General features: G+C 59.7%; 41 protein-coding genes. 23 read left to right on the top strand and 18 right to left on the bottom strand.

Features of this window, described 5'->3' with window-relative positions; genetic code table 11:
- Window positions 1–47 precede the first annotated feature (47 nt).
- The gene (locus tag AWB78_RS45380; protein WP_374729493.1) at window positions 48–158 is read right to left on the bottom strand and encodes an SEC-C metal-binding domain-containing protein; all 111 of its coding nucleotides are present in this window, start codon (window positions 156–158) and stop codon (window positions 48–50) included.
- 2,296 nt (window positions 159–2,454) lie between these two features.
- On the opposite strand from AWB78_RS45380, the gene AWB78_RS28760 reads away from it, so the two are divergent.
- Entirely contained in the window at window positions 2,455–2,667 is a 213-nt protein-coding gene (locus AWB78_RS28760) for a TrbG/VirB9 family P-type conjugative transfer protein (RefSeq protein ID WP_062609668.1), read from the top strand.
- Window positions 2,668–2,980: 313 nt separating this feature from the next.
- On the opposite strand, the gene AWB78_RS28755 is transcribed toward AWB78_RS28760, so the two are convergent.
- The 9 genes from AWB78_RS28755 to AWB78_RS47775 form a co-directional block, all read right to left on the bottom strand.
- A complete protein-coding gene (locus tag AWB78_RS28755) occupies window positions 2,981–4,033 on the bottom strand; it encodes a DUF6602 domain-containing protein (RefSeq protein ID WP_062609666.1) in 1,053 nt (350 codons plus the stop codon).
- Window positions 4,034–4,125: 92 nt separating this feature from the next.
- Window positions 4,126–4,971: an HNH endonuclease gene (locus AWB78_RS43935; RefSeq protein ID WP_074173558.1), complete on the bottom strand. Its 846-nt coding sequence runs from the start codon at window positions 4,969–4,971 to the stop codon at window positions 4,126–4,128.
- Window positions 4,972–4,973: 2 nt separating this feature from the next.
- Window positions 4,974–6,599 (bottom strand): AAA family ATPase, encoded by a 1,626-nt coding sequence (locus tag AWB78_RS28745; protein WP_062609662.1) that lies wholly within the window; start codon window positions 6,597–6,599, stop codon window positions 4,974–4,976.
- A gap of 540 nt (window positions 6,600–7,139) precedes the next feature.
- A complete protein-coding gene (locus tag AWB78_RS28740) occupies window positions 7,140–10,157 on the bottom strand; it encodes a helicase-related protein (RefSeq protein ID WP_198399368.1) in 3,018 nt (1,005 codons plus the stop codon).
- Window positions 10,112–12,079 carry a phospholipase D-like domain-containing protein gene (locus tag AWB78_RS28735; RefSeq protein WP_157697650.1) on the bottom strand — a complete coding sequence of 656 codons (1,968 nt, stop codon included), beginning with the start codon at window positions 12,077–12,079 and terminating at the stop codon, window positions 10,112–10,114. The genes AWB78_RS28740 and AWB78_RS28735 overlap by 46 nt, the downstream gene beginning before the upstream one ends.
- Before the next feature lie 182 nt (window positions 12,080–12,261).
- A complete protein-coding gene (locus tag AWB78_RS28730; protein WP_062609659.1) occupies window positions 12,262–13,605 on the bottom strand; it encodes a hypothetical protein in 1,344 nt (447 codons plus the stop codon).
- Window positions 13,606–14,580: 975 nt separating this feature from the next.
- Window positions 14,581–14,991 (bottom strand): hypothetical protein, encoded by a 411-nt coding sequence (locus tag AWB78_RS46810; RefSeq protein WP_157697649.1) that lies wholly within the window; start codon window positions 14,989–14,991, stop codon window positions 14,581–14,583.
- Window positions 14,992–15,095: 104 nt separating this feature from the next.
- Window positions 15,096–15,755, bottom strand: a complete 660-nt coding sequence (locus tag AWB78_RS46805) for a hypothetical protein (protein WP_157697648.1) — start codon at window positions 15,753–15,755, stop codon at window positions 15,096–15,098.
- Between the two features lie 144 nt (window positions 15,756–15,899).
- Window positions 15,900–16,088, bottom strand: coding sequence for a hypothetical protein (locus AWB78_RS47775; RefSeq protein WP_198399367.1), 189 nt, complete (start codon window positions 16,086–16,088; stop codon window positions 15,900–15,902).
- 390 nt (window positions 16,089–16,478) lie between these two features.
- Here AWB78_RS47775 and AWB78_RS28720 point away from each other — a divergent pair, with 390 nt between their 5' ends.
- On the top strand, window positions 16,479–17,195 hold the full coding sequence (locus AWB78_RS28720) for an NYN domain-containing protein (protein ID WP_062609657.1): 717 nt from the start codon (window positions 16,479–16,481) through the stop codon (window positions 17,193–17,195).
- 613 nt (window positions 17,196–17,808) lie between these two features.
- On the opposite strand, the gene AWB78_RS28715 is transcribed toward AWB78_RS28720, so the two are convergent.
- Window positions 17,809–18,762 (bottom strand): IS5 family transposase, encoded by a 954-nt coding sequence (locus AWB78_RS28715; protein WP_062609716.1) that lies wholly within the window; start codon window positions 18,760–18,762, stop codon window positions 17,809–17,811.
- Window positions 18,763–19,173: 411 nt separating this feature from the next.
- Here AWB78_RS28715 and AWB78_RS28710 point away from each other — a divergent pair, with 411 nt between their 5' ends.
- The 4 genes from AWB78_RS28710 to AWB78_RS49835 all read left to right on the top strand — a co-directional run bounded on the left by AWB78_RS28710 (window position 19,174) and on the right by AWB78_RS49835 (window position 23,516).
- Window positions 19,174–20,385 (top strand): ABC-three component system protein, encoded by a 1,212-nt coding sequence (locus AWB78_RS28710; RefSeq protein WP_062609655.1) that lies wholly within the window; start codon window positions 19,174–19,176, stop codon window positions 20,383–20,385.
- Window positions 20,385–20,900, top strand: coding sequence for a three component ABC system middle component (locus AWB78_RS28705; RefSeq protein ID WP_062609652.1), 516 nt, complete (start codon window positions 20,385–20,387; stop codon window positions 20,898–20,900). Before AWB78_RS28710 ends, AWB78_RS28705 begins: the two co-directional genes overlap by 1 nt.
- A 71-nt stretch (window positions 20,901–20,971) precedes the next feature.
- On the top strand, window positions 20,972–22,843 hold the full coding sequence (locus AWB78_RS28700; RefSeq protein ID WP_157697646.1) for a DUF3732 domain-containing protein: 1,872 nt from the start codon (window positions 20,972–20,974) through the stop codon (window positions 22,841–22,843).
- A 334-nt stretch (window positions 22,844–23,177) separates the two neighbouring features.
- Complete coding sequence (locus AWB78_RS49835; protein ID WP_374729495.1) at window positions 23,178–23,516, top strand: hypothetical protein; 339 nt, start codon at window positions 23,178–23,180, stop codon at window positions 23,514–23,516.
- A gap of 550 nt (window positions 23,517–24,066) precedes the next feature.
- Here AWB78_RS49835 and istB read toward each other — a convergent pair.
- Together istB and istA are read right to left on the bottom strand one after the other, a co-directional pair.
- Window positions 24,067–24,855: an IS21-like element helper ATPase IstB gene (gene istB / locus AWB78_RS28690; protein ID WP_062609645.1), complete on the bottom strand. Its 789-nt coding sequence runs from the start codon at window positions 24,853–24,855 to the stop codon at window positions 24,067–24,069.
- Window positions 24,856–24,860: 5 nt separating this feature from the next.
- Window positions 24,861–26,384, bottom strand: a complete 1,524-nt coding sequence (gene istA / locus AWB78_RS28685) for an IS21 family transposase (RefSeq protein ID WP_232477923.1) — start codon at window positions 26,382–26,384, stop codon at window positions 24,861–24,863.
- Between the two features lie 185 nt (window positions 26,385–26,569).
- Between istA and AWB78_RS28680 the strand changes: the two genes are divergently transcribed.
- The 4 genes from AWB78_RS28680 (at window position 26,570) to AWB78_RS28665 (ending at window position 33,001) form a co-directional block, all read left to right on the top strand.
- Window positions 26,570–27,829 (top strand): site-specific integrase, encoded by a 1,260-nt coding sequence (locus tag AWB78_RS28680; protein ID WP_063959035.1) that lies wholly within the window; start codon window positions 26,570–26,572, stop codon window positions 27,827–27,829.
- Window positions 27,826–28,776, top strand: a complete 951-nt coding sequence (locus tag AWB78_RS28675; protein ID WP_062609638.1) for a tyrosine-type recombinase/integrase — start codon at window positions 27,826–27,828, stop codon at window positions 28,774–28,776. The genes AWB78_RS28680 and AWB78_RS28675 overlap by 4 nt, the downstream gene beginning before the upstream one ends.
- On the top strand, window positions 28,773–29,783 hold the full coding sequence (locus tag AWB78_RS28670) for a tyrosine-type recombinase/integrase (protein ID WP_062609636.1): 1,011 nt from the start codon (window positions 28,773–28,775) through the stop codon (window positions 29,781–29,783). Before AWB78_RS28675 ends, AWB78_RS28670 begins: the two co-directional genes overlap by 4 nt.
- A gap of 194 nt (window positions 29,784–29,977) precedes the next feature.
- Complete coding sequence (locus tag AWB78_RS28665; RefSeq protein ID WP_157697645.1) at window positions 29,978–33,001, top strand: Tn3 family transposase; 3,024 nt, start codon at window positions 29,978–29,980, stop codon at window positions 32,999–33,001.
- 221 nt (window positions 33,002–33,222) lie between these two features.
- Here AWB78_RS28665 and AWB78_RS28660 read toward each other — a convergent pair whose 3' ends face one another.
- The 5 genes from AWB78_RS28660 to AWB78_RS28640 form a co-directional block, all read right to left on the bottom strand.
- Window positions 33,223–33,675 carry a hypothetical protein gene (locus AWB78_RS28660; RefSeq protein ID WP_062609632.1) on the bottom strand — a complete coding sequence of 151 codons (453 nt, stop codon included), beginning with the start codon at window positions 33,673–33,675 and terminating at the stop codon, window positions 33,223–33,225.
- A 112-nt stretch (window positions 33,676–33,787) separates the two neighbouring features.
- Entirely contained in the window at window positions 33,788–34,966 is a 1,179-nt protein-coding gene (locus tag AWB78_RS28655) for an McrC family protein (RefSeq protein WP_062609630.1), read from the bottom strand.
- Between the two features lie 137 nt (window positions 34,967–35,103).
- Window positions 35,104–36,945: a DUF8426 domain-containing protein gene (locus tag AWB78_RS28650; protein WP_062609628.1), complete on the bottom strand. Its 1,842-nt coding sequence runs from the start codon at window positions 36,943–36,945 to the stop codon at window positions 35,104–35,106.
- Window positions 36,935–37,231, bottom strand: coding sequence for a hypothetical protein (locus AWB78_RS28645; RefSeq protein ID WP_062609626.1), 297 nt, complete (start codon window positions 37,229–37,231; stop codon window positions 36,935–36,937). Before AWB78_RS28645 ends, AWB78_RS28650 begins: the two co-directional genes overlap by 11 nt.
- Complete coding sequence (locus tag AWB78_RS28640) at window positions 37,224–37,925, bottom strand: hypothetical protein (RefSeq protein ID WP_157697644.1); 702 nt, start codon at window positions 37,923–37,925, stop codon at window positions 37,224–37,226. The genes AWB78_RS28645 and AWB78_RS28640 overlap by 8 nt, the downstream gene beginning before the upstream one ends.
- A gap of 232 nt (window positions 37,926–38,157) precedes the next feature.
- Here AWB78_RS28640 and AWB78_RS47765 point away from each other — a divergent pair, with 232 nt between their 5' ends.
- From AWB78_RS47765 to AWB78_RS28580, 13 genes are all read left to right on the top strand, one after another.
- Window positions 38,158–38,340 (top strand): hypothetical protein, encoded by a 183-nt coding sequence (locus AWB78_RS47765; RefSeq protein ID WP_074173559.1) that lies wholly within the window; start codon window positions 38,158–38,160, stop codon window positions 38,338–38,340.
- A gap of 172 nt (window positions 38,341–38,512) precedes the next feature.
- Window positions 38,513–40,870 carry an anti-phage ZorAB system protein ZorA gene (gene zorA / locus AWB78_RS28635; RefSeq protein ID WP_062609622.1) on the top strand — a complete coding sequence of 786 codons (2,358 nt, stop codon included), beginning with the start codon at window positions 38,513–38,515 and terminating at the stop codon, window positions 40,868–40,870.
- Window positions 40,871–40,888: 18 nt separating this feature from the next.
- A complete protein-coding gene (locus AWB78_RS28630) occupies window positions 40,889–41,647 on the top strand; it encodes a flagellar motor protein MotB (protein ID WP_062609620.1) in 759 nt (252 codons plus the stop codon).
- A complete protein-coding gene (locus tag AWB78_RS28625) occupies window positions 41,626–43,347 on the top strand; it encodes an EH signature domain-containing protein (protein WP_082883449.1) in 1,722 nt (573 codons plus the stop codon). Before AWB78_RS28630 ends, AWB78_RS28625 begins: the two co-directional genes overlap by 22 nt.
- Window positions 43,348–43,357: 10 nt before the next feature.
- The gene (locus tag AWB78_RS28620) at window positions 43,358–46,672 is read left to right on the top strand and encodes a DEAD/DEAH box helicase (protein WP_082883448.1); all 3,315 of its coding nucleotides are present in this window, start codon (window positions 43,358–43,360) and stop codon (window positions 46,670–46,672) included.
- Between the two features lie 27 nt (window positions 46,673–46,699).
- On the top strand, window positions 46,700–48,295 hold the full coding sequence (locus AWB78_RS28615) for a sigma-54 interaction domain-containing protein (RefSeq protein ID WP_062609615.1): 1,596 nt from the start codon (window positions 46,700–46,702) through the stop codon (window positions 48,293–48,295).
- Between the two features lie 121 nt (window positions 48,296–48,416).
- Entirely contained in the window at window positions 48,417–48,743 is a 327-nt protein-coding gene (locus tag AWB78_RS28610) for a DUF4258 domain-containing protein (RefSeq protein WP_062609613.1), read from the top strand.
- Window positions 48,744–48,763: 20 nt separating this feature from the next.
- Window positions 48,764–49,585, top strand: a complete 822-nt coding sequence (locus AWB78_RS28605; RefSeq protein ID WP_232477922.1) for a vWA domain-containing protein — start codon at window positions 48,764–48,766, stop codon at window positions 49,583–49,585.
- Window positions 49,586–50,284, top strand: coding sequence for a PP2C family serine/threonine-protein phosphatase (locus AWB78_RS28600; RefSeq protein WP_062609611.1), 699 nt, complete (start codon window positions 49,586–49,588; stop codon window positions 50,282–50,284).
- Window positions 50,285–50,304: 20 nt separating this feature from the next.
- Window positions 50,305–51,675, top strand: coding sequence for a protein kinase domain-containing protein (locus AWB78_RS28595; protein ID WP_062609608.1), 1,371 nt, complete (start codon window positions 50,305–50,307; stop codon window positions 51,673–51,675).
- A gap of 6 nt (window positions 51,676–51,681) precedes the next feature.
- Window positions 51,682–54,978, top strand: a complete 3,297-nt coding sequence (locus AWB78_RS28590) for a DEAD/DEAH box helicase (RefSeq protein ID WP_062609605.1) — start codon at window positions 51,682–51,684, stop codon at window positions 54,976–54,978.
- 13 nt (window positions 54,979–54,991) lie between these two features.
- On the top strand, window positions 54,992–56,440 hold the full coding sequence (locus AWB78_RS28585; protein WP_062609603.1) for a hypothetical protein: 1,449 nt from the start codon (window positions 54,992–54,994) through the stop codon (window positions 56,438–56,440).
- A 214-nt stretch (window positions 56,441–56,654) separates the two neighbouring features.
- On the top strand, window positions 56,655–57,671 hold a 1,017-nt coding region (locus tag AWB78_RS28580), incomplete at its 3' end, for a coiled-coil domain-containing protein (RefSeq protein WP_157697643.1).

Raw genomic sequence — 57,671 nt, 5'->3', positions numbered from 1 at the left:
CTTTGGGGCGGGCGTTTCTCTTGCTTCGTCCGAGTCCCGGCGCGAGTTCAGACAAGACAGCACTTTTTAAGTTTCTTGCCGCTACCGCAAGGGCACGGGTCGTTTCGACCGACTTTCGAACTGTCGCGCCGTTTTGGTAAGTATCCGCTGTGTCGCATGGCTGATCGACGCAAGGGCAGCCATCCCTCGTGTCGAGGCCTCGAGTGCCTCGTCGAAGTGCCATTCCCCCTGCACAGAGACCGCAAATCGGAGATCCGGGCCTCGCGAATCGAGGCATAGACCGATCCAGGTTTTTGCTTTCTCGCGGTACTTGCGGCGTCTGCAGTGTTCTTCGAGACGAGCCGCAGCGGCGGCTGTTGGCTCATCAGTGCAGTGGAATGTGATCCCTACCTCTGCAGATAGCGGAAACGTCGCATCGTGCACCTTTCCATCGGACCTGGTTCGTGCTGCCAGTCCATCCAAGATTCGACTCATCTGCATCACCGCATCTTCGCTTAGTGACAAGAGATGGAATCCCAAATCGATTGTTACTGGCTCGGGACGGCTTTCGATCTGCCGTACGAGTCGCCCGAGCGCTGTTTTTTTGAAGCGAGTAAGTACGCCATCCGGCGTTTCTGCACCTTGCACGCCTGTTCGACGAACCAGCATGGCAACATCAAGGCCTGCTGTGAAATCGTCGCCAATGTGCATAATCGACGTGCCGGATTCGACCCATAGATTTTGCTTCAAGTGATAACCGAGAATCGCTAATTCTTGCGAGGCCAGAAGTTGCTCGTCAAACTTGGCGCGACGATTAACGTAGCTGAGAAACTGCAGAGGCGTCTGCAGCATTTCAGTCATGGCGTCAAGGGCAAACACGTCCAGCAGAAGGGGGGGTTGCACGCGGTCAAGCTTCTGCGTCTCCAGAAACTGCTTCGCCTGGAAACTCAGCGCTGGGTAGTGGTCGCTAACTACGCACAAAACATATAGCTCGGCTACGTTCTCCGGCAGTTCGACTTCTTGACCATCGGCTGTCGCGATCCGGTAGCCGGTGTCGAGTACGCACTTCGCACACGAAACCGCCTGGTCGTACGCGGCCTGTACGGCTTTCTTGAAATCGTCCTTAATGACCCGGTCGTTTCCCTTTCTCGCCTCGAGCGTTAGCCGCTTAGACTTGGCTTGGACGACGAGCACACGGTCACCCCAGACGACTAATACGTCGATGTCGGATACCTTCGCTGCTTTGGTCGCAAATATGTCAACGTTCAAGTAGACGTTCTCTTGGCCGAAGACAAGCGCAAGTCGGTCCGCAACGAACGTCTCAGTGAACTGGCCTCTATTCTTGGTCAGTGTCGGGGCGTACGCCTTGTCTCCGCACATCCAGTAGAACGGGGCTTCGTAGACGGCTTCCGCGATAGCTTGGGACTGCAACGAAACAAACTCACCTGCTGGCGTTCGCAATAAGGGAGTGGCGGTCGCTATATTGAAGTCGTGCAGCGAGTTGAATGCCTGGTTCCGCTCGGCGGACGATAGCGCAAATGCACACAGCACACGTTCCACCGCGTCAACGTCGAGGCCGGAGCGGGCCGCTACCTGTTCTGCTGTGAACGTGAAGAGGGGGAGTATTGTCCAGTTGTCTGGGTGCTCACCGCGCATGCGTTGTCGGAACGATTCAGAATTGTCCGCGAGAACTTTCTCGATAGTCACGGCAACAAGCGCGGCCTGGTCAGCGGTAATGCCTTTGTTTTCTCGAAGCCATTCCGCATCTGCGGCGTATTTTCTTCTTGCTAGAACGCGGTATTGAAAGCTGTACGCGCTGTCCCCGCTGTAGAAGATTGGCTCCCGTAGGACCTTGCCAGACGAGAAGGGGTTGAAAGACCCGCTTATCATCGCTTCCGGCGTAATTCCCGCGAAAAACTCGCCCGAAAGACACTCGTGGATCTCTGCGAGTAGCCGGTCTGATTGGTTGATGTAGTCTTGGATCACATGCTGGCCGGGCAACTCCCAGCCGATTTCACCCTTGAGCATCAGGCCTTGCAGAGTGTTAATTTCGGTCCGGATGAGTGTTTTAGGTGACGACATCTTCGCCAAGTCTGCTTCCTTCACAGGCCCCCGGCTCAGGATGACGTTGTCGCGGAAGCAGAGGTAAGCCAAGGCGTGCACATACCCGGGGCGCAAACATAGCGCAACCAGGTCAGCAAAGACTTCGTGTTCTGGGCGGATTGTATTCTTCATGTGAATAGAATACCGCAGCGCACCTTGTTAGTCTCCTCCTTTCTAGGTACTACAAAGGCCTAATAGGAGGTACTACACCGTTCGAAGAAGGCTTCAACTGGAACGACTGGGCCAGCAACATGGAGGATGAACAGCACCAAATTATCCTTCACTGGCGAGGTGCGCTTTGTGTGAATGGCTTGATCTCTTTAGGAACCTCGGCACTAGCGCGGGCAAGCTCCTTGAGTCGTCGCGAACTCATTGAGCACGATCCTTGTCGCGCTTGTCTACGAGGCAGCCGTGCTCAGTCCCGACCCGCTCGACTTCGACTATCAGATCACGGGCAATGTGCTCGAATGTCCGGCGCTCGCCTTCAACGATGGCAGCGACACCTATTTCCGAGACCACCAGCTCGGTCGGAAGAACTCCAGCGAAAGCCGGAGCAAGATGGGCGGCTTGTCGCAATCGTTCTGAGCGGTGGCCGCAATACTCTGTTAGATGCGCTTGGATGCCCAAGCGTGCGATCGGCTGGAATGGATAGCCGACATCGAACTGTGCCGCGTCGCCAACGACGGCAAGGAGACATGTAGCGGCCGAACGGCTGTTGACCGTCGAACGTCCGCAAAGGCTGAGGCGCCATCATTCGGCGTGAGACAAAGCGCGCCCATGAAGCTTCATTCGCTCCTCCCGTTATTTGCGCGTTCGAACGTCGCCTCACCAAGCGCCCGTTCGGCCCGCGAATACCGTTGTCTCCTTGACCTTAAGCGGCGACGACTTTCATGTAGTCTCATTTCGATGTTCCCTGACGACCGGGGACGCCCGCGAGAGTCGAAATTCGTAGATCTGGCTCGGGAGCGGTATCCCGATCCTTCAACTCGAATGGGTCTCCGTTGATCAACTCTCCACTGATAAACTTGTATTCACCTGATTCAGATATCATCTCGCCGCCACATCGGGAGCAAGGTGTGTCGGTTGATATAAAGCCCTTAACGGTTAGGCTGTCTGAAGTCAACTTCGGCCGAAATCTCGCGGTCCTGCCGCATGTTGTACATGTCACAACGACCCTATTGAGTGGGCTAGTCCTCGGTCCGAGACTGAGAGATGATGAGGAAGGGATGAGATAGTTTCCAAGCTTTGGGTAATGTCGGCTACGTGCAATGTCTTTGTAGCTGTTGGTCACTCCACCGATGAACGATAAGACCTCGTCGAAATTCTCCGTGCCTGGATAAACTATCCAGTGCTCGCCTTGATCCCAGGAATACTCTCGACCTACGACGCAAAGCGCTGCCAACGCAGGCGACTGCTTCTTACGTTTATAGATTTTCTCGTAACGTTGGCATTCCTTTAGAGCCTTTCCTGACAGATCTGAGGTTAGAGCAAAGACGACGTTTCTGACTCTCTGTATCGTGTGATGCTGAGGGGTGCCGTCGGAATTTTCTAAGCCCGGCAGATAGCCGAACGACCCGAGAGCTGCTGCGCTGTCATGTGCGACCGCCAAATCCTTCGCTGTTAGCGTGGTCTTGACTTCGATCGCATACAACACTGCCTCAATGGGAAAGATTCCAGTGCTTTCATCGTACAGAGCTGGAGGTAAGATTGACTTATCATAGAGAACAATATCGATTTGTGTGGACATGTTGCCGCCCATTTGATCGATTACCTGTCCGCTGCCTATTCCGATATCGCTCGGCAGCAGAGGGCGAAATAGTTTCGCGATTAGAATCTCAAGAACCGTACCCTTCACACCTTGATGCTTCAGCGACTTCGCGGCCCGAGCCTCGGCTATCGCTCCGACGACTTTTGCACGTAGGAAAGCTTGGTATTGGTTTTTGTCTGCCATGACTATGTGAGGCCGAGAAGCGAATTGCGTACTGTAATTCAGCCGGAGAGTTGCCGCGACGATCGCTCGCGGCACAAATGCTATTCGCGCGCTTATCGCGGGATATTGAGATAGCCGCCATTGACAAACCAAGAGCTGCTCGCAAGCGTCTGATACGTTACGTGTTGCCAGCTGTTAGCCCGTCCGGCGTAGCGGTCGCGTTCGTCGTTCAGATAGGCTTGGACTCCCGCTGGACCTTTGCTGCCAGAAACTGTAGTTAAATGGTCCCGCAGCGTAACCAAATCATCATTCGCGTTCACCGTAAAACTATGTCCAAGTTTGACAACGTCAAAATGACGCTGCGCGCGATATCGATCATCGTCAGACCAGTTAGCAGGAGTCTTTACGAAGAACACCAAAACAGGAGCGCTAGCTGTGTCGAGCTTTGCATAGATCCACTGCTCCTGAGTGAAATCATCGTAGTACGGATGTATTGTTTGCTGCTCGACGTTTCTCGGAAACTTTGCTCTCTTGGCGTTATTGCAAAAGTCGCAGGCCGGCACGAGATTGAATGGGCAGACGGCCAGGTCTGGATACTTTGACTTCGGTAAATGGTGGTCCAAAACAGTAACTGTGCCAATCCCACAGAGCGGACATTTCTGATTTGGTGCGGCACTGCGGAGCGCGTCGTAGTAGGCGCGTGCTGCCCCCTTCGTCGCGCTCATTTGCTCCGAATAAAGCTTCTGCAATTCGTCTTTTGTAACTGCTCCGACCCCTGCAACACGCGGGATTAGGTGAAGCGCTTTCGCTTTAGCATGTTGATCGTAGTTTGTCGCAGTCGCAAGCAACGTGTTCTGAATGACATTTAGGCGAGCTGCTAATGGCTTATCGGCGACGCCTGAGATACAGGCTGACAGCACGCTAGTCGGGGCTAGCGTGGGCAAGGCGAGTTTTCGCATGATCAGTCGTCGTCTGCGTCGTCGAGCGAAGGAACAACCGGTGGTAGCAGACTGAGCGCGCGGGCAAGCGCCCGCCCCTCAGCCCCCAGTTGCCCGCCAAACTCAGCCATGATTGACTCGTAGCTGGCGCTCTGTGACTTTTCCGTAATTAGACGATGGAAGCCTGTCTGCGTTACTTCAAGGGTAAATACTTCGCGGGTTAGTACACCCACGTTTTCTCCGAAGGTCTCGATCTCAGGACGCGAGGCTGACGCCTCGCGTCCGACGCGCGTAAGTTTCCACACGCAGGACCGTGGCACCTCTTGAAGGACGACCGGTGAGTGCGTCGCGATGATCGCAACGCCGTTTCGATCGATCAATAGATCTGACAGGGTCCGTACGAACGCCGAAAGCAGCGGTGGATGGAGATGACTTTCCGGCTCGTCGACCAATACTAATGACTTTTCTTCGACAAGCTCCACTAGCCGCGTGATCGTCAGGAGCACTATGGCGTGGCCAGAACTCAAAAATCGATATAACTTACTTGCGCGAGCCTCGAGTTCGTGAGGCTGAGAATCCTCGTGGTCGGCAAGCGCAGAGACATTCGCCTCAGCGAAAAGGGGGTCCGTTTCAAGCGTTTTAAGCGCCTTTTTCCAGCGTTGTCGACGTATTCCTTCTTGGCACGCGAGTACGCTTCTCGCGAATTCCTTGGAAAGTTCCGGCAAGCCTTTCAGTCTCGGTGTCAGTTCCACCTTTGCATCGGTGCCTTGCGCCTGCCCATTTACGTCGAGTTGCGGTTTCGAGTCGAGAGATTCGTAGGAAACCAACCCGATGTACGCGTATCGCTTTGCCGCATTGGTGATACCCGTCAATGGGCCTTTAGAGTCGAAAGCGCTGAATGAAACAGTGACAAGGCCTGCAAAACCCGGGTCTGTATTGACTGCGGAGCCAGGAGCAACCGGTTCAGCGGTGTTGGCGAGGGTCCCGACTCCATAAGGACTGTCGTTCGACATGCCGAGAAAAGAGCGTGCTAACAGATCGAAGCAGCGTGATTTCCCAACGCCATTCCGACCGATCAACACGTGAATGTTCGTGGCTGGAAGAGAATCCGGAGTGACTGTGAAGGACAGGACAGGTGTTGCAGTGATTGCCTTCGGATCTGGCGGGAAGTGATATTGAAAACTGAATGCCGTCAGAATGGGTCGGCCGGTCGCGAGTCGATGAAAGCGTTCCCGCACTCTCGAGGCGTCGACATAGCGAAGCAACGACTCTCGCATCACCGTCTCGGTAAGATTCGCATCGAAGATGTCGAGGGTGTACGCACAGTCACGCATGGCGCTGAGATACGCGCTGCGCATGTCGTCGCCGAGCGAGATAAGCGTCTCGTAATAGTTCTCGTCTTGCCCGAGAGAAAAGTAAGAGTCGTCTAGCTTCGTGACGTCGTTCGGGATCGCCGTCGATGCCGCCGCGACTGTCATCCCTTTTTGGCCAATTTTGACCTTGCCGAGGAAGGTGGATTTGCCCTCTTTCCCGATGAGCTGGACGTTGTAGACGGTGTACCACGTGTACCAGTCATTCCAGCCGTCCTTGCTAAGAACAACAATCGGCCCCTGCTGCGTGGTCGCTGGAGTTTCGGAAAAGAGTCTCACGCGATAGGGTCTCCAAGAAGCGCGCGCACTGCATCAGGGTGTCCTTCTGCGTTGGCGAGAGTCTATCATTCCTCCGCGGAACATGAATATCGCTCGGCGAAACGCAGCCCCTAGGGCAGACTATTGGAGATGCAAATCCCGCGTGCGAGCAACGACCGACCGCCACTTCAATCGTCACCAGCGGTGGGTAATTCGCTGAGAAGGCGGCCTTTGATCAGCCCTTGAACGGGTCGGCTAAACCTGGCTAGACCCCAAGGGGCCAACGTGCGCAAGATCTTCGTGCGCCGAGGCCCAAGGCCATGGCGGTCGACTGTGCCGCGTTGCGAACGACAGCGAAGCGGCGAGGTGCAGCCGCACGGCGGATGAACGGCGAGCGTCGACTTTGGCCGAGGTCCGTTCCACGCTCGAACGCGTGAAATCGCCCTGCGCTCGGGTCGCCGTATAGCGGCCGCACGGGACATGCTTTGTTCCGTGCAACCGCACGGGCGTTAGATTTCAGTCCGCTCGGAGGTTTGAGGCCGCCTATCGTGCACCGATTGACTAACGTACGGAAAGATTCGTTGAGTCTCCAGGACGACTACTTCGACGCGAGTTGCGTTCTTGCCCGTGGAGGACTTGCGATCCGTACCTGGGCCCTAGGTCTACGGCCAGATCTGCGCTGAGCTTCTCAGGAAGCGGTGGCGGTTCTTGATCAGTAAAACTGTACTCGGAAAAATTCGGCGGAGCGCCGAGCAGGAATTCGAGCCACTTTTCCCGCGTCTTCACGGTTCGAAACAGGCGCTCGTCGATGGTGCCGCGAATAACAGGATAAAGCACGTCGAGCGTCACGGTGCCATCGTTCTTCCGCAGCCGGCTGGTCAGCGATCCCAAGCGATCGATGCGGCCGATCCGCTGCTCCACTTGCGCCGGATTCCAGACGAGGTCGTGATGCACGACGCGACGGCAATGCTTGTGCAGATCGAGCCCTTCCTGCATGACTTCGTTTGCGATCAGAATCATGGGATAAAGCGGCGTGTTGAACGCTTCGCGCAGCCGTTCCCGGCTTTCGCCCTCCCGTGTGTGCCGTGCGAAATCCCCGGTTCTGATGGGCCCGTCGAGGATCTCGCTCTGTTGATGCGGGTCGCGTTCGAGGAAATAGCGCAGGAATGCTTCGATCCGCTCCGCCCACGGCCGGCCTGCTTTCGATTTCCAGAAGCGCGGCATAAACTCCAGCAGCGCGGACGATTCCACAGGATCGACGGAGATTCCCGCTGCTTTAGCGCTCGCAAGCAAATCCGCAAGAAACGGAACCTGTTTGTAGGTCAGATATCGCGCGAGTTGCTCGACCACCTTGACGTGCAATTTCGCGGGCAGCGCGCTCAGAAGCTCTGCCTGTCTGCCCCATAGCGAGCCTTGCCTGCCCAGCACCGTCTCCGCAGTACGGTCCGTGATGTGCCACTGAGGCGACTCGGTGCCGATGGCGTCGTGCTCGGCGTCATCGTTCAACGCATCGAGACCCAGACCGGTGTAATCGACATCGAGCAATTCGTCGACGCGCTGCTTCTCTGCTGGGCTAATGGCGCCGGCCGTAGCGCCGAGCCGCGCGGCGGCCTGTTCCACGCAACGCTTGGCGACGCGGTAATCGAGACGTTCCGCCGACGTCTTGCCGAGCCGCAGTCCGCCCAGAATGCGATTCGCTTCTTCCACGATGTCCGGCAGGCGCACAAGCGCCCAGTCGGACGACGACGTGGCGGTGCACAGGTGGAATTCCCGGAGCGCGAGATACAACGCATCCTGGGGACGATGAAAGCGGGATTGCAAAAGCGAATGCCGGCCGCGCTGACGTTTGTCGCGGTCTTCGCGCGTGTCGAAGATATCGGTCGCGTCGGCCCCGCGATACACCCGGCGCCAGCGCTCCAAGATTCGGGACTCCCATGCGGCGTCCAACTCGCGTCGCAACTGCTCCAGCGTTGCGACGCGGGAACAGAAAATCAGACTCTTTTCGCCTCGGTCGGCCGCGTCCAACGCATCCGCGACGGAATACGAGACCTTGGGATGATCATGCGGGCCGGATTCGATATCGCCGAGCACCTCGCGCAGCAGTCGACGATATGCCTCCGCCTCGACCGGTATATCCTCGTCCGTCGAGAGAATCGACCCTTGGCGGGCCGCCGCATAGGACGACACCATATTGATTTCGACCGCGGCCTTATGTGTCTGGCGCCGCTGCCGGAAAAGCTCCGCGATGAATCGTTCGTAAATCAGGAACGGGAACGCGCCAGCGCCGGACGCGCGGATCTCCTTGCGTACGTGCCGCCGATAGGACCGCTTGTCCTCGCGCAAGCTGCGAATCATCCACTTCCGGAAGCCCGGCTCGATGGCTTCGGTCTTGAGCGTCTTCAGCGCGGCCACTTGCCTCGCCACCAACTGCAGGCTCGGAACCTGGACCGCATCAAGCGCTGCGGGCTCGTTGTCATAGAGCGAACAGAATTCGGCCGCTACAGCGGGATCCAGCGAGGACCATGTGCGCTGAAAGGCTTCGTACTGCGCTTGATAGTCTTTGACCGCGATCAGCAGATCCTCGACCTGACTCATCAGATCCTTGGGTGCGCCTGCGGCTTCGGCGAAGAGCGAAAAGACCTGTTGCAGCTCGGTGACGTCCAGCTGGAACGGCGTCGCCGTCAGAAAGATCGTCTTGCGAAAGCGCTTGCGGAACACGCGCGTCATCGCTTCCGTGCGCAGCGAGCCGGGGTTCTTGAGCTTGTGGGCCTCATCCACGATCAGCAGATCGATCATGGGCATCAGCTTGCCGGTCAGCACGAAGCGGGCGCGATAGAGCGCGCGCTCGACAGCTTTCTGGTTCTCGAAAGCATCGATTCCGCTTGCTTCGTACAAGTCGTCCAGTCCCGCGGCGCCATCGGAGTTCCCACGTCGAAAGGCCGCCGCAAGTTGATCTTCGAACTCGCAAAGCGCGAAGACATCGAGAAACTTTTCGCGGCAGACGTCGATCCGGGCGTGATCGCCACCGCGAAAGCGCGCCATGATCGCGTTCGCGGTGTTGCCGTGCAGTTGCTTCCAGTAAAAGTAGAGAGACAGCAGGTAGGTTTGGTCTCCGGTTCCTCGTCCGCTCTGGAACATCGTCACGGGAGCGACTACCACAGAATGGTCGCGAACCTTCTGAACGAATTCCGCGAGGCTGCTCACGGGCACCGCATCGTCCCCGAAGTCGTACATCTCGCGAAATCGCGGAAACTCCGATGACCACTTGATGTTGAGGTCCGGCCCCGGCGTGATGACGACGATGCGGCTGCGTCGATTCGCGTGACGCGTGGCGGCTGCGATGCCGAGGGCCTCATAAGTCTTGCCCATGCCCACTTCGTCGGCGAGCACGATGCCTGGCCTATCGTCGAGCATGTTCAGCGCTCGGATCACCGTGTCCTCTTGCCGATCGATATCGCGGGTGGGGATGCTGTCTTTCTCCGCGCGCGCTCCCAGATGCAGGAAGCCTCGCAGCCATTCACGTGTTCGGATGCTCATGCTTGCGCCTCGCTGTAGAAGGCTTCGATTTTCTTGAGCCACGTGCGCGCGCCGGCATCGATGGCGAGCGACTCCAGGCTATCGCGCACGCGGGTGCAAAACGTCTTCAGCGCTCCTCTTTTGACCGCGCGATCCTCGGCGGGCGGCAGCGTCAACGCCTCCAGCGTACGAAGCAGTTCGGATCCGTAAAACCACACCTCCTCCGATGTCAGCTTTCGGCACTTCACGGCATCGAGCATGCAGGCCCACGCCGCTCCGGCGCCGAGCGCACCTTCGAGACGAAGCCGGAATCCTTGGACCGACAGGCTCACGTCGCAGAGATCTTCGGCGACGGACCACCACGCGCGGAACACATCGGTGGGATCGAATCCATCGCCGAAAATCGCGGCGAGCTCGGGACTGGCATTCTCGCCGTCCACCCGCTGCGCAGCGATCTGAATCGTCCGTTCGGCGCCGATACGCCGCCCCAGCAGCATGAGCAGTTCGTCGAGACCAACCGCGGGACCGGCAGGCAGCGCCGGCAAGGCCACCAGATCGGTCACGAGGATCGGAACGGGAAACTTGCGGCCGTCGACATGCAGCACGACTTCAGCCGTCGAAGGCTTCAGCACGAAGGCTGAAACGACGACAGGCGCAGCCGGCGGCGACGATGCGCTCGCGAGCAATGTCTCGCCGTACGTCAACCGCCAGGCGGGGAGATCGGCCGCTTCCGGCGACCATGTGACGGTCAGCGAACCCTCGATCGGATCGTGTGCGGCCCGATCGATGGCCAGCCCATAGTTGCGGCCGAGTTCGGGAAATCTTCGTTCGCTCAACTCGAATGCCGAGGATGGAATACGGACGAGTTCCGGGACGAGCTCGCGCAGCGTCACCACGGTATTCAGGCGAAACGCCACGGCGACTTCGACGTTGCCTGCGGCCGGTCCGGCCTTCATCAGCAATGCGCGCCGCGACATGTTTGGAGAACCGAGCATCACCAGCGATTCGCGGTCGCGGCCCGCGCGGTAGCCGATGACCATCAGCTTCGCGTGCAGCGGCCTGTGCTGCGGCCGGCCGTCGTCGAGACGCGTCGACGGGTGCAGCCACATGCGCACATCGGCGAAACGACCGGCGGCGGCCGCAATCGCATTGCGCGGAGCGAACGCGACCGGCGGCGGCTGCATCCATAGCTTGCGCTGCCCGATGGCGCTTGTCGCGTGATCGAGCGGACAGCGGCGGCTTGCCCCGGCCTCGTCGATGTAGTCCAGAGAGTTTGGCCGCAGCGCTTGCGGAACGATATGCCGGAGCGCGCGCTCGCCGTTCTGTTCCGCCTCCCACGTCCAGAGGCGCCCCAGTCCTTCCTGGAGTTCCGAATGGTTCGATGCATGCATCTGCGGGTTGTCCCATGCCACGCCGACGTCGAGAACCGCCTTCTCGTCCGTGTGCGCGAGAAGCGCCCCGAATATCGAGGTCGAGTCCAGCTCACCGACGTCGTCGCGTTCGTAGAACGGCGCAAGCATTCCGATCGACTCGATGACCACGTTCTGCGGCAACAGCGCGTTCAGTTGTTCGACGATCGGAGCGCTGGTCGAGTCCAGGAAAGCGAGCCTCGGCGAAACCGGGTCGGCCGGCGCATTCGGAATTCGGCGACGCATTTCCGCACGCACAAGGTCGAATTGCGTTCCCGGCTGCCTCGCCATGGTTCGAATCCGTCCGAGATGGGTGTCGAAGGCCGCAAGCAGGGACGCATCGGCCGTATCGGAATAAGAAAGGTCGGTCTGCAGAAACAGTTCGGTATTGCCGCCGTATCCTGAGGATGTGAGATTCCCGGAGCCGGTCAGCATTCGGGCGAACGTGCGGTAGAGCAACAACACCGACTTCGGATGGAATACGGTATCGGAGACTTCCAGAAGATCGAACGGCAGCCGCCGGCCCGGCCGACGCTCCGCAGCGTCCACGATCACGGCGACCGGCGTTTCCTGCAACGCGCGCCGCGCCTCGTGATGGTAGCGTTCGGGCTGCTCCACCGGGTCGGACGTTAGCCGGAGCACGGCTCGAAGAACGTGGTCTTCGAAGAACGCCGGGTCGAAGCTGTACGACGTGAAGACGGCGCCGATGCAGGGCTCCTCCGCGGGAAGTTGATCGAGGACGCGCGACGAGGAGATATTCATTGAAGCTTCCCGAGATCGGCGAGCAGTTGGCGAACGACGTTGACCTTGAGCGGCGGAAACGGCGCCTTGTCGGCGTAGCCTGAATAGCCGGCAACCTGCATCACGAGCTTTCCTTGTTCTTCACGCAACCATGCGCCTGCGCCCCGGCGCGAACGTTGAACCGCGCGATGGAACGCGAGCATGTGTTCGAGCGAGTTCTTCGGTGTCGAGGAAACCAGTCCTCTGAGCAGCTTCAGGAAGTCGGGGCCGTGAAATTGCAGGTTCCCGAAATGCTTCGACTCCACGGCTTCGAGCATCGCGGCGCAGGCCTGGCGCAGTTCGTTCGCTTCGTTTTCCGGGAAGCTTGCTGCGGCGGTTTCCTCGAAATCGGCAACCCAGCCCTGTTTATCGACATGCCCGTATGCGCGTCTGAATCGTTGTAGCAGCAAGCGAGCGATCCGCCCGAATAGCAAGGCGACGTTCACCTTGTCCTTGTTGTCTTGAGTCAGCGGTTGCCACCGGTCGGCCATCATGCCTTCGAGCAGTGGTTCCGTTTCCGTCACTCCGTCTCGATGAGCGGCGATAAGGCATTCGGCCAACGGCAGCGTCGAGCCGTCTCGCGCTACGACGAACAAGGCGTTCCACAGGCGCTCCTGCTGTTTGCTTCGGCACACGATGGAGGACAGGCAAGATCGTGCGCCCAGCCCGGCTAACGACAGGCGCCCGTTTAATCGGGGAATCGCCGTGGTTTCGAAGTTGAGCGCTCGGAGCGCGTAGTCTTCGTACGTGCTTTTCGTGTCGCGCTCTCCCTTCTCGGACCAGAATGATTCGAGTATTGCCGGCGCGGCAGGGGTGACTCGAAGCGACCCGGGAAAGACCAGCCCGTACTCTCTGAGCGAGGAGAGATACGCGCCCAGCCCGCCCAGTTCACTCTGACGCGAAATTAGCGCAAAATCTGTCGGCAACGGCTTTTCGCCGGGAAACCAGGCTCTGGTCGCGCCCCGCACGCCACGCATCGCGTCCTCGTCGCCGCGAGACAGCTGTCCTTTCCTGTACTCCAAAGTCGCCAACGCCCAGAAACGCTCCCAGCGCTCGAAAAGGCGCACGCGCGTTTCGTCGTCGCCCGGATATCCGAATTGGCGTACGGCCTTGTCAGCCAGATCGAGCCCGTATAGCACGACTGCATAGTTTTGAGCACGGCTCGTACGTGTCGTGAATCCGCGAAATAACCACAAGCCAACCTGCTGCCCAAGGTAGTCGAGGGCGAGCGGATCTTCGGCGGTGAAATCGGAATCGGAAGCAAGCGGTGCGCTCCAGAAAAGGCCGTCTGGGATCCGCTTCAGAGCTTGAAGAACTGTCATTTTTTCGGAGCGACTACGTTACGACTATCACAATTCTTTCTGGAAGAAGCGTTAGTTTGGATGCCGCCGCTGGTGACTGGAGATCTGAAAGCCTTTCCACATTTCGCGGCCCCCTATCATGGCAATCGCGAACGACGCTTGCACTCGACCAATGGTTTACTTCGGAGACTGAACGCTCTTCAGCCCGAGCTGAGGGTTCTCGGTCAATTGAAGTTATCGGCCCGTGATGGCGAGGCTGTACGAGCGGGTCAGTAAGGCTCATTTGAGTGGGATCAGGCTGTAGCGTGCTGTCGGCGCCTTGGTGAGGACAAAGACGTCAAGATCTTTAAGATGTGGTCGATATGGACGACGAGCCGAACATCTCGATCAGCAGGATCGACATCATGTATTGGTCGCGGAAACAAAAGGAGGCGATTTAGCTACTTTTTCGCCTTGCCTAACACTACCGCCGTAGCCAGTGCCGTCGCCACCGCCCCACCGACCTTAAGTACCGTTTTGCCGATCTCGCCAGCTACGTTGCCTGCGGTTCCGGTGCATGAAGGGCAGAGTTCGTGATCATAGACCGTTGTACCTTTCGCAAAATCGTGGCACCCGGGAGAACGGCACAAGTACATGGTCTCACCGCACTCGGGACAGCGAAGCTTGTCCCGGCGAAGAGTGTTTTCCTCAACCACAATCGGCTCCACCGATTGCGAACAGAACGGGCACGCCCCTTTTTGTTTCTTCATCGTAATGAAACCCGCCAAGTTAGAGACTTCGTTCGTATCTTGGTGACCCCGAGGTCGGCGTCGCTTTGGCCAGCAATATACACAATCGCACCTCAATGAATATCGACATTCGTAACGCGAACTTGAGAGAGACTTAACAAGATCCGAAATCCTTTCGATACCCTGTCACAAAGCCGGCGCGTCGTGATTTGCCTCGTCTGTCGGTCGATCCCGAGATCTCAATCGCCTCGCCGACTGCGACGCCGGCTCACGAGATTACGCTTTCGATCCTGCTAAAGTCGAACATCAACTGGATGGCTCTGACGTACTTCGTGCGTTTGTACTCGAGGTTTTCTTCGTGCGGCGCATCGAATGTCTCGGGTTCGGCTGTTTGCGCAAGTCCGGCGGCCGGCGCCCATCGTCCTATCATCTGGGCACATTGGCGGTGTTGATGGTCGCGGCGACGCCGATAGTCGACTTTTGAAAAGGTACTGTTGGCTTTCGAACGTGCATGGGGGAGAGCAGCCGGAACGACCGCCGGAGATCCGCGCGGCAATTGTTTTCGAACGTCGCAAAGTGATTTCTTGCCGTCCCCCAGAGCTGATAATCGAATGACGGCAAAGGCCGAAGAATGCAGATCGCATTGATCGGGCCCGCTTTCAACGCCGGCGATCGGCAACGAATTAGACGTGTGACGGTGAGCGAAACTCCGATGCACGGGAGGACGGGCGGTAAATGAGCGCGCGCCCTAAACCCGCCGTTCTTCGACGATGCCTTCCTTGCTCACTTAATTAGATTCAGCACATCTTGCTCAAGCTTTCCAGTAGGAAGGCAAGCCGTCGGAACCGCATTTCCGAGGGGCGGAAAATCGCCGCGGCCATTCGAACTAAAAGCAATCTCATCGCGTCGGGCATCAGCAGCGCCGTTAGGGGCCCGCGCCTGAATGCGCCGCTCAACCACGTAGCGTGCATTCACTGTGACGGTAGTTGTGTCTGGAGTTGGTGATTCGAAAATGATGTTTATGCGACCATCAAGATTCATCTGTCGGATGATGTTGATCATGTTCGGCGATGCGAATTGCGTATAAAGAGCATCCTTGATAGACCCATCGAAATTGTAGTTCTGAGTGCCACGAGCGTTCGTGAATGAAGCAGCGACGCGCCCACAGTCGATGAACTGGTGAGGATCGCCCGAGTAGCTCACGTTTATAAGTCCCGAGGCCTTGTCTATGTTGTTGATGACGAAAAAGTCCTTCCCAAGAGAAGGTACCGCAGACGCCCAGACCGCTTCTCGCGGTTTATCGATCGTTTTTGTCGTCGTTATGGTGCGCTGGCCTGATGGCAACGTGTACGAAAAGGTGCTGGACGCACATCCCGACACAGCCATGACAATGGATAGCGCAGAAAGCGGGGCTTTGACGGAACTCAAACGGAACGTAAACACAGCATCTCCTTCAGACTTCAGTGTTAAGACGGATCTCCTGACGCTCCGAGGATATCGGCACTCTGCGTCAGGAACTTTAGGATCACGCGTCATCGGCCGGTTGCGGGTGTCTTAGCCTCGAATAGGTCTGAGCTCGAGACGGAGCTAAGGGTAGACCCAATAATGGTGGGCGTCCGCATCCAGTCCGTTGAATCGGTCGACGTCATTTGCGCCATAGTGCTTCGCTTGCCAGGTGAAAAAGCGCCGAACATGCTCAGCCCTGATCGCGGCGACATCGACGGTGCCCTCGCCGAAATGAGTCGTCAGCAACCGCCCGACGATGCGCAGGGCCATGCTCCGCGTCTTCGGCGCCAAACCTCGCACGTGCTCCATATACTCGCGGCGGCGGCGCAGTTCCTCGTCTCTCGGTGTTGCGCCATCCGGGCTGGTTCGAAATTGTGAGCTAGTGGCGATCCGTTGGTGGCCGCGGTGCCCGAAGTTCGCCCGTCGGGCGAATTTGACGCCGGAAGCGTCGGTCGCGCTACGCTGCTCCCGCACCATCGCCAAACCGCCATATTGACGACGCCCAAGGGAGCCTGGTCGAACGTCTTATGAGGGCAGCCGACTTCTGCGCGTAACTCTTCCATCGTTTGCATGCAGCGAAGCCCGAGGTTCGACACCAATGCTCAAATCGGCAACAATCAGCGTTCTAAGATAACAACGCCGGCGAACGGAGAGAACAATATGGCGAACGGGGATTTAATTAAACTTGCCGTGCTAATCGATGCCGACAATGCTTCGGCGGCGGTTGTAAGGGAGTTGTTGGAAGAAGTAGCAAAGTATGGAACCGCGACGGTTAAGCGCGCCTTCGGAGACTGGACGACACAGAATTTGGCAGGATGGAAGGACCAGTTGCATCGATACGCAATCCAACCCGTTCAACAATTTGCATACACAAAAGGCAAGAATTCAACGGACTCCGCCTTTATCATTGACGCGATGGATCTTCTATATGCAGGTAACGTTGATGGATTCTGCATTGTTTCCAGTGACAGCGACTTCACGAGGCTCGCGACACGCCTTCGGGAAGCCGGGAAGCTTGTCTACGGACTCGGCGAGCGGAAGACACCCGAGCCGTTCATTGCCGCTTGCGACAAGTTCGTTTTCTTTGAGGTCTTGAGGAAGACTGGCGACAAAGCGGAGTCGATAAGCGTCGCCGGCGTGCCTGATTTAAAACGGCTTTTGATTCACGCAATCAATGAAACGTCTCGCGACGGTGGATGGGCACCGCTTTCGACGGTGGGCTCATTCATAAGCAAAAACAACACGTCATTCGATCCTCGAAATTATGGATTCACGAAGCTCGGCGAGCTGGTGCGTAAGCAAAGGTATCTTGAGTGCAAAGTTACACCGGACGCATCTGGCGTTGTAACCCATCTGCACGTTAAAGTCAGGCAATAGGACAAATAATACGACCGAGGTGAAGTGGAGGCGCTGGCAGCCCCATGGTTCGCATGGTTGCGGTCGTCAACCGGGGAGCAAGACTCGTTCGCCGTTCCCTGAAGCCGACGTTCGACCGCGCCGCGTCGCGAATGACAGCGAAGCGGCGCGCTGCGGCCGCACGGCGGATGAAGGCGAGCGTCGGCTATGGCCGATCGAGAGTCAATGTCCCATTTCCGTGACCGTGCGGGGCAGCCGGCATCCAGGGGGCGAATGCTTTCAGGCGTGCGCATAATCGATCGTCAGCGTCTCGCGGAAACATCGTCGCGAGAGTTTTCGTGGACGACCTCGACGTCGACGGTTCGGCCGTCGTCGCCAAACGCGCGCGCGTGCCGACCCAGCGATCCAATACGCCCGGTCTCCGTCCGTTGGTCGAGCTTATGAAATTCTTCGCATAATGTGAGAGAATCGCTTCGCTAGGGAAGGTCTGAATAACGCCTTTTTAAAGCGACTGTGTGCCACATTCGAATTCGGTGTGCCTTAAGAGATCGTTTATCCGACGGACGCGATGATAAAAGAGGTCGAAAAATTCACATCCAATCCGTCGGTTGCTGCGGTTCGCGGGCTTTTCTGCTCAAACGTTGAGCAACTTGCGCCGCGCCATCCAAAGATTCGAGAGCGCGAACAGCGTTGTTAGTTGAGCAGTGTTCTTCTTCAAGCCGCGATAGCGAACCTTGACGAAACCAAACTGCCGCTTGATCACGCGAAATGGATGCTCGACTTTCGCCCGGATACTTGCCTTGAGGTATTCAATTTCATCAAGAACGGCGTCGAGCTTGTTGTTCTTGTCCAGCGCAGCACGCTTGCCCGGGCCCATCGCGACATGCCACCTCAATGTCCGCGCGTTCGTGCGCTTGTCCGCGCCTCGATAACCCGCATCGCCATACACGTCGGTTTCCTTGCCATGCAGCAGCGCGCTCGCCTCGACCACGTCATGCACATTTGCCGCCGTTCCTCTGATCGTGTGTACCAGACCCGAGTCCGCGTCAGCACCCACATGGGCCTTCATCCCGAAGTACCATTGGTTTCCCTTCTTGGTCTGATGCATCTCGGGGTCTCGCTCACCACTGGCATTCTTGGTCGAACTTGGCGCCGCGATCAGCGTGGCATCAACCACCGTACCCGCTTTGAGCAGCAGGCCTTTGCCGCTCAGCAGCGCGTTGACCGTCTCCAGCATCTGCGCGGCAAGCTCATGCTTTTCGAGAAGATGCCGGAACCTCAGTATCGTGCTCTCGTCAGGCAAGCGCATATTCCAGTTATCCAGTCCTGCAAACTCCCGAAACAGCGGCATGTCATGCAGCGCCTCTTCCATCGCGGGATCACTCAACGTGAACCATTGCTGCATGAAGTGGATGCGCAGCATCGTCTCGACAGCAAATGGCGGTCGTCCTCTCTTGCCCTCGGGCGCGTGTGGCGTGACCAACTCAACGAGTTTGGCCCACGGAACAACCCGATTCATCTCGTCAAGGAACTCGCGCTTACGCGTACGTTTGGTCGTCAAATCGAATCCAAGATTAGCTTGTTTCATCCTCATATCGTCGCAGCCGTCGTCTTTCTCGGCAAGCGCCGCGGAAGATATTTATGCAGACCTTCCCTAGATAAAACCATGAGAAATCGGGGGCAACTTGGCGGGCGAGAGCGCCTATTCACGTTTCGACACGTCCGAGGCAAAAGCCGATGAGGTCCCGCAGTCTCATACGAAACGCGCATTTAATGCTTTGTTGCGGCGTCGACCGCGTTCAAGATGTGCGACCCGCGGGAATACGTGCGGCCACTAGCGTCCTCTGCAATGGATTTGGCGACCTCGGTGCCATCGCCCGCACGCCGCTTTGTACCGTGGCTCGTGCTTGGTCTGCTGCGCTGCCCCCAGAAGGTGGATGCCCCGACGTGCCGAGCAGTTGCACGTGATTTGAGCGTGGTGCGCAGGAGCATACACACGATGAAGCAGACGAGCGTCAGCGCTTTCAACGCCGGGCCATCAATGCTCGGTTACCTCTATCAGGTTCGGCTCGCGCTAGTGTGGGCAGTCAGGAAGAGCCGGACGGCGGATTTCGTTGTCAAAATCGAAGCACTCGACGACGTCAGTTTTCACGCCGACGGTGATCCTGTTGCGGTGCTCCAAACGAAACATGCACTGAATACCGCCGCGAGCCTTGGTGACCTGAGCACCGAGCTCTGGAAGACTTTACGCGTCTGGCTGGTCGGCTCTTCGTCTGGCGAGATTCCGCACGCCGTCGCACATTTTCTGATCACGACGGCCGCTGTCTCCGAAGGAACGGCATGTGAGGCACTTTCCTGCGATCCGGCGAACCGCAACGTGGAAACTGCCGCGAATCTCCTGAAGCACGCTGCTGCAACGTCAACAAACGAACAGCTTTCCGAGATCTTTAAGGCCTTTCTCGCTTTGCAAGACAGTGAGAGATCGGCGCTTCTCGAGAACATCTTCGTCGTGCCCGAGCAGCCAAACGTGGACGAAATCTCTGCCCAGTTGCAGTCAGAGCTTTACCACGTCTCCCTCCATCACCAGAAGGTCGCCGTCCAGATGCTTGAGGGCTGGTGGCTGCACCGCGCGGTACACGAACTCGCAAGTACAGGTGAGGGCATCAGCCGTGCGGAAATGGATGCGCAGATTCTTGAAATACAGGAATCGTTGAAGCCTGATTCTTTACCGATCGACCATGAGATCGATGCTCTGATGGTCGCGCTCGATTCCTTGCCAGAGTTTGCTCACTATCCCTTCTACAAGCAGGTCGAACTGGTCGGTGGTAGCCGGTCCCGCATCCACAATGCGATTACGAGTTACCTGCAGGCATTCCGTCAGAGATCTCTCTGGACCCGCGATGATCTGCTTTTCGACATGGATTTGAAGCAATACGAGACCCGACTAATTCGTGAGTGGGAACTCATCCGCGGGCAAGTTTGTGATGAACTGGAAGAGACTGCGGGCGAAAAGGAGATGATGAAGGCTGGTCGGGCAATTCTAAAGTGGGCGGAAGACGGATTGGTACCGATCAAGAAAGGCGTTAGCGTTCCCTGGGTGTGTCGCGGATCACTGCATATGCTCGCCGACGAGCGACGGCTTGGCTGGCATCCCGATTTTGCCGGGCGTCTTGAAGCGATTCTCGACCTGCATGTCGAGAGCTCAACGTGATGACGTCATGGCATGAGCGAACGGTTGAGCAGCGCAATCTCCTGAATCCCGCGTTCTGCGCTGTTGTCCTATGGCACATTGCACTCGGATACAGGCAGGAGGCGCTCTCGACTCAATTAAGCGAAACGGGATTGCCGCTGGAACTGTCGTTTGTGGGGGCAAGCCTCGTGCTTCGTGGCCAGACGCGCTCACAGCTACCCAGCACGATCCGAACGTCACTCATTGCCTGGCTTCAGGATAACCCGCTGGAGCGCTCCGCGATCGCAAGAGGCGTCGAGATTTTACGTCCCTACGTGAGGGAAGCAATCATTTTTGGCGTTCATCACGGGGCGCTAACGACTACTGGGCCAAGCGTGACTCCGATGGACAGCGCAAAAAAGAAAATGACGACCTACGTGAAACACGCGAGGCATGACGTGCAGGACTGCGCCCGCCGGGGCCACTTTGTAGGACGCTGGCTGCAAAAAAACGGAACATCTGGCACCACGCTCGCGCTTCTGGGACTTCAACCATGATTCAGATAAGAGCGATCGTCGCGTATAGCCATGATGGCCGACACCGGGTTCTACCTTTGAAGCCTGGAAAAGTGAACATCATTTCCGGTGACTCCCGCACAGGCAAATCCGCAATCCTCGGCGTACTCGACTATTGCTTTGGTTCGTCGGTGCTTGATGTTCCGGAGGGAATCATCCGGCGGGGGGCCGCTTGGTTTGGTCTGTTGCTGCAGACAACGCACGGGCAGGCATTCATCGCTCGCAAGCTTCCGGCCGGGAACGGCAAATCGAGCGAGACAGTGTTCATCAAGATCGGCCAGTCGCTCGATATTCCACACGCCTCCGAACTTCGGCAGACCACGAATTCCGACGGGTTGTCGGCGATGCTGGCGTCATGGGTGGGGATAACGGACTATCTTCATGAGCCGCCAGCGGGACACTCACGTCCGCCGCTATCCGCGACCTTTAATCACGCGCTCACGTTCTGCTTCCAGTCCCAGAACGAGATCGGGCAGAAGGCTGTCTTGTTTCATGGTGCTAGCGATCGCTTTGTCGCCCAGGCGATCAAGGACACGTTGCCGTACTTTCTCGGAGCGGTGACTGATGAATATATCCAGAACCAGCAACGGCTGAAACAGGTCCGCGCTGAAATCCGGCGACTCGAGAAACGGCTGGCCGAAGCATCCGCAATAGTTGGTGACGGCGTGAGCCGTGCTGACACATTGCTGGCAGAGGCCAAGTCGGTCGGGTTGACCGACCTCTCGGATAGTGCATCGTGGGCGGAGAAAGTGGAAGTCCTGAAAAGGATACAAAACGCTCCAATCGCGCGGCCTGTTGTAGAAGGTGGCGAGCAGGCCGAATTTGATAGACTGACCCGAAAACGTACCGAGCTTTTGCAGGCGCAAAGCGGTATTCAGGCCGCGATAGACCGGGCTCGCGCATTTGAAGGCAATTCGCGCGGATTCGCAACGGAAGCCGCGGAACACGTCGCGCGACTAGACGCAATTTCCGTTTTTGAACCGTCAGCTCAGGATCATGCCTGTCCACTATGCCTCCAGGACCTTCCTGAAGCGTCTGCTACGCCGTCAATCGGCGAGCTGCGTACGGCAAAGGACGCTATCGGGGAGCGCGGCGGCGCGATGGATTCGGCGACGCCGCGCATTGAATCCGCGATCGTTGAGATTGAACAGAAACTCATTCTGAACCGTCGCGAGCTGGAGGAGAATCGCGAGTTACTCAACTCAATCAAGCGATCAAGCGAGCGACTACAACTTGCATCGGACACCGAGGCGCGACGAGCATTGGTCGTCGGCCGCATCAGCCTGTATGTCGAAAACATACCTGAGATGCCCGACGTTAGTGAACAACGCAGCAAGCTCGCAAAGCTTAGACAGCAGGAGCTGGAACTTTACGAAGCCGTCAGTGCTGACGCCATCCAGGAGCGTCTGGAGTCTTGCCTGTCCAACGTGAACCGTAGTCTCTCCGACTACGCTGAGCGTGTCGACCTCGAGTACTCGGATAGTCCACTTCGCCTCGATCCGAGAGCGCTGACGATTGTCGCAGACACCCCGAATCGGCCGATCCCGATGCGAGAAATTGGGAGCGGAGAAAACCATGTCGGCTATCACATCGTTGCGCACCTTGCGCTGCACAAGTGGTTCGCGGAACGAAAGCGCCCCGTGCCCTCATTTCTTCTGCTCGACCAGCTTTCGCAGGCGCATTTTTCTCCAGATGCGGAACGACGTGAAAACGTGGATCCCACCAAGATCGATACCGACCGGAAAGCCGTCAAGGCGCTTTACAAGTTGATATTCGACGTCATTGAAGAAGAGGAGGGCAGCTTCCAGATTATCATCACTGACCACCCGGATTTCAGCGATGACCCCCGGTTTCAGGCGGCTGTGCGTGAGCGGTGGCGTAAAGGGGTCAAGCTTATCCCACAGGACTGGCCGCAATCCCCTTAGTAGTTCGGTTTGGTTTCGTGAATTTGCTGGATTGCCATTCCGTTGTTTTTCTTCCCGGGTCCGGGTTGCGAGCGTTGCTCCGACTTGCCCCGATCCAACAGTACGGTGCACTCCATTGGCTCCTGAAGCGCCAGAAATTGACACAGTGAGAGCCTTGTTCTCTGACTAAGCATAACGGGTCCAATTTTTCCGATGGCCCAACGCTGCCCCTGCATCCGGTTTGCGAACCTTAAATATAACCATCGCAAAACAGGCGACGGTCGCTTCGGAGTTTTACCCTGAGCAGCTGCTTCGAGGTCTTACGGAAACGCTCAGGCATGCTGAGCAGAATGCAATGATGATTGTGCTTGACGAGATCGTTCGCACGCAGGGCAACTTACGATCCGGGGTCTTCGTTCGATCCGTGCAACAATTGGCGATTAGACCAGAAAACCGGCGAAATATCATGGGCTTGCGTTTCCACAGATCGCGCGAGATCCCGTCGACGGCAAAGCCTTGCTGCAGGCGGTTCGGCGGGCCTAATTCAGATTTCGCACAAAAAGTACGCCTACCCCGAATACCTGCTCACACATATTATATTGCTGACCACAAGGTCAACCGCATCAACGAACTGCTCCCCTGGAACGTGGCCGACAAACTGAAGCCGGCAGCTGCGCCCACGCCCACCGTTTGACTGAGTAGATCCAGATAGATCGTGTCCACGATCATGAAACGATCTTACGCGATCTACCAGGACCTCCCCACGCTCTCACATCATGCCCCACGCGCGCGCGGATCGGGGACCGGCCCTGCCGAGCCGCTTACTTCTCGCCTAAATGTTCCGCAAGAAGAAATGCTTAATCGGGGTCCCTTCGATTCCAGTGCATTTTGCGACGGTAGGGCGATCTAGGCGCGACGCTGGTTTGCGACACGGCCCTAATATAATGTTGAGTAAAATCAATTGCTTGCTGTCTGGGTGGGGCGTTCAGTCATGGCCGACCTCATGTTCTCGCATGCAATAGTCGTCGCCCCGTCATTCGCTGTCGCTATGCTCCTCGGTCCGTCATTCGCTTCGAGGGGGCGCGATGGAACACTGGCAGGTCACTTATCTTGGCATCCGGCAAATCCCTCGCGAACTTACCGACTTTGACCTTGCCATGTGTCACGGGGCGGTGTATTGACGCCGGGGATGGGCGGCGTAATGGCGCCAGCAGAAACGGGGTAAAACGCGGATTCGAACGGTTTCAAGATTGCGGTTTTTTGCCGTTTTTGGCAACCGCATTTTCGCCGTTGTCGGGCATCGGTTTGGGCTTGCGGAAGCTCTCGCCCTCGATGACGACACGATAGGCGCCGTGGCGCAGGCGATCGAGCGTTGCAGCTCCAAGAACGCGGTTGTCGGGGAAGGCGTCGCCCCATTCGCTGAAGTCCAAATTTGAAGTCAAGATCGAGGCTGCGCGCTCGTACCTTGCAGCGATCAGGTCGTGAAAGTCCTCATCGTGGGGTGCACGAAGGGGCTTGAGCGCGAAGTCGTCAACGATCAGCAGTGGCACACGCACGAACTGCTGAAACTTACGTTCGTATAGATCAGTGGCGCGCGCTGCATGCAGCTTCTTGAGCAGATCGGTCTGGTTGATAAACAGCACATCGCGACCTTGGCGCGCAGCACAGTGCCCGAGCGCCTGCGCTAAATGCGACTTGCCGACGCCTGTCTGGCCGACCATCAGAACGCAGACCTTCTCGTCGATGTATCGACCCGTCGCAAGATCGTGAAGGTGCGAACGGTTTAGTTTAGGCAGTCGGTCGAAGTCGAAGGTCTCGAGCGTCTTGCCCATCGCAAAGCCGGCGCGGGCAAGACGCGCGCCGAGCTTCTTCTGCGCACGTCGTGCGATTTCGTCATGAAGCAGCATGGCCAGAAACTCGGTGTAGGCGAGTTGCCCATCGATGGCCTCCCGATTGCGCTGTTCGAGGGAGTCCAGGATGCCAGACAGTCGCAACTGCCTGAGGATGGTATTCAGTTCGGGACTTGGATTCATGGCGTTCAATGCAGTAGAAAGGACTGGAGATCGCGGCCGAAGCGGCCACCGTTCACGTAGGTGTCGGCCGGTTCCGTCGCCTGTGCCGTCGCTGCTGGCTGGCCGTCCAGTCCCTTGTCGAGAATGACCTTAACGGTGCGATACTTCGGGCTGGAGAACGTGAGTGCGCGCTCGCAGGCGGCGTTCAGGCGCGCGTCGCCGTACTTCTCGCGTAGACGGACGAGACCCTGCGCGCCGCGCAGGTTCACGAGCACCTTGTCGTTGAACATCGCGAGGATCACTGCAAGGCAGGCTGGCCCAATCTCTCTAGCTTGGGCCAGACACCACTGCGGATCGCGCTCAAGCCACGCCTGCGCCTCGGGCGGCTGGTGATCCCGCACCGTATGCCGATCACCAGGCTTGCGTAGTCGCGGATGCGTCGCAACGAGTTCATGCCGGTGGAACGCCTGTACCACGGTATCGGTGACCTTCAACCACAGCTGCTTGCCAACAAGCGTGAACGGCACCGAGTACAGCGCGTTCTTGTAGACGATGTGGCCGTCCGTATGCACCTTGACCTCGCTCCACACGGCCAGCACCGGCGGCACGTCAGGCAGGCGTGCAAGAAGCGGGCGTTCGATGGGAAAGCGCGCAAGCGGCAGGTCGCGGGTCGTGCCGTGCACGCGAGTGCCGGCCTGCTGCGTGACCCAGTCGCGCAATTGCCGGTTCGCATCGGCCAGATCCCTGAAGTCGCGTAGCGGTACGAAAGATTTTTTTACGTATTTGACTCCAGATTCAACAATTCCTTTTTTAGCAGGGTCGTGCGGCGGACATGCGTCGATCCGGAATCCATATCCCTCAGCAAGCGCGGCATAGGAGCGCTGGACTGCAGGCTCATATCGGCACGCCTTGACGATCGCGCACTTCGCGTTATCGATGATGACCCGGCCGGGACAGCCGCCGAACCATTCGAAGGCGCGCCGATGGCAGGCCAGCCACGTCTCTACCGTCTGGTCGAGCACGATCTCGGCGTACTGGTGACGCGACCAGCAAAGCGTCATCACAAAGATCCACGTCTTGAGCGGAAGGCCGGATTCATGCGTGAGCACTGGACCGGCGCCGAAGTCGACTTGCGCCGCGTCCGACGGAGGAAACTCTAGGATCGTCGTCGTGGTCCCCGGCTTGCGCTCGGCACCCAGACGACGCAGCATGCGCTTCACGGCGTCATAGCTGCCCGTGTAGCCGTGATTGCGTTGAAGGGCGGCGTGGATGGTGGTGCCCTGGACGCCCGCAGCCGACCAGTCGCGTATCTGTTCACGGAACGGCTCGGCCGTCGACACGCAGGTGTGCGGCAAGTGCGGCGAGCGACCGAAAACGCCAGCGATCGTGGCGTCATCCGGCAACGGCTGTGTCGGATCCAGCCATCCGAGCCCCTCGGCTTCCCGGCGCACGGTCGTCAACTTCTTGCGTCCCATCAAGCCGCCGCGCGCGATGTCGCGGTCGGAATCGCCCTGTCGCATGCGGACAAGGACTTGGCGGTACTCGAACAATTCGAATCTTAGGTCAACCTTTACCTAAGATTCGTTAGGTTCGCATATAAATTAGGTTGACTGTCGACAGGCCAAGTTCCCCACATGCACACTCCGCGGCGAAAGACGCGACGCGGCAATTGTTGAAGCTCACCTAATTTCCGTGTTCTCATATCGAGGCTTACATCGTGTTCGAGGAGGACATCATGTCTGCGAGCAAATTGCCGGCGCACTCATCGCGCTGTAGCACCCCTGTCGGGAACCCCATAGACGCCATCGTTTCCAGGTACGTGGATTACCTGCGTGAGCGACGATATGCGTCCGAGACGATCCAACGCTATCTGGCCTCTTTGCGCCACTTCGCCCGTCGGCTGAACAAGCGCTTAACCCTTGACGATATCGACGATGCTCTTGTGATGGAGTTTGTCGATGTTCATTTGCCGCGTTGCCGATGTCCGCGACCGTGCATGCGCCATGTCAACACGGTGCGCGCAGCTCTCCGCCATCTCCTGTCCGTTCTAAAGGACGAGGGGTTGTGCAACGCTGGTCGCGCTCAGTTGCATTCGCCGGTCGATTTCGAGCTGGGGCTGTTCAAACATTACCTGGTCGATAGTTGTGGTTACGCGCAGACCACTTGTTGCAACCGTCTCTGGCATATTCGCAACTTTCTCGACTCCGTCTTCGGTCAGGAAGCCGTGACCGCCGATCATCTGACTTCAACGGATATTGAGAACTTCACCGCGCGCTATTTCAAAGGGCGGAGTCATGCGACACGTCTTACCTACTGTGTTGATCTCGCAAGTTATCTTCGCTTTCGAGGCCTTCAGGGGGATGACACTCGTGCTCTTCTCGCCGCGATCCCGAAGATGGCGTCACCGATGCCGGTGCGTCTGCCGATTGCGATGACGAACAGGGAGTTGGACCTCTTTTTCGCAGCGTTCGATTTGACCACGCCGATTGGCATGCGCGATTTCGCGATTGCACGGTGCTTGGCCGATCTGGCGTTACGTCGCATGGAAGTTGTGCGTCTGCAGTTGGGTTCATTCGACTGGCAGAATGGAACGGTGACACTAACTCATACCAAGGGCGGACGGGAACGCAAGCTACCGCTGCCGGCACAGACGGCCAACGCACTTGTCCGCTATTTGAGGTACGGACGGCCCGATACAAGTAATCGTGCCGTCTTCGTCCGGCAAATCGCGCCGTATGACAAGCCGATTAGCGCGGTTGCCGTCAACCACCTCATCAGAGCTGCCTTTGTACGTGCGGGCCTCGACGAGCGGTTTCGTGGCGTCCACGTGTTGCGACGCACCGCAGCAACACGCCTCATTCAAGGTGGGGCATCACTAAAAGAAGTTGCCGATGTCCTGGGGCACAGGCACCTCAATACGACGACACTTTACACCCGGGTCGATCTTGATCGTCTGCGCAAAGTAGCGCAACCATGGCCGGAGCATCGGCCATGAATGCGCCCCAACCTTGGACCGAGCGCATCGAAGGCTACCTTGCATATCGGCGCAACGCTGGATTTAACATTGTGGGCGATTCGCCCAGACTGCGGCAATTCGGCCGATTCGCTGATCAACAGATCCCCCCGCATTCACACCTTCTCGTCGAGCTAGCCGTGGCGTGGGCTCGTTCGACGAAACGCGATCAACACTTCACGTGGGCTCGGCGCCTTGAACTTCTGCGGGGCTTCGCGCGGTACTGGCAGCGTTTCGATCCAGTGACCGAGGTGCCGCCAGGAAGGTTGCTCGGCAGAGCCTATCGACGACTGACACCACATATTTTCACACAGCAGGAAGTATCGATGTTGATGGCAGCTACCGCCGGCCTTCAACCTCGTGACGGGCTGCGTCCTGCGACTTGCAAGACCATGTTCGGGCTGCTCGCAGCGAGTGGACTACGCCCGATAGAGGCCACACGCCTGATGCGTAGCGACGTCGATCTTGACCAAGGACTGCTGTTGGTTAAGGAAGCGAAAGGGCATCGAAGCCGCTTGATCCCCTTGCATCCGAGCACCACAGAGGCCTTGCGCACGTACGCTCAGCAGCGTGATCGCCTCGTGCGCCAGCCAAGCAGCGACCGGTTTTTTCTGCTCGATAAAGGTATGCCAGTCGGCGTGCCGACGCTCCAGTGCGCGTTGGAAACCCTATGCCGTCGACTGGGGTGGTTGCCACGCGGCGATTATACGCATCATCGCTGTTATGACTTCCGGCATAGTTTTGTCGCCAACAGTCTGTTGTGCTCCGACCGCCGGGGGATCGACGTTGATCACGCAATCCTCGCGCTCTCGACTTATCTCGGCCACACTTCAGTTGCCCACACTTACTGGTACTGCACTGCGGTGCCAGAACTGATGGCTCTCATTGGAGAGCGTTTTCATCGGTATGCCCAAGGGGAATCGACATGAGCCTTGTTACCAGCCAGCCGCAGGAATTTGCTTCGCTCCTTCAGCGGTTCTTCATCGAGCGGCTAATGCAGCAGCAGAATGCGAGTCCAAGAACGGTCGAATCATACCGCGACACCTTCCGCATGCTGTTGACCTACGCGCAGCAAGCGTTGCATAAACCGCCCGAGAAGTTCACGCTCGAGGAACTCGACGTCACGTTGATCACTGCATTTCTGGACCACCTTGAAACTGCACGATTCAATAGCATTCGCAGTCGCAATGCACGGCTTTCCGCAATACGGACCTTCTATCACTACGTCACAATGCGATGTCCCCAAGCACTGCACCTGGCACAACAAATTCTCTCAGTTCCAACGAAACGTTTCGAAAGACCACTTCTGGGATCGCTGTCACGTGAGGAAGTTCACGCCTTGTTGGATGCACCCGACGCATATACGTGGTTCGGACAGCGCGATCGTCTACTGCTCGCGCTTCTCTACAACACCGGTGCCAGGGTGTCTGAGCTGACCGGGATGCGCGTGGCCGATGTAACGCTTGCTGCAACGCCGTGGGTACGTCTGAACGGCAAGGGTCGAAAGCAGCGTGCCGTACCGCTATGGCGTGAAACTGCGGCAGCGATACGCCACTGGATACGTGAGCAGGGTTTGCAGCCGGAACAGCCGCTGTTGCCAAGCCGCCATGGTGGACTAATGACGCGCGCAAACGTTGCTGAGCGATTTTCACTGGCACTGACGGCGGCAGCGAAGACCTGCCCGTCGCTTCTGAAGCGCCATATTACTCCGCATTCCATGAGGCACACGGTTGCCACGCATCTCTTGCAAGCAGGCGTAGGTATCACCGAGGTAGCACTCTGGCTAGGACATGAAAGCCCTGTGACGACGCACGGCTATGTCGAAACAGATCAGACGATGAAGCGGCGAACGCTTGCGACAGTAAAGGCGCCCGCAATCAAGATGACGTTTTATCGTCCATCCGATTCACTACTCAAATTTCTGGAAAGCCTCTGAGATTATTAGGTGAAGCATTCCAGCGAGAGCTTCTGCTCTGAACTCCCCTTCCCGAGACCGAAGATCGCTTGACAACTCGGGAAGGGCCTCCCGCACCAGTGTACCCAGTTGAACCAAACCTAATTTTTGGCCAAACCTAACGAACCTCCGATTGGCCATGGACGCCCCGTTCAAATAAAACGGAGGGTACCGACTTGGAAAGTTCGAATCGCGTTCTCGCCCCGATGCTGCTGGCTCCTATGCGCCGCCCCTCGAGTGGCTCCAATACGCCGCACTTGGGGTGGCGCCATTACGCCGCCCATCAGGTGGCGCCTTTACGCCGCCCTCAGAATGGCTCCATAGTGCCGCCCCGTGACACCATGTTCTTCAGCTTTTCAGCGAAGGAGCGCGCACTGATCGAGGCGCGTCGCGGCGACCTATACCGACTTGCCGTCGCACTCCACATCGGCTTTATTCGGATGAGCGGCCGCACGCTCGACGCCTACAAGCAAGTTCCCAAGGTGCTCTGGAATCACCTTGGCGCGCAACTGGAACTCGATCCGCCCGATCTCGGCACACTGCGGACGCTGTATGAAACGCGGGCTCGCACGCTCATCGATCACCAGGTCCTCGCATATCAGACGCTCGGCTTTCGGCCGATGGTTGAGCACCAGCGCCGGTACGTCATGCGTTGGCTCAAGGAGCGCCTGACTGGTCGGTCCGAACGCGGTGACTTGCTGTACGATTTGAAACGCTGGCTCTACGAGCATCGCATTCTAATCGCCCACGATCGAATGCTCAGGCGGCTCATTACTATGGCTGCGCATGATGTGGAGGAGTCGTTAACGGAGGCGATAACTTGTGCGTTTGGCGACGCGACACTGAACCACTGGAGTCGGCTGTTGGCACAACCTGACAGTGACCATGGAAGCTTGCAGCGATGGTTGTGGGCCGTACCTCTGCGGCAGTCTACGCATCAGATGGGTGACGTGTTTTCAAAGATCGATCGCCTTTACGAGATCGGTGTACATCAAGGCTGGCCGACGATTTGCAACGAGGCCGCTGTGCGGCACTACGCGCGGCGCTGCGCACGTCGGTCTCCTTCGATAGGTAAGCGCATGCAGCAACGATCGCGCAAGTTGGAAGCAGCCTGCTTCATGCGTTACGCGCTGTGCTCCGCAACTGATCAGTTGCTATCGATGCTGCGCCGCTGGATTCTAAAGGCGGCCAACGATGCGATGCGCGAGGTCGAAGAAGTCCTATTAGATCCGAAGGCGCGTCTCCACGAATTTGCATCGGCTGTAAAAGCCGTCGCACTTGACACCGTGTTATCGCGCGAAGAGCTCAGCGAGAGGCTATGCGGATTGGCCGATCAGGTTCTTGACCAACGTACACCGACCCGGCGCAGTCTGATTCGCGCACGTCTGATCGAGAAACGAGGAAAAGCGCGTGCGATGCTTGCCAGGCTCATCCGTCTCCCATTCGAAGCCCAGACCGTACACCCAGTCATCAACGCACTTGAGGTGCTGCGCGGAATCTACGTCCGTAAGAGCTACACCCTACCGGACGGTGTCGTGACCCGACTCGGCCGAGCCTGGCGAGAAGCGATCGACAGCTATGACCGGTACAAGGCGCTATTGGCTTTCGAGTGGGCGACGCTCTTTGCTCTGCGTGTTTCATTGCGTAATGGCTCCGTTTTTATCGCGCACAGCTTCGCGTTCCGCAGTCAGGCGATGCTCCTGATCTCGCCAGACGAATGGAAAGCGAAACGCAACCATTTTTATGGTCATTTGAAGCTCCCGCAAGACCCAAAAGAATTCCTCGGCCCGCTGATCGAACATCTTGACCGAAGTTTGATCGTGCTGCGCGACGCAACCACGCGCGGCGAGGTTCATATCGACAGCGCGGTACATCTTGATCCACTGTCGGCTCAACCTTCGAATCTCGCACTCGAGGCCTTGCGGCGGGCGATCTTTTCTGCCTGCCCTCATGGGCAACTGCCCGAAATTATTTTAGAGATTGATAGCACGACGCGTTTCGGTTGGCTTCTGCTCGGACGCGCCCCCCGCTCACGTGTTGAACTGCTGATGGTCTACGCGGCGGTCCTAGCACACGGAACATCGCTGACGGCGGCCGACATTGCTCGCATGGTGCCGGAACTGGCTTCCGCGGCGATCAGGCAAATGATGAACCGCATTGCCGATGAGCGGAAGCTGCGACAGGCTGCCGATTTAGTGTTGAGATTCATGCATCGGCATCCGATCGCGGCACATTGGGGACGCGCCAACCTGGCGTCGTCGGACATGATGTCGCTGGAAACGGCGCGTACAGTCTGGGAAGCACGAGTCGACCCGCGTCGGCGCACGAAATCGATCGGTATGTACACCCATGTGCGCGATCGCTGGGGTATTTTCTACGATCAACCCATCATCCTAAACGAGCGGCAAGCCGGAGCAGCGATCGAAGGCGTGATCCGTCAAAGCAGTGCCGACGATGTTGCCCAGCTTGCAGTAGATACCCATGGTTTTACGGACTACGCCATGGGTTTGGCACGCATCCTAGGTTTCGACCTGTGCCCGAGACTCTCGCATCTTCGCGACCGCCGTTTGCATGTCCCGCAACACCATACCGTCCCTGCGGAACTGATTACGGTCACCGATCGCGATGTTCGGATGGATTTGATCGAGAGCATCTGGGACGAGTTTGTCCGAGTCGCCGCTTCAGTGCAGACCGGCCAATGCACCGCGGTGCAGGCGTTATCGCGCTTCGGTTCAGCCGCACGAGGACAGCCGATATACGATGGCGGCACACATATTGGGCGGCTATTCCGGACAATATTCCTGATCGATTACTTCACCAATCCAGTCTTTCGCGCCGAGTTGCAGCACGTGCTCAATCGTGGAGAGGCAGTTCATACCGTGCAGCGGGCGATCCACAGCGGGAAGATACCTCTGGAACTGGCCAAGCACCATGACTCGCTTGCTGCGGTGTCCTCTGCACTGGCTCTGCTCTCGAATGTCGTGATGGCATGGAACACGATGCACATGCAGCGCGCGGTCGACCAGATAGAGGCGATAAGTGGAGAGACCGTTCAGGCAGGCGATTTGCGGCGCATTGCGCCCACGCATCTCGAAAGTATCAACTTGCGCGGAACGTTCGATTTCCCGATCGAACGCTATGCACGGCATTTGCTGCCCAGCGTGTCCGAGTTGAACGAAAAGCAGCAACGGCTCGCTTGAACCGCAGTGCCGCGGCGGGTCGCGTCGAACGCCGCTCGAGGGACGCATGGCACGCGCATCGCGCCGCGCGACCATCTCGGCGGGGGAGACCTGAGCGTAAAACAACCAGACAGCAAGCGCCTGATTTTATGAGATATTTTAACGGGGCCGGCTCGCAAACCCGCATTGCGCCAAGATCGTCCTACCGTCGCAAAATGCACTGGAATTGAAGGGACCCCGCATCACGAGGGAGCAGCGCTTGCGAGGACGTCCTTGAGAGACTGTTCCAGCGGAGCGCCGTTCATCATCTTATGGACGATTATCTTTCGTTGCGATAGATCGGGCTTTGGATATTTGCTCGGATTCTTCTTGTAGAACTTCGCTAGGTGATCGAGCGCGGCGAAGTCCGACTTCAGTGCAACGTCGAACTCCGTCTTGATCCGGTCGTAACCATACGCGTTGGTTAGGTTCCCGGAGTGAAATTCCGGAATGTGTTCGTCGGGCTCGTGGGTCATGCCTCTGTATGTGACAGGCGTGTCCATTGCTGGATTTATCTGATAGTTGGGATACTTGCCGGTGCCGAGCCTGCCGAAACGGACCGTTGCGCCCTCGCTATCTTGCGCGGGCCAGTTTTTGAGGAGCTTGAAGAGAAAATCGAGCGACAAAAGACTGAAGTCCAGTTCTTCACTAATCATCTTATTCGATCCTTTTCTGTTAGGACGATGCAGCGACGTTTTTGCGTGCCAGCATAGTCGTGGCGATGCCGATTGGACGTGCGTGTCCGAACAGAAACCGTAGCGCACGTCGTCAAGGGGCAGACACTGGCAGCGCTATGCACGGCGCATCGAACAGCGCATCGAGTTGCGATGGAACCGTCCGCAGATCCTTCAGGTCGATGGTCGCGATACCCAACATCGCGCGCGCGCCTACGTCTGTCCTATGCGCCGTGCTGTTGAGCCGGAAGCGCCGTCGGATGCCCGGCTCGACGCCGAGTTGAACGTCGTGCGGATAGAGGAGCAGTATCGTCGCGCAGTCATAGCAGTGAGCATAGGCGTACATCTGATACAGGTCCGATTGCGCGACGCCTTCCTTCGACTCCTCCGGAGACAGCCGCTTCCATTTCGTATCGACGATGAGTCGCGCCGTCGCGCCATCCGTCGCGACGAGATCCGGCTTCATCGCGAATATGGGCTTGGCTTGCGCCATGTCACGCGCCAGATACTTTCGCGGTCCCTGCAGTTGCCCGCGAAGTCCGCGTTTCCTCAGCACGGGAAGCGCCATTCGGCCGATGTATTCCTCGAACAAAACGTTCATGTCGAAGAACAATGAGAAGCCGTGCGCGCTGCCTGCGGTGACATCGGGCGATGTCTGCCTGAGGAACATCTCAGCCAGCCGGAAGCACGGCCTGTAGCGCTCGTTGAGCCGGTCGAAGCGAACACGTGACCATGGAAGCGACGCGTGCGCGCAATCACTGACGCTTTCGAACGCGAGCAGCAGCTCTGACAGCAGGCGCTGATTCCCCGGTGACCGTGAATTCCGAAGCAGCATGCGCAGCGACGCTTTCACGATCACATTCAGCGGATTGTCTTCCTGAAACTCCTCGAAGCGGCAATACAAGCGCTCGGGATTGGCGGCATTCTTTCGCGTCTGATCAGCGATCGACAGGCGGCCGCGCACGAAACCGAGGTTTTCCTCGCGCGGTTCGTAGCGCCGTACGAGGCCCCGACGCAATTGCTCAAAGAGCTTGCCGCAATACAGGCGGATGAGAAGTTCCAGCACGCCATGCGTCTGCTTCCCGACGCGCGCGATATCGGCTTCGCCGATGTCGAGATCGAGCGCGACATCGAGCATGCCGACGAGATTGCGGCGCACCTGATCGTCCTCGCCCGTGATCTTCGGCAGAACTTCAATCACTTCCGACTCTGTCTGAAGGACGCCGACGTACTGCTGCGCGGCGATCGTCGTCGCGTTGGCGTACTTGAACACTTCAAACCCGTACTGCTTTCTGAGCGACGTGAGTCGAGAAGCCGCTCTCGCCGAAACAAACGGCCGCCCCTGATCCAACGCAGCCGGTCCGATGCCCAACTTACCGTGTTCGCGAACAGAGAGGATGTTCAAATCGATCAGGAATAAATGTTCAGATACGACGGCAACCCGAACGGATCTGGGTTGACGCGATAGCGCGTGCGCATCTCGACGTCATCGCCTTCTTCCGACATGCCCTTCGGCAGCCACTTGCTCGCCTCGATGAAGCCGCCGCTTGTGTCATTCAGCACCAGCCTGACTTTCGCCCAGTCCTCGTGGAAATACTCCTGAAGCAGCGGAATGATCTTCCTCCTGAACGCGCGGTCCAGATCACCTAGACTGACGGCGTCGAGCAGATAGGCATGCCCGATCGTATGGTCGCGGTCGTAGAGGAATTCCACGCGTTCGTTGAGCGCCGCGAGAAGCGTCCCGAGGTTGATGCCGGCAATGACGCGCTCTGAGAGCCGCGCATAATCCGGCTGCAATTCCTCGAACTCAAAGCGGCGCCGCAAGGCCGTGTCCAGAAGCGCGATCGAGCGATCGGCGGTATTCATGGTGCCGATAATATGCAGGTTCGACGGCACGCTGAAGTCATCGCCCGAATAAGGTAGTCTAACCGTTACTGCGTTCAGCGCGCCTTCGCGCTTGTCCGGTTCGAGCAGCGTGATGAGTTCGCCGAACACCTTGGAGATGTTGGCGCGATTGATCTCATCGATGATGAGCACGTACGGCAGATTGCTTGCCGTGCGCTGCGCCTGCAAGAGCGCGTCAAGCGCTTCAGTCTTGATGAAACTCGAATTGAGTTGATAGAGCGCCGGCATCGAGAACGAACGGTCGTATATTTCGCTAACGTCGTGCTCTTTGTCGAGCACGGCGAGCCAGCGGACTGGACGCATTTGATGGTTGCCGAATACGCCTTCTTCGAGAAATTCGTATTCGCCAGTCACTTCCCCGATCGCGCGGAACGCGCTGTTGCCCTTCGAGACGATGATCAGGTCGCCGACCCGCACTTCGTTCTTGAATACGTTGACGAATCGCGTGTGCGACTTGATGCGCTTGTCGTCCGGCCATTCTTCCCTGACGCGCTCGCGAACCTGGGCTTCCGAGTCGCACTCCGAGAAGTCAATGTCCTTGCCCCAGCCGAGCAGCACGTACCCTTTCTCGATACAGGCGTTGAACATGGCGCTGCTCTTGGCCCAGCCGACTGCGCCGAGCGACATCTTGTAGACGGTGCGCTCTTTGAGCGGCGCGCCTTGGAGCCCGGATCGGACGACGGTGTTCAGACGGGCGGCGTCGGCCACCATGCGGAATACGCCTGGCTGGATGTCGTAGGATATCTGGCCGCCATTGCCGACGTTCGGGCGCAAGCCTTCTACGAAGTCTTCGTAACCATAGGACTGGTGGAAGGTCACGAAGCTGATGCGACCTTCGACGCGCAGTGCCTCGTAACGCGCCATGATGGCTTCGCGCGAGAGACCAGCGGAGCCCTCGCAAACGGCGACGGCCATTTCGGCGGTTCGATAGGTCTTGCCTGTGCCGGGTGGCCCGTAAAGGATCGTGTTGGTTGGTGCTTTCATGCTGCGTTCAGGTGCGGATTCAGTCGTGACGGATTGCGATGTGCTCGAAGCAGACGGCGAAAGCCGGCCCGTCATACGCTTGATCGCGAGTTCGAGGTCGGCGAGTTCGACAATGCGATATCGGTGACTCAACGCGCCGCCCAGATCAAGAGTCAGGCGACGGTGTGACAGTTCGGGCACGATCAGCGCCATCTCAATGGCGATGACGCCGTCTTTGAAAACGATGTTTATCGGAGGTGCATTCGGTTCGAGGCGATAGGATCGACGCGGAGGCGAAGTTCCAAGCACCGAGCGAAAATGAAAGTTCGCGTCGAGCAGTGCGAGCGCGGCGTGCCAGAGCGCCTGGTCGAGTTCAGCCGCCATGCTTTGCACACTCCAGTTCGATGAAGCTGCGGCTCACCTCTTCGACATCGCCCGGCTGACACGTTACGGTGCCGAAATTGCCTTGCTCGTTGCGTCGTCTGAAGCGCGGTTGCTCCATTGCTACCAGCTTGTCGAGCGCCGTCCAGTAACTCTCGATGCCGCGTTCCTTTTCTTTCCCGCGCGCGCCGATTTCATAACCGCCGGACATGCGGCAGTCAGGCAGGAAGAAGGTCTTCTTGCCGCTTTCTTCGACGTAGAAGGGAACGCGCACGAAGCCGTCAGTCACGGTCCCCTCCCGTTGTCTGCGTCCGCGCGAGTTGATCCTGCAGATATTTCAGGCTAACGTCTTCGGCGTCGCCGGGCTGGCAGGTCACGATGCTTCGGTTGCCGTTCCCATTCGGGCGACGAAACGCGGGCGAAGCCATGCCCTTGAGATAGGCGAGCGCTTCCCAATATTCCAGAATATAGCGTTCTTCGCCCTTCCTTCCGACCTGATATCCCTTCGGATGTCTCAATGCAGGAGCGAAGAAAGTCTTCGAGCCATTTCCTTCGATATAGAACGGAACGGATATGAAGCGGTCCGTGGTAAGCGCCGGACGCGGCGTAGCCGCCGCTGCGGGCGCCGTTAATTCGCGCCACGAATCGATGAGCGCCGACAGTTCGTACTTTGAGCCGATTCCGACGCGGGCATAGCCATAGCGCGGGTTCTCGCGCACGGCACGGCCGGTCGCTTCTCGCCGGGCTTCGACCCATGCTAGCAATCGCGGCGCATCGTCATTGACCGCCGATGCGATCGCCTCGATATTGAACGCGATCTCGACTGCATGCGCGCCGGCGTCATCGCAGTACACGGCAACGGTCGTGACTGACGAGTGCTCCACCTTGCGTTGGAATCTGAAATACCCCGACTTGGCTCGGGACGGCGTTCCAAGGGCGGTGAACGCCCGCGCAAGCGCGTCTCTTGTTGCCATCAAATCCATTCTTCAACCTTTCTCTTCTGCTTGTCTTCGTCTTTCGTCGAGTCCGTCAGGCTTCGGTCGATGGAATCAGTTATCTCGCCTGAGCCTGTTTACGGCAACTTGCGGCCGGACTTGAGCCAAAGTCGAGTTCCACCGAGCGACGCCTTGCGGAGGTGCAACACAAAATATGTAACATCTTGTTACGTCTTGAAGGGTTCGGATGTATAGTACGTCACTGTGCATTGGGGCTGTCATGATCAACAAGAGAATATCGGTCAGCTATCGTGTTTCTCCACGGTTCAAGGCATTGCTTGAACGTGCCGCCGACCGCGAAAACCGAAGTCAGACCAACTTGCTGGAAACATTGCTGTTCGACTTTTGCCGGGCAAAAAAAATAGAAATAGATCCTGAGAGACCCGACACCGTGAATTCATAGCCTTGTCTAAACTAGGCGCTTCTAGGCGGCGAAGTTCGCTGCGCGACGCCTATCGTTTCCCTCAATCGATTTCACGACGCCCGCTTCGCGCGGACGCAATTTTCCGCTCGCGCCTCGCGTTTCTGTCGCGGCGTGATTTGAATGTTTTGGCTAACCCAAGATTCGTGCGCTCATGAACTTAACGTCCGGTTCGCTTTCGCTTTTCCTGCATTCATTTGTCTTTATCGCACTGTCGGTCGCGCTCGTATTGTTCTCCTGGCAATTCCTGTTGCCATACTTTCGCGTCCGCGCCGAGTTGCTCGGCGCCAAAAAGACAATCGAGGCATTGAAATCCGTTGACGGACCTATCGATGCCGACCGGATCGGCGAGATCATGAAAGGCCAGGCGCTCCGGCACTGCTGGGCGGAATATCGCGATACGCTTCATGCGCAGAAGGCGATCAATGCGTCTGGCGTCGTGGAAACCGGGCGCTGGCGCGCGACGGCCATCGCGAGCACGTTCTTCACGGAGCAGGCGCTCATCAACGCGCCGCTGCGGACAGAGTTCTACAAACATCTTCCCGGCATCCTGACGGGGATCGGCATCATCGGCACATTCGGCGGGCTGATTCTCGGCCTGAACGATTTCAAGATCACCGATGACCCGCTCGTGGTCCGCACCAGTCTCGAATCGCTGGTGTCCAGCGTAGGCGGTGCGTTCAAACTGTCCGGCCTGGCGATCTTTCTGGCGATGGCCATCACCACGGCCGAAAAGATCATCGTCAACAAGCTGTACACCCATCTCGATGCGCTGTGCGGCCTGATCGACGGACTGTTCGAATCCGGCGCGGGAGAGGAGTACCTGCAACGTCTGGTCGAGGCTTCCGAAACCTCCGCGACGCAGGCGATGCAGATGAAGGAATCGCTTGTCACCGATCTGAAGCAGGTCCTCAGCGAACTCACGCAACAACAGATCAATGCGATCCGGACGACGAGCAACGAACTGGGGGCGTCGATCACCAACAGCCTCTCTGAAGGTCTTGCCGAGCCGCTCGCACGCATCTCGAATGCCGTGCAGTCGGTCGGCAATAGTCAGGGCGAAGCGGTCAGCCGGATCCTGACCGATGTGCTGTCGAGCTTCACCTCGCAGATGGAAAACATGTTTGGCTCGCAATTGCGTGGCATGAACGAGATGCTGCTCAAGACGGCGAACACAATCGAGTCGGCCTCGCAGGGCTTCGGCGCACTAGCCGCACAGATTCAGGACGCCGGCACGGGAGCCGCAGACGCGATGGCTAAACGCGTCGAAGAAGCGCTTGGACAGATTCAAAGTCGCCAGACCGAATCGAACGCTCAGATGCAGGCATTCGTCGACAACTTGAAGGAAAGCGTTGCGCGCGGTCAGGCCGAATCTGCGGATCTGACTCAGAACATGCTGCGGCAGATAAGCGAAAGCACCGCCTCGTTCGTTAAGGGTCTGCAGGACCAGAATCAGGCGAGCCATGCCGAAGCCGCCGCGCAACAGTCTGAAGCGAATGCCCGCATGCGCGCCTTCGTTGACGAGTTGAAAGACGGCGTAGCGCGTGGTCAGGCCGAATCATCGGATCGGACCCGGGAGATGCTGCGTCAGATGAGCGAGGGCACATCGTCTTTCGTGAGGGAATTGCGGGAACAGAACATCGCGATTCACGCCGATACGGCCGCACGTCAGACCCAAACCAGCGAGCAGATGCACGCCTGGATGGAAGAGACGCGCGCGAGCATGGCGAGGGGTCAGAGCGATGCCGTGGAGGCGTCGTCGCGCCTGATTGGTCAGCTCGGCGGAAAGGCGAGCGAGATGATCGATACGCTGAAGGCGCAGACTTCCTCCGCTCACGAAGAGCATGGTAAGCGCCAGGCGCAACTCGCCGCACAGGTCGCCGATTTGCTCGACAAACAGGCCGATCAGATCGGGAAAGTGACGGAAGCCGTGAAACAAGGCAGCCTCGCAATGCGCGAGGCTGTCGACAAGCTGAACGTGGCAACGCATGGCAACATCGAGCGCATGGTGCAGGGCGCAGAACGTCTGCACGACGCATCGACGCGCTTTGCCGACAACCTGCTAGGCGTGAAGGCGGCCACCGACGGCGTGGCCAGCACGGCCGAGGGCCTGAGCCACGCGGCGGCATCGCTCGACGGATCACTTGGCGCCGTGCAGCAGGCGCTGACGGATCAGCGCACCGTACGCGACTCGCTCGCGGGTATGGTGACCGAGTTGCGCACCGTACTCGAGACCGTGTCCTCAGAGGCGGCGCTCAAGCGCGATCTGGTCCAGTCGATGGAAATGGCTGGCAAGTCGCTGCGCGAAGCGCAAGACGCGACGCGCGGCCATCTGAACGAGCTGATCAAAGATCTCGCCGAAGTGCATCAGGAATTCGCGGACCAAGTGAGGAAGACGCTGCGCGAGAGCAACAGTGCGTTCCATACGGAACTCGCGCAAGCGACAGGGCTGCTGAAGGGCGCCATCGTAGATCTGGGCGACGTGTTCGACCGTCTGCCCGCCGCGGCCTGATCGACAGCGAGGTGACGCATGTTGGGTATTCAGACACCGGCGCGCCGCAGGATCCGGGACGAGGGCGAGAAGCCATTCTGGATCTCGTTTTCCGACCTCATGACCGCGTTGATGGTGTTGTTCCTCGTCGCGCTGAGCGTCGCGCTGCTGGCGGTGACGAAGCACGTGTCGGAGGCGGAGCGTGAGGAGAAGCAGCGCGCTGAACAAATCAGCACGCTGATGCGCGAAGTGCAGCGCGTCGCGAACCAGTTCGACGGTGTGAGAGTGATCGGTACGACGATCGACTTCGGGCCTCGCGGCCGCTTCGAGCGTGAAGGGCAAAACACGCTTTCCGATCCGCAGCGCGCGCTGTTGCGCGAATTCACCCCACGCCTCCTCGAACAGTTGCGCACGACGGAAGCCGGTAAGAACTGGTTCAAGCGTGCGACCGTCGAAGGCTATGCGAGCCGCAGCGGCAAGTATCTCTTCAATTTGAACTTGAGCCTGGAGCGCAGCGAGCGCGTACTCTGCGAACTGCTCCGTGATCCGGGACACGGCGAACTGGCGCTCTCGTTTGCGGACCGCGCACTGGTCGCCACGCGATTCTTCGTCGGCGGCGCCTCGTTCAACTCGTTGCGCGCGACCGCGGACGATAGCCGACGCATCGAAATCAAATTGGAGTTCAAGTCCCGGCAGGAACGCAAGGATGAAACGGCGCACACTACGCCCGGTGCGGAAGATGGCGCGCTCGAACAAGCTCTCGACCCGAAAGAACGATGCCCGCTGATCGACCGCTGACCCCTGCTGGAGCGCGGCTGCGCGAGGCCATGCTGCGCAACGGCCTCTCCCTGACGACCGACACGCGCGTGATGAGCATGGCACTGAGCGACATCAGGGGAGCGTTCGGCGGCGATGGCGGCGCGCCTTCGCTCGATCAACTGAAGATCGCGTTGCGGGCATTCTTCACTGACCGTAAGGATCTGAGTCCGACACAGATTCGATACGTCTGCTACGGCGTAGCCGTTCCGCTGGATGATGAAGAAGGCGAGCGGCTCATCGACGATCAAGCGCTGTTCAGGTCGCTCATGGCGCTTCTGAGCGACTACGAACGGCAGGAACGGCGATTCCGTAAGTTCTATCAGGGTTTGTTGCAGGGCTACTTTGGCTTCACCAGCGATGCCGACCCGGCGTCCGCCGCACATGTCAACTGGATCGGGCTGCGTCGGTATCTCAACGAGCGCCTGCCGTTCGTGCATGAGAGCGCCAACCGCCGCGGAATGGTTCCCGAATGGCTCGATACGCTGCGAGAGCACGCCAACCTGCTCAGCGATGATCCATGCAGCCGCTACGCGTCGAGTTTCGCCGCGGGCGAGACTGCCGAGCTCGCGGAAGTCTTCGATGGACTGGGCATCGATTCGAACTCTTGGGTCTGGGAGGAAGTGGTCATGGCCTACGTTCGCTCGGTATGCGAACGTGGCGAAGCGGAGTTTCAGGACGCGCTCGGCGATGTGCTCAGGTACGTCAACGGCCGGGCGGACATCAAACTGCCGCAGCTGCTCGCCGTGCGCGCCGCGGCGTTGGCAGTCAAGCGTTATGCAGAATGCCGCAACCGACCCGAACATGAGCGTCTGCGCGATACCTGCCTCACGCTGATCGGCAATCCGTGGATCGACCCCACCGCCTGGGATGCCCACGTCAACCACGAGCCCGCGCGGCAGATGGTTGAAGGGTGGCTGAAACGCCGCTTGATCCGCGACTTCTTCGAGGTGCTGGCGAAGGACGGGGCCGCGGACCTGCGACGGCTGAATTACTGGTTGAAGTGGGAGCCCGAGATAACCGACATGTGGTTCGTGCTCGGCAAGGACGCGCAGCGAAACAAGACTTCAGCGTTCACCAACGTTCGCAAGCGCATGGCTGGCAAGGACCGGATTCTGACCGATGCCGCCGACGACAACAACGCCTTCATCATGCGTATCGGCTCGCTGCTCGTGATCGAATATGGCGTGACCGGCAATGCCTGTTACGCCTTCGAAGAGTCGCGCTTTCCAGTCGATCTCGACGCACCCGCCTTCAGCATCTACGGCATGAAAAACCGAAGGGTCGCGGCGCTCTGGCTTTCCCACAATGGTTCCTCGTGGGAACGCAATTTCGACATGAAACTGCGCGAACTCCTTCACAAAGCGCCCGCGCCAAAACGCGCTGCCGGCACGCCGTCTCGCCAGGCGTCCGTCACCCGGCCGCCTCATCGCCCCGCCGGCCCTTTCGATGGCCTCATGCCGCGCGAGGCTAGCCGCGTCGTCCTTGATCGTGTCGAGCGGGAGTTGCGGGATGTCCTGTCGTTATGCGAAGCAAGCGGCTTCGAGTGGGAGGACAACCGGCCCAATGGCGGAGCCTTATGGGTTCTGCTGGAACAGCGGCGCCAGCGCCCGTATCTCGCGGAGCGCCTCGACGCGCTGGGCTTCCAATTCAAGGCCGGCCGCGGTTTTTGGTTGAAGTGAAGGAAGGTTTATGCTCGCAAAGATCTTTGGTTGGGGAAAAACAGGTAAATCGGATGCGGGAAAAGCGTTTGCCCCCTATGCCGCGGCCACGCCCGCTTCACCGCTGACGATCGACGAGGACGGCTTCCGCTATGCCTCGCCTGCACCGCTTGCGAAGCAGTGGCTCGTCGCGCCGTACGACTACCCCGACTACGCTGAACTCGGCTCGCATCTCGCGCTGGTTGTACAGGAAGGCTTCGGACTTGCCGTCGGCTCTGCCATTCTGCTGTCGTGGGAACATGTCTACGGCATTCTGCGGAGCCCCGAACTGCGTTCCTTCCGCGCACCGCTTCGCTTCCCGCCCGACACGCTCTTGCGTCCGCGTCTGACGAACGCGGGAGCGCTGGGCGATGCGGGCTTCGGGCTTCGCATCGACGAATGGGTGGATGTTCAGGGGCGCGGCGCGCGGCCCGCGCCACGCCTTGTCGGCAAAGTGCTGAGGTTTGGCGAAGCGGATGCACTGCTGCCCGAGTCCGTCAGCGAAATGCTGGACCTGCTGAGCCGCTTCCACATGTCGCCCGCCGATGAACGCACCTTGTCATTCAAGGAGCACATCTACGGGCGCGTGCGCGCGCTCGCGGCGCAGAGCAGCTGTCCGGTCTCGGACTACGTGGCGAGCACGATCGTGCTGTCGCCCGAGCATCTCAGTCTCGGTGTCGAGCGACGCGGCGAAGGCCCGGCCGCCGTCCTCGAAGTCTCACCCGGCTTTGAAGGCGCGCCTGACAATTGGGTCGCGCAATTCGATCGTCTGCCGCTGCAGGATCGCTACAACGTTCCCGAAGGCCCGGCGCTCGTACGAGTCGTGCCCGCTCCCGAAGTGAAGGCCGTGCTCGGCGAAATCAAGCGCAGCATGCCGGGACGGCGCGTTGCGGGGATGCGTGCGCAGGCGTTCGTGCGCAATCCTTTCGCGACCCTTGGCGAAAGCGCCCGGAAGGTGCTCGACGCCGCCGAGTTCGAGGCCGCGTGCGAGACCGCCGGCATCGTCTTCAAATCTTTCGTGCCGCAGGTGGAGCGTGGCGAGCGCGGGGAAATCGTCCGCGTGGGGCTGCTCGTACAACCGATCGCAGCCGGAAACGAGGAAGCCGCGATGACGTGGTTCGCGTCGTCCGATGAGCTCTCGCGGTTCGCCGGCAGGCTGGCGCGCGCCCTCGACGATGGTTCGCAATGCACGACCTGGAACGACGATGAACTCGAAATCGTCGGCGACACGGTGGAGCATCTGCAGGCATTGTCCGGCTGGCTGCGCGAGTGGAAGACGCCGGCACTGTGGACGGCGTCCGAGGTGCTCGATCTGCGTCACTACTCGGCGCGGATCGGCGAGATCGGCGTGGAGCAGGCGTTTGCCGTGCCGGTCATCGCGAAGAATCGCGAGGAGGGCGGCTGGTTCGAGGAGAACACGTCGATCGGACTGCGTGTCGACGATCCGGCGAGCGGCGGCACGCGCTACGTGGTGCTCGAGTTCGGCGAGATTCCGTCGCTTCAGGAATCTGTGAATGCGGCGCGCGCAGCCGGCGCGGACCGCGTGACGCTGCCCGGCCTCGTGCAGCCGATCCCGGTCGCCGATGCCCAGAGCGCGCTCGATGCACTCGCCCGTGCCGCCGCCGAAGTGCGGCGTGGCGAGTTCACGCCGCGCGCCGGCGCGCGGCCGGCCGCGAAAAAGCGCTTGATCATCAAGCGCAATTTCGAGGATATTGAATACAACGAGGTGCGCGCCGACGCGCTCCACATGCCGCCGGATTGCGCGCCCGCGATCCCGCGCACGCTGCGGCCGGAGGTTGTGCTCAAGCCTCATCAGGAAGTCGGGGTGGCGTGGCTTCAGCATCTCTGGGCGCTGTCGCCCGCAGCGTGCCGAGGCACCGTGCTCGCCGACGACATGGGCCTTGGAAAGACCTTGCAGTTGCTCACGTTCATTGCGTCGTGCTTTGAACGCGAGCCACAGCTCGAACCGGCGTTGATCGTCGCGCCGGTCGCGCTGCTCGAAAACTGGCGCAACGAACTCGCGCGCTTCTTCGAGCCCGATACGTTGCCGCTCTTGCTGCTCTACGGCGAAACGCTCATGGCGTTGCGTGCGAGCCGTCAGGAAATCGATGAGAGTCTCGCGGCACAAGGCGTGACGCGTCTGCTCAAGCGGGACTGGATCGGTGGCGCGCGGCTCGTGCTCACCACGTATGAAACCATGCGTGACCTCGAATTTGCACTCGCGCGCCAATCATGGTCGATCATGGTGTGCGACGAGGCGCAGAAGATCAAAAATCCCGCCGCGCTCGTGACGCGTTCGGCGAAGAAGCAGAAAGTGCGTTTCCGTATCGCCTGCACAGGCACGCCGGTCGAGAACACCCTCGCCGATCTGTGGTGTCTGTTCGATTTCGTGCAGCCAGGCATGCTGGGCGCTTTGAACCAGTTCTCCCGTACGTATCGACGGCCGATCGAGGCGAAGACCGAGGAGCAACAGGCCAAGGTCGAGGCGTTGCGCAATGTCATCCAGCCGCAGATCCTGCATCGGAAAAAGACTGACGTCGCGAAGGATTTGCCCGTGCCGGTCGAAGATCAGACGTGCAAGCGGCTGCCGATGTCGCCGTATCAGCAGCAGCATTATGAGGGCGCACTCGCGACCTTGCGCGCGCAACGCGAAACGAATCCTTCCGCGCAATTGCAGGCGCTTCTAGCCATCCGCAAGATTTGCACTGATCCGCACGGATTCGCGGAGCTCGAAGTGCGCGATGTGCCGATCACGCGCCTCGTCGACGAGTCACCCAAGATGGGCTGGCTCGTGAAGACACTGAAAGCGCTGGCGGCCGACACGCAGGGCCGGCACAAGGTCATCGTATTCTGCGAGTTCAGGGAACTGCAACTAGTCTTGCAGCGCGTGATTGCCGCAATGTTTGGCTTCGCGCCCAGCATCGTGAATGGCGACACGTCCGCCGACCCGCGCACCATCGGCAACCGTCAGGAGCTCATCGACGCATTCCAGTCCAGCGCCGGATTCAACGTCATCATTCTCTCGCCGCTGGCCGTGGGGTTCGGCGTCAACATCCAGGCGGCGAATCATGTCGTTCATTTCACGCGCACCTGGAACCCAGCGAAGGAAGATCAGGCGACCGCGCGCGCGTATCGCATCGGACAGACGCGAACGGTCAACCTCTACTACCCCGGGGTAGTCAGTGAGGCTTATCCGAGCTTCGATGTCCGCCTCGATGCGCTGCTGCAACGCAAGCGCGCACTGGCAGCGGATATGTTGAATGGATGCGGCGATCTCACGGCGGACGACTTCGCCGATTTTGGCTGACGCGAACCCCTTTGAGCCTTCGCCGACATGAACCGTCATACACACACCGACCCCAACACCCTCAGCACCGAATGCTGCCTCGTCTCCTGGATCGGCCTGACTGACCACCAATGCGCTGAAGAGGACGGCGTCGAACTTGGACCCGTAGCGTCGGCGATTGGCGCGGCCGAGCGGTTCGACCGCATTCTGCTGCTGACGAACTATCCGTTCGATCGCAGCCGCGCCTACTGCGAGTGGCTCGAACGCAAGACCGGTTGCGTGGAACCACAGCTTCACGAGGTCGAACTTGCCAGCCCGATCAACTACGCAGAGATCTATGAGAAGGTCAGCTTCGAGCTAAGGCAGGCGCGCTTGCCGCGCAATGGTGTCGAGCTAACTTTTCATCTGAGTCCGGGTACGCCTGCGATGGCGGCGATCTGGATCATGCTCGCCAAGACGCGCTTTCCTGCTCATCTAATTCAGACGTCCAGACAGCGTGGACTCGAAGTCGTCGATTTCTCATTCGATCTCGCCAGCGACTTTCTTCCCGAATATCTTCAGCGCAGCGACGCACGCATCGAACGGCTCGCCGATGCCCGTGTGCCCGTGCCCGGTTTCGAGAAGATCATCCACGCGGATCGGGGCATCGCCACGCAGATCGAGCGGGCGCGGCGCATCGCGGCATTCGACGTGCCAGTGCTGATCCTCGGCAGTACGGGCACCGGCAAGGAGTTGTTCGCCGAAGCCATTCACGCCTCGAGCAGGCGCGCCGCAAAGCCGTTTCTCGCGGTGAATTGCGGCGCCATCTCGCGAGAGCTCGCCAACTCGGAGTTGTTTGGCCATAGGAAGGGCGCTTTCACCGGGGCGATGGTCGATCGGCCAGGACACTTCCGCGAAGCAGATGGCGGCACGCTGTTTCTCGATGAAATCGGCGATCTGCCGCTGGATGCTCAGGTGCGGCTGCTGCGCGCGCTCCAGGAAAAGGAAATCACGCCACTGGGCGAGTCACGTCCGGTCAAGGTGAACGTGCGCATCATCGCGGCGACGCATCGCGATCTGCAGGCCGACGTGGCGGCCGGTCGATTTCGCGAAGATCTGTTTCATCGGCTCGCGGTTGGCGTGCTGTCACTGCCGTCACTCCGCGACCGGGGCGGCGACCTGGGCCTGCTCATCGATCACTTTCTGAGCACGATCAACGCGGACGGTGGCCTGAGCCCGGAGGCGCTGCACAAGGACATCGCGCCGCAGGCCCGCGACGTCTTTCTGACTCATTCGTGGCCAGGCAATGTGCGCGAGCTTTATCACACGCTCGTGCGCGCCGCCATCTGGTCGCAGGACCGCGTCATCACCGCCGACGATGCGCGCGCGGCCCTGCTGATCGCCGGGAAACGGGACGAGCCGGTGATGGGGCGCGCGCTCGGTGGCGGCTTCGATCTGCAGGGCGTGCTGGACGAGGTGACGCGTCACTATCTTGCCAGCGCGCTGGCCGCAAGCGGCCAGCGCAAGAAGCGGGCGGCGGAGCTGCTCGGATTCGCCAACTATCAGACGTTCGCGTACTGGCTGCGCAAGCACGGCATCGAGTCCGAAGCGTTGGAGGCGGACGAGGAACAAAAAAATCTCTCGAAAATAAAAAATTCTCTGTGAACGGTATGGCGGCCAGACCCGAGGTAAATATCCAAGCCATTGATTTGACGATGGAAACCGACCGTCGCGCGACGGGCATGTCTCTCGCATTGTTGAAGGCATTCCCGACAAGGACATCGCCATGTACATCCAGATCAACAGCCCGAACGACACACGCCTCCATTGGGTCACCGCGCACGCGGCTTTGCGGATGCAGCAGCGCGGTATCACCGCTCACTTGCTCGAACTTGTGCTGCGCTATGGCCGAACGCTGCATGAGCGCGGGCTGTCGTTCCGGGTCATCGGGCACAAGGAAGTCGAGCGACATGCACGCAACGGTCTGGATCTGCAGCGGGCGGCGGGCATCCACGTGCTTGTGGAATCGGATGGCGCGGTGGTCACGACCTACCGCAACCACGACTTCCGCAAAATCCGGCCGGGCAAGCGCCGGCACGCCGTGCGTCATTGACTCGCAGGAGCACAAAAAACATGGGTTTCGCCAAATACCTCGAAGACAACCACAGCCGCTTTTACGGATCGAGCATCGTCCGCAGAAGGGAGCATGACCGATTCTTCACCGGCGGCGCGCAGGCGCCCCAGGAAAACGAAGGCAACAAGACAACGATGAATACCTCAAAGCTCAAGGACTTCACTCTCGCCGAGGCGCGGCCTCTTCCGGTTATCGTGCTGGCGGACGTCAGCGGCAGCATGTCCGAAGACGGAAAGATCGAGGCGCTGAATCAGGCGCTGCAGGACATGATCAAGGCGTTCGCGGCCGAGCCCCGCATGCGTGCGGAGATTCAGGTGGGGCTGATCACCTTCGGCGGCAGCCGCGCGGACGTGCATCTCCCGCTGGCGCCGGCACATCGGATTTCGTCAGTGGAGACGCTCCGCGCCGACGGACGCACGCCCATGGGAGCGGCTTTCAACGAGGCTCGCCTGCTCATCGAGAATCGCGATCTGATTCCTTCGCGAGCGTATCGACCGGTGCTCGTGCTGGTGTCCGATGGTCAACCCACGGACGACTGGGAGCCGGCATTCGATGCGTTGTGCCGCGCCGAACGTGCGCAGAAGGCGACGCGCTTCGCGATGGCGATCGGCGCCGACTCAGACACGAACATGCTCAAGCGCTTCGCCAATGATGTTGAATCCCCGCTTTTCGAAGCGCACGAGGCGCACGACATTCCGCGCTTCTTCCGTGCGGTGACCATGTCCGTCACCGCGCGGTCGCGCAGCGCCACGCCGAATGCGCCGTTGCCGCTGTCTCTGGCCGACATGCCCGGCGACGACGAACTGGACCTGGACTTCTGAATGTTGCGGGCGACAGGCGCGACGGTGACTGGACCCGGACATCTTCTTGATGCGATCTCCAATCAGGATGCCGTACGGATTCGCGGGGAGCGCGGCGGCTGGTTCGCCGCGGTGGCCGACGGACTGGGATCGCGCGCCCGCAGCCGCATCGGTTCGCGGCTCGCGGTGCGGCTCGCGCAACGCGCGTGGTACGCCGATGAGGCCGCGCCGGATGCGCGGGCGTCGATCCAGCGGTTCTATCAAAGCTGGCTGCGCGCGTTGGCCGCGCCACCGAACGCCTTCGCGACCACCGTGCTGGCGGCCCGCTGCAACGCTCAGGGCGCATGCCACGTCATCCAGCTCGGCGACGGGCTCGTGTTGTATCGCACGGCGGGCGTGTTCGGCGTGCTGACCGGCGAGCGCACGGGTTTCGGCAACGAGACGCACGCACTGGGGGTCACGAAGTCGTTTGCCGCGTGGACGACGGCGCGCATAGCGCTGTCGGAACCCGGCGACGGCGTGGCGCTGATGACCGACGGCGTGGCCGACGACCTGCGCCCGGAGCGTCTGGAAGGGTTCTTCGGCCACCTGCATGCGAAGGCGTGCGCCCGCAGCCGCCGCGCCGGCAAGCGATGGCTGGAACGCCAAATGGACGCATGGCCGACCGCACTGCACAGCGACGACAAATCGATCGCTTTGATTTTTCGAGACAGCAGATGAACGCTATACATCAAGACGGAATGAGCAAAAAGCCGCGAGGCAGGCGCGAAGTGGAAGACGAGCACGGGACCATGTATCGCCTGACCGCGTCGGTGTCGGAAGGCGGACAGGGCAAGGTCTGTTTCACGGAGTCGCCGGGTGTGCTGATCAAGGTCAGCAGATTGCCCCCGACGAATGCTCATTCCGCGCGCTGGTTCGACCAGGTTCAGCACGTCAAACGCCTGCCGCTGGAAGGCCTAAAAGTCGCGCGGCCACAGGCAATGATCGTCAGGCCGCATCATGGCTACGTGATGGAACTGATGGATGGGCTCGAACCCCTCCAGCATTTGCTGGACGCGCCGCTGCAGAAGGGCATGCTGGGTTTCCTGGAGACCGGCGGCCTGTCGCGACGTCTGCGTCTGCTCGCTGGGCTCGCCGGCACGCTTGCCGAACTGCACGGGCGCGGACTCGCGTATGGCGATCTCTCGCCGGCGAATGTCTTCGTGTCGCGCTCGATCGAGCATTCGGAAGTCTGGCTGATCGACTGCGACAACATCAGCGTGCTGTCGGAGGCGTGCATCCAGTCCATCTACACGCCAGACTACGGCGCGCCGGAAGTCGTGCAGGGCGTGTCGGGGATCGACAGCCTGACCGATGCCTGGAGCTTCGCCGTCATCGCCTATCAGTTGCTGAGGTTGCAGCATCCCCTGAAGGGCGATCTGGTCGTCGATGGCGACGAAGAGGAAGAGCAACGCGCGCTGCGCGGCGAGCTGCCGTGGATCGACGATCTCGCCGACGACTGTAATCGCGCGTCGTCCGGCATTCCGCGCGACTCGGTGATTTCGAAGCGCCTCAACGAACTCTTCCAGCAATGCTTCGGCCCCGGACGGACCGCGCCGCTCGAACGTCCGTCGATGCAGCAATGGCGCGCGGCGCTGGACTTTGCGCTGCACATGCTGGTGCAGTGCAACGACTGCGGCAGTATGTTCTATTTCAACCGGGACTGGCAATGCAGCTTCTGCGATCACGTCGAAGCGGCGGAGCGGCATCTGCTGCTGCGGCATTGCCTGCTTGCTCCGGACCTGAAGGACGAGCCGGGCATCGGCGAAGACTATCTCCTGCGCACGGGTTTCCATCAGGTTTTGAACGGCACGGCCGTGCAGCTGCGCAGTTCGCCGCCGGGCACCGTCACCTATGCGCATTGCGATCCGTGGTGCAGTCTGTCGCTGACGGACGACGCGCTGTGCATCGATCCAGTTCGCGGCATGAAAGTGTTCCTGCAGAACGGAAGCAGCGCGAGTCTCAGGCAGTTGAAGCGTCGCGAAGTCATTCCGGTCAAGCACAAGCGGGAGCATTACGCCCTGCATCTCGGCGATGACGAGCGTCGCCATGTCTGGCTTTTTCAGTGGTGAGCGCCCATGCAATTCGCTGATTTCCCCCTGCTCGAACCCGAAGTCCATTTCGTGCGCGCGGCTGCCGATCCTCCCGCCATGCCACTGCGCCGCAACGTCGAAGTGTCCGTCTCGCGCGATGCAGACGGCGTGCTTTGGCTCGGTTACCAAGACGAACTGATCGAACTGGATCCGGACAGTTGTTCGAAAAGCTTCGTATCGCTCGCCGACCGGCGCGATCTCGTGTGGCTGCTACTCAAACAGCTGGACGACACGCTCCAGCTCCAGACCATTCTGCCGTCAGGCTGGACGTTGCTCGATGAACCCGTGCAGATCGCGGTGGACGAACAGAACATCGCCACGCTCGCGCAACGCAACGCGATCGATCTCTACGATTCAGACAAGGCGCTCGCATGGCTGAAGAAGGAGTTCATTGTCGACGGCCGGAAGCCGTGGGTGGCCGTCCTGCGCGAAGCTGGGTCGCGCACCGGCGACTGGACGCTGATCGGCCAGTCGTGGCGTGCGCATTTGCAAGGCGAAGCGGGCGGGCGCGTGGTCGTGCGCCGGCTGCTACCGCAGCGCGCGAAAGGACTCGAATGGACGCGCATGGACGGCACGTTCGAGTTCGTCGAAGCGACGGCCGCCAGTCAGTTGCTGACCCCGGCAGCGCGCGCGAGCTTCGATCAGTCGGTGCAGAACAACGGCAGCTATCTGGCGCTGTGGAGAAAGTACAGCGAGCAGGAATGGCAGCGCAGCCAGCGACAGGCGGCATCGCTGGGCGTGCTGGAGTACAGAGGCGTTGAGGAGGCAAGCGATGAAGGCGGCGTCTGGCGCTTCCACGTCGCAGCAGAGGAGCTGCGTCGTTTCATGGACGCCTGGCGCGCGCTCGAAGCTGACGCCAGCCTCGAACTCGAAGCAAGCACGCATCATCCCGACTGGCGCGTCGAGTTGGACAAGGTCGCGCAGTCGCGGCGTTTTCGCGGGACGCCGGAGATGCGCAAGGACGGGCAGCTGCTGATCCGCTCGTGGCGAAAGCCGCCGCCGCAGGGCTATCTGTCGTTGTCCCTGGCGGGCGACCGTTCGGTGCAGGAGCGGCGCGGCAAGGCACGTGCCGAGATCGACGGCGGACGGCGCATGCCGCAGTTGCGCTATCTGCTGCAGAACGTGTCAGTGCCGCCCATGCGAAAGGAATTGCATACGGCGCTCTCACCCGCGGCGCGCGCCTGCTTCAAAAATGGTAAGCCGACGCCAAGGCAGGAGGAGGCCATCAAGGTCGCGCTGGAGACGCCGGACGTCGCGCTGATCATCGGGCCGCCTGGAACCGGCAAGACGCAGGTGATCGCGGCGCTGGAGCGGCGCATCGCGGAGCTGGGCGAGCATGAGAACGTGCAGCATCAAGTGCTGATTTCGAGCTTTCAGCACGACGCGGTCGAAAATGCGCTGCATCGAACCGAGGTGTTTGGCCTCCCCGGAATCAAGGTAGGCGGACGCAAATCGGCGGAGGGCAATGACCGCATCGAGCACTGGTGCAAGAGCACGCGCGCCGCAGTCGAGGCGAATCTCGCGGCCTACGAGTCCGGCGAACCGTACCTTGCGAAGCTGCAACGTCTGCGCGAATCAATCGCGACGCTGCGTCTCAGCGCACTCGACCCCGAACGGCGTCGCACGGAACTTGATCAACTGATGGACTGTCTCCAAGCGCTCGCGACGTCCCGCAGTGGCGTGCGCATTTCATCGAATCTGATGGAAGATTGGCGTGCGTATGTCGCTCAAACGCCGGTGGCCGGGCGGCGCAACCGACAGGAGACGGCGCTACTGTCGCGCAAGGTGCGCGGCCTGCGCGTGACGCCGGCTGCCTTTGCCGATGACGGCCGCGAGCGTCTGCTTGATCTGATCGCGACATGCGAATGGCTGGGCGGCATGCCTGAGCCACTGCTCGCGAAGCTGCACACGCTCAGTGCGCACCGGCAGGCGGACGCCATGCCCTGGAGCGCCTTGCATGAGGCGAAGGATGCCTTGTTGGACGCACTTACTGATTACCGTCCGCGGGGCGTGAAGAACAGGCTCGATGCGCGTGGTCTGAGTCTGCTGAACGCGATTGAAGCGGGCATCGAAGACCGGCTGAAGGCGTCGCGCCTCGGCAAGGCTGGCGTCCTGATGCGCTATCGCGACGCGCTCGCCCTCGACCCGGTGCGCGCCGCCGACACCGTGCGCGAGTACGCGATGATCGTCGGCGCGACCTGTCAGCAGGCCGCGAGCATGTCAATGGCCAACCTGAAGAGCCTGAGCGGGATCGCCGGGACGGGCATCACCTTCAACTCTGTGATCGTCGACGAGGCCGCGCGCGCCAATCCGCTCGACCTGTTCATCCCAATGTCGATGGCGCAGCGGCGCATCGTGCTAGTCGGGGATCATCGTCAGTTGCCTCACTTGCTCGAACCGGAGGTCGAGGAAGAGGTCGCCCGAGTGCACGACCTCAGCGACGAGCAGCGCGAAGCGTACAAGACGAGCCTGTTCAAGCGGCTAAGGGATCAGCTGGAAGCGCGCGAACAACAGGACAACGTGCAGCGCGTTGTAATGCTGGACGTGCAGTTCCGCATGCACGAAGTGCTGGGCGACTTCGTGAGCGGCGAGTTCTATGAGAAGGAAGGGCTCGATCCGGTGAAGTCGGGCCGGCCGGCGAGCGCGTTTCGCTCCAACGTGCCGGGCCACGAACACCGCGTGTGCGGCTGGATCGACGTGCCTGCCGGCGATGGCCCCAGCCGGGAAACCCGCGCGGGTCTGCCGAGCTGGCGAAGAACGTCCGAAGCCATCCGAACAGCGCACGAAGCCGTGCGTCTGCTCGATCTCTGCGGCGATGAAGTCAGCGTGGGCGTCATCACGTTCTACAGCGCCCAGCGCGATGAGATATTCCGCCAGCTGATGTGCAGCGGGCACGCGCGCCGCGATGACGAAACCCGCGAATGGGTCATCGACGAAAAGTACCGCACCACGCGAGATGGAGAGGAGCGGTTTCGCGTCGGCACCGTGGACGCTTTTCAGGGCAAGGAGTTCGATATCGTCCTGCTGTCTGTCGTGCGTTCCAACCGACAGGTGCTGGACGCGGGCGGCGCGGGGGGCGAGGCCTTCGAGCGCGGCGCGAACAAGAAGTACGGTCACTTACGGCTGAGCAATCGCATGAACGTCGCAATGAGCCGGCAGCGCTCGCTGTTGATCGCAATCGGCGACCGCGCCATGGCCGAGTGCGACGGTGCCGGCGAGGCCGTGCCGGCGCTCAGTGCTTTCCTTCAATTGTGCAAGGGGGAGCACGGTCATGTTCTCTGATCGCTACTGCCACGTGACCGCGGCGAACACGGCGACGTCCCGGAATCGCCAGGATCTGCTCTGGCCAGTGTATGCGTGGAAGGTTCTCTATCCAGATGAGCGGCGGCGTTCGACGCTCAATCTCTTTCAGGAAACCTTGCTCGGACTGGCGCGGGCGGGCGTGCGCGATCCAGTGGAACTGGCCGCGCTGATGGCGCTGGACACGGAACTCGTGCGCTTCATCATCGGGGTACAGCTCCTGCCCAGCGGCTGGGTCGACAGCCATAACCGGGTGACGGAAAAAGGCATGCAATTGCTCGACGGCGAGGAAGAAGTGCGCGCGTCACTGCAGGTGGGCTATGCGTTTCAGGACGCTGTGAGCGGCGAATGGATGCCGCGTTTCACCACGCAGCTATCCGAAGTCGCGCCGTCCGGCCATAACAACAGCAACCGTCCTTTCTTCGTGCTCGATCGCGACTCCGGACACAAACGTCATCCTTTCATGTTGCGCGAGAGCGTGCCGCCCGCGCTCGATCCCGATCGCCTGATCCGTGCGCACCGCCAGTACCGGCGCGATGTCGGCGTGGCGGGCGGTGAGGGGCGCGACACGCATCCGGAGGTCGTATTCGATGCCATCGAATGCATCGCGGATACGCCGGTGAAGCTCTATCTCTGGTGCGAACTGTACCGGGACGAGAGCGGCCTCGACAGCTGGCTGATCAGCGATCCGTTTCGCATCCAGCGCGCGGTGCCGTGGCTGAGAAAGCCGTTTGCGGAACTCGCCAAAGGCAACGCGAATCTTGCGCGTCTCATGCAGCGGTTGCTGCCCGACGTGGCCCCCGACGCTCAATCGGCAGAGGAGTGGATGGAGCGAATCGAGGAAAGCGTCGCCGTGGAGATCGATGCGAGCCATCCCTATCTTGGTCAACAACAGTTGATCCGCCATCACCTCGCTCGCCTGCTGCGGCTGACCGAACGTGTGGAAGGCCAGAAGCGGTCCCATCCCGAAGAAATGGGCGCGCTGATGAACGAAGCGGCCAGCCTGCTCGAGGCGGTCCTGCAATGGCTTCTGCGCAACTGGACCGGCTCCGCGCCTGCCTGGCCGAAGAACACGAACTGGTCCCGTCAGGAGGCCAAAGCGGAACTTGCGGCGCTGCAGATTGGCGGCGCAGCCATCGATTCCGACCTCGTCAACGCCCTTGCCGGGCAGAGCAGAAGCGTCATCAAGGCCGCGCTCAGGTCGATGGATCAGCCGCTCAAAGGGCTGCTGGCGGCCACGATGATCGTGGCGCACGGAAACGACAAGCATCCATATCACGAAGTCGGCGCCGATGCCTTACAGCTGGTTCGCCTGACTGAATTGACCAACTACCGCAACAAGGTAGGCGGACATGCGTCGGGGCAGCAGGCCGATCGTGATGAAGCCCTCGAACACGCTCGATTCGCCGTCCAGTGGATGGCGCTTTTCAAACGGTTTTACTGACATGGCAAAAAAACACAAGCCCAATCGCGGCGGTCCGCCCGCGCCCAATCACGGCATCGGCGGTCACGGACATTACGGTCAAGGGAGCGCGGGTGCGAAGGCGCAGGGATCGCCTTTGCTGAACACTCTCTGGGACGCGGCGAAGCTTCCTCAGGAAGCGAAGAAGACGGAACCGCCCGATAGCGCGTCCGCTGCAAACCCGTCGCCCGGTGCCGTGAGCCTGCCGGAGAGCGAGCGTCTTCAACTGGACGCACCCGCCGCGACCCTGCGCGTTCAGCAGGCGAAGCTGGATGAGGAACGCCGCGCCGCTGACGCGATGTCGGCCGGTCTCGACGCGCGCGAAGCCACGCTCGCGGAGCGGGAAGCCGAATTCAGACAGCGCGAGTCGCAACAGGCCGATCGCCGGGACAGCCTGAGCGCACGGGAGGCTGCACTCACGCAGCGCGAACGCGAAATCGAGGTCCGCGAGCTCGATGCCCGCCACGGCTTCGCGCAGCAGAATCAGCGCGCGTTGCACAATCTCAGGGATGACATCGCGCTTCTGGAGGCGCGCCGGGCGAGTATCGCCGGTGAAATCGAACAAAGACTGACGCAGAGCCAGAACGCGTTTCAGACGGAGAGCGATGCCGTGCGCCGCCGTCTGACCGAGCGCGCGGAGCAAATTGGCGGGCGGGAAGCGCATTTGACCGCGCGAGAGGACGAACTCGAGGAAAACCGGCGGCAACTCGATGCGCAGAAGCGCACACGCGAGCAGCTGGAGAGCATGGTGCGAGAGCGGATGCGCAACGAGTTCGAGGGTGAGTTGGCGCAACGGGATCAGGACATCGAGACGTTGCGCAAGAAGAACGAGTCGCTGTCGCGCCGACTCGACGACGCCTCCGACGAGCTCGACGGTTACGAAGATCTGCGCGACACGCTGGGTGACCGTGCACCTTCGGAGTTGTTACAGGAACTCGAAGAGCACGAGCGCATCAACAAGGCGCTCAAACGCAAGGTGAGCGAGCTCGAAACGCACGCGACCATCGACGAGATCAACGCGGTTAGGAAGGAGCGTGACCGGGCGCTAGAAGAGGTAGACCGGCTACGTATCGACGTGGGAAGGTACAAGCAGAGCGCGCATACCAAAAACATGGAGGCGCTCGAGCGGCAGCGAGCGGCCCAGACTGTGTCAAAACCCATTTTTGGAGCGCTAGAATTTCGCTATCCAATGTTGGGGGTTGCGCAAAATGAA

This window comes from Caballeronia calidae, from assembly GCF_900044055.2.
Lineage (GTDB): Bacteria > Pseudomonadota > Gammaproteobacteria > Burkholderiales > Burkholderiaceae > Caballeronia > Caballeronia calidae.
The sequence above is the reverse complement of the archived record's forward strand: the minus strand, read 5'-3'. Positions and strand labels throughout refer to the sequence as shown.

Coding starts and splice junctions, on each gene's coding strand:
- AWB78_RS45380 (WP_374729493.1), bottom strand. CDS start 158: ATGCGACACAGCGGATACTTACCAAAACGGCGCGACAGTTCGAAAGTC.
- AWB78_RS28755 (WP_062609666.1), bottom strand. CDS start 4,033: ATGGCAGACAAAAACCAATACCAAGCTTTCCTACGTGCAAAAGTCGTC.
- AWB78_RS43935 (WP_074173558.1), bottom strand. CDS start 4,971: ATGCGAAAACTCGCCTTGCCCACGCTAGCCCCGACTAGCGTGCTGTCA.
- AWB78_RS28730 (WP_062609659.1), bottom strand. CDS start 13,605: ATGACAGTTCTTCAAGCTCTGAAGCGGATCCCAGACGGCCTTTTCTGG.
- AWB78_RS47775 (WP_198399367.1), bottom strand. CDS start 16,088: ATGGCCCTGCGCATCGTCGGGCGGTTGCTGACGACTCATTTCGGCGAG.
- AWB78_RS28720 (WP_062609657.1), top strand. CDS start 16,479: ATGGCGAACGGGGATTTAATTAAACTTGCCGTGCTAATCGATGCCGAC.
- AWB78_RS28715 (WP_062609716.1), bottom strand. CDS start 18,762: ATGAAACAAGCTAATCTTGGATTCGATTTGACGACCAAACGTACGCGT.
- AWB78_RS28710 (WP_062609655.1), top strand. CDS start 19,174: ATGAAGCAGACGAGCGTCAGCGCTTTCAACGCCGGGCCATCAATGCTC.
- AWB78_RS28705 (WP_062609652.1), top strand. CDS start 20,385: ATGACGTCATGGCATGAGCGAACGGTTGAGCAGCGCAATCTCCTGAAT.
- AWB78_RS49835 (WP_374729495.1), top strand. CDS start 23,178: ATGATGATTGTGCTTGACGAGATCGTTCGCACGCAGGGCAACTTACGA.
- istB (WP_062609645.1), bottom strand. CDS start 24,855: ATGAATCCAAGTCCCGAACTGAATACCATCCTCAGGCAGTTGCGACTG.
- AWB78_RS28680 (WP_063959035.1), top strand. CDS start 26,570: ATGTCTGCGAGCAAATTGCCGGCGCACTCATCGCGCTGTAGCACCCCT.
- AWB78_RS28675 (WP_062609638.1), top strand. CDS start 27,826: ATGAATGCGCCCCAACCTTGGACCGAGCGCATCGAAGGCTACCTTGCA.
- AWB78_RS28670 (WP_062609636.1), top strand. CDS start 28,773: ATGAGCCTTGTTACCAGCCAGCCGCAGGAATTTGCTTCGCTCCTTCAG.
- AWB78_RS28660 (WP_062609632.1), bottom strand. CDS start 33,675: ATGATTAGTGAAGAACTGGACTTCAGTCTTTTGTCGCTCGATTTTCTC.
- AWB78_RS28650 (WP_062609628.1), bottom strand. CDS start 36,945: ATGGCGGCTGAACTCGACCAGGCGCTCTGGCACGCCGCGCTCGCACTG.
- AWB78_RS28640 (WP_157697644.1), bottom strand. CDS start 37,925: ATGGATTTGATGGCAACAAGAGACGCGCTTGCGCGGGCGTTCACCGCC.
- AWB78_RS47765 (WP_074173559.1), top strand. CDS start 38,158: ATGATCAACAAGAGAATATCGGTCAGCTATCGTGTTTCTCCACGGTTC.
- zorA (WP_062609622.1), top strand. CDS start 38,513: ATGAACTTAACGTCCGGTTCGCTTTCGCTTTTCCTGCATTCATTTGTC.
- AWB78_RS28630 (WP_062609620.1), top strand. CDS start 40,889: ATGTTGGGTATTCAGACACCGGCGCGCCGCAGGATCCGGGACGAGGGC.
- AWB78_RS28625 (WP_082883449.1), top strand. CDS start 41,626: ATGCCCGCTGATCGACCGCTGACCCCTGCTGGAGCGCGGCTGCGCGAG.
- AWB78_RS28620 (WP_082883448.1), top strand. CDS start 43,358: ATGCTCGCAAAGATCTTTGGTTGGGGAAAAACAGGTAAATCGGATGCG.
- AWB78_RS28615 (WP_062609615.1), top strand. CDS start 46,700: ATGAACCGTCATACACACACCGACCCCAACACCCTCAGCACCGAATGC.
- AWB78_RS28610 (WP_062609613.1), top strand. CDS start 48,417: ATGTACATCCAGATCAACAGCCCGAACGACACACGCCTCCATTGGGTC.
- AWB78_RS28605 (WP_232477922.1), top strand. CDS start 48,764: ATGGGTTTCGCCAAATACCTCGAAGACAACCACAGCCGCTTTTACGGA.
- AWB78_RS28600 (WP_062609611.1), top strand. CDS start 49,586: ATGTTGCGGGCGACAGGCGCGACGGTGACTGGACCCGGACATCTTCTT.
- AWB78_RS28595 (WP_062609608.1), top strand. CDS start 50,305: ATGAGCAAAAAGCCGCGAGGCAGGCGCGAAGTGGAAGACGAGCACGGG.
- AWB78_RS28590 (WP_062609605.1), top strand. CDS start 51,682: ATGCAATTCGCTGATTTCCCCCTGCTCGAACCCGAAGTCCATTTCGTG.